The organism is Geotalea daltonii FRC-32 (genome assembly GCF_000022265.1).
Classification (GTDB): Bacteria; Desulfobacterota; Desulfuromonadia; order Geobacterales; family Geobacteraceae; genus Geotalea; species Geotalea daltonii.
The window spans coordinates 4,223,187-4,280,857 of sequence record NC_011979.1; the positions used below are offsets into that span (position 1 = coordinate 4,223,187).

46 protein-coding genes (2 of these 46 cut by a window edge) are annotated in these 57,671 nt (G+C 54.8%); 25 read left to right on the plus strand and 21 right to left on the minus strand.

All coding sequences use genetic code 11. The features are described from left to right. Window positions 1-1,388, plus strand: partial view of a methyl-accepting chemotaxis protein gene (locus GEOB_RS18795; RefSeq protein ID WP_012648834.1) — the 3' portion only. Its footprint begins 700 nt before the window's first position; 1,388 of the gene's 2,088 nt are visible here — the last part of the coding sequence; its start codon lies beyond the left edge, outside the window; its stop codon occupies window positions 1,386-1,388. 41 nt (window positions 1,389-1,429) lie between these two features. Here GEOB_RS18795 and GEOB_RS18800 read toward each other — a convergent pair whose 3' ends face one another. The 5 genes from GEOB_RS18800 to GEOB_RS18815 form a co-directional block, all read right to left on the minus strand. Continuing rightward, entirely contained in the window at window positions 1,430-2,797 is a 1,368-nt protein-coding gene (locus tag GEOB_RS18800; RefSeq protein WP_012648835.1) for an MATE family efflux transporter, read from the minus strand. After that, a complete protein-coding gene (locus GEOB_RS20580; protein WP_268741658.1) occupies window positions 2,798-3,049 on the minus strand; it encodes a GSU3128 family (seleno)protein in 252 nt (83 codons plus the stop codon). It lies immediately after the preceding gene. 35 nt (window positions 3,050-3,084) lie between these two features. After that, the gene (locus tag GEOB_RS18805; protein WP_012648837.1) at window positions 3,085-4,215 is read right to left on the minus strand and encodes a M20 family metallopeptidase; all 1,131 of its coding nucleotides are present in this window, start codon (window positions 4,213-4,215) and stop codon (window positions 3,085-3,087) included. After that, window positions 4,212-4,721 carry a GNAT family N-acetyltransferase gene (locus GEOB_RS18810; protein ID WP_012648838.1) on the minus strand — a complete coding sequence of 170 codons (510 nt, stop codon included), beginning with the start codon at window positions 4,719-4,721 and terminating at the stop codon, window positions 4,212-4,214. Before GEOB_RS18810 ends, GEOB_RS18805 begins: the two co-directional genes overlap by 4 nt. Before the next feature lie 80 nt (window positions 4,722-4,801). Then, entirely contained in the window at window positions 4,802-6,640 is a 1,839-nt protein-coding gene (locus tag GEOB_RS18815; protein ID WP_012648839.1) for a glycoside hydrolase family 15 protein, read from the minus strand. Between the two features lie 211 nt (window positions 6,641-6,851). Here GEOB_RS18815 and GEOB_RS18820 point away from each other — a divergent pair, with 211 nt between their 5' ends. After that, a complete protein-coding gene (locus tag GEOB_RS18820; RefSeq protein WP_012648840.1) occupies window positions 6,852-7,241 on the plus strand; it encodes a hypothetical protein in 390 nt (129 codons plus the stop codon). Between the two features lie 58 nt (window positions 7,242-7,299). Here the strand turns inward: GEOB_RS18820 and GEOB_RS18825 are convergent, their stop codons facing one another. Then, complete coding sequence (locus GEOB_RS18825) at window positions 7,300-7,902, minus strand: outer membrane beta-barrel protein (RefSeq protein WP_012648841.1); 603 nt, start codon at window positions 7,900-7,902, stop codon at window positions 7,300-7,302. A 196-nt stretch (window positions 7,903-8,098) separates the two neighbouring features. On the opposite strand from GEOB_RS18825, the gene GEOB_RS20245 reads away from it, so the two are divergent. Continuing rightward, on the plus strand, window positions 8,099-9,115 hold the full coding sequence (locus tag GEOB_RS20245) for a hypothetical protein (RefSeq protein WP_012648842.1): 1,017 nt from the start codon (window positions 8,099-8,101) through the stop codon (window positions 9,113-9,115). A gap of 228 nt (window positions 9,116-9,343) precedes the next feature. Here the strand turns inward: GEOB_RS20245 and GEOB_RS18840 are convergent, their stop codons facing one another. Continuing rightward, window positions 9,344-9,829 (minus strand): NUDIX hydrolase, encoded by a 486-nt coding sequence (locus GEOB_RS18840; RefSeq protein WP_012648843.1) that lies wholly within the window; start codon window positions 9,827-9,829, stop codon window positions 9,344-9,346. Window positions 9,830-10,161: 332 nt separating this feature from the next. On the opposite strand from GEOB_RS18840, the gene GEOB_RS19565 reads away from it, so the two are divergent. Continuing rightward, on the plus strand, window positions 10,162-11,664 hold the full coding sequence (locus GEOB_RS19565; RefSeq protein ID WP_012648844.1) for a sensor histidine kinase: 1,503 nt from the start codon (window positions 10,162-10,164) through the stop codon (window positions 11,662-11,664). 32 nt (window positions 11,665-11,696) lie between these two features. Here the strand turns inward: GEOB_RS19565 and GEOB_RS19570 are convergent, their stop codons facing one another. After that, complete coding sequence (locus tag GEOB_RS19570) at window positions 11,697-13,592, minus strand: PAS domain S-box protein (protein ID WP_012648845.1); 1,896 nt, start codon at window positions 13,590-13,592, stop codon at window positions 11,697-11,699. Between the two features lie 330 nt (window positions 13,593-13,922). On the opposite strand from GEOB_RS19570, the gene GEOB_RS20250 reads away from it, so the two are divergent. Beyond that, a complete protein-coding gene (locus GEOB_RS20250; RefSeq protein ID WP_154650524.1) occupies window positions 13,923-14,093 on the plus strand; it encodes a hypothetical protein in 171 nt (56 codons plus the stop codon). Here the strand turns inward: GEOB_RS20250 and GEOB_RS18855 are convergent. Beyond that, entirely contained in the window at window positions 14,063-15,247 is a 1,185-nt protein-coding gene (locus GEOB_RS18855) for a lectin-like domain-containing protein (RefSeq protein WP_012648847.1), read from the minus strand. The genes GEOB_RS20250 and GEOB_RS18855 overlap by 31 nt on opposite strands. A gap of 286 nt (window positions 15,248-15,533) precedes the next feature. On the opposite strand from GEOB_RS18855, the gene GEOB_RS18860 reads away from it, so the two are divergent. Continuing rightward, a complete protein-coding gene (locus GEOB_RS18860) occupies window positions 15,534-16,019 on the plus strand; it encodes a DUF4112 domain-containing protein (RefSeq protein WP_012648848.1) in 486 nt (161 codons plus the stop codon). Between the two features lie 131 nt (window positions 16,020-16,150). Here GEOB_RS18860 and GEOB_RS18865 read toward each other — a convergent pair whose 3' ends face one another. After that, complete coding sequence (locus GEOB_RS18865; RefSeq protein ID WP_012648849.1) at window positions 16,151-19,129, minus strand: DUF748 domain-containing protein; 2,979 nt, start codon at window positions 19,127-19,129, stop codon at window positions 16,151-16,153. A gap of 287 nt (window positions 19,130-19,416) precedes the next feature. Here GEOB_RS18865 and GEOB_RS18875 point away from each other — a divergent pair, with 287 nt between their 5' ends. Next, window positions 19,417-19,902 (plus strand): ferritin-like domain-containing protein, encoded by a 486-nt coding sequence (locus GEOB_RS18875; protein ID WP_012648851.1) that lies wholly within the window; start codon window positions 19,417-19,419, stop codon window positions 19,900-19,902. 75 nt (window positions 19,903-19,977) lie between these two features. Here GEOB_RS18875 and GEOB_RS18880 read toward each other — a convergent pair whose 3' ends face one another. From GEOB_RS18880 to GEOB_RS20750, 7 genes are all read right to left on the minus strand, one after another. Next, entirely contained in the window at window positions 19,978-21,324 is a 1,347-nt protein-coding gene (locus GEOB_RS18880) for a sensor histidine kinase (RefSeq protein ID WP_012648852.1), read from the minus strand. A gap of 253 nt (window positions 21,325-21,577) precedes the next feature. Further along, window positions 21,578-24,166 carry a chemotaxis protein CheB gene (locus tag GEOB_RS18885; RefSeq protein WP_012648853.1) on the minus strand — a complete coding sequence of 863 codons (2,589 nt, stop codon included), beginning with the start codon at window positions 24,164-24,166 and terminating at the stop codon, window positions 21,578-21,580. 228 nt (window positions 24,167-24,394) lie between these two features. Further along, entirely contained in the window at window positions 24,395-25,921 is a 1,527-nt protein-coding gene (locus GEOB_RS19575; RefSeq protein ID WP_012648854.1) for a sensor histidine kinase, read from the minus strand. Beyond that, a complete protein-coding gene (locus tag GEOB_RS18895) occupies window positions 25,911-27,377 on the minus strand; it encodes an ATPase domain-containing protein (protein ID WP_012648855.1) in 1,467 nt (488 codons plus the stop codon). Before GEOB_RS18895 ends, GEOB_RS19575 begins: the two co-directional genes overlap by 11 nt. 341 nt (window positions 27,378-27,718) lie before the next feature. Then, on the minus strand, window positions 27,719-29,176 hold the full coding sequence (locus GEOB_RS19580) for an HD-GYP domain-containing protein (RefSeq protein ID WP_012648856.1): 1,458 nt from the start codon (window positions 29,174-29,176) through the stop codon (window positions 27,719-27,721). A 194-nt stretch (window positions 29,177-29,370) separates the two neighbouring features. Next, window positions 29,371-29,817, minus strand: coding sequence for a single-stranded DNA-binding protein (locus tag GEOB_RS18905; protein WP_012648857.1), 447 nt, complete (start codon window positions 29,815-29,817; stop codon window positions 29,371-29,373). 294 nt (window positions 29,818-30,111) lie between these two features. Further along, entirely contained in the window at window positions 30,112-30,189 is a 78-nt protein-coding gene (locus tag GEOB_RS20750) for a hypothetical protein (protein WP_407638391.1), read from the minus strand. Window positions 30,190-30,564: 375 nt separating this feature from the next. On the opposite strand from GEOB_RS20750, the gene GEOB_RS18910 reads away from it, so the two are divergent. After that, the gene (locus tag GEOB_RS18910) at window positions 30,565-31,455 is read left to right on the plus strand and encodes a hypothetical protein (protein WP_012648858.1); all 891 of its coding nucleotides are present in this window, start codon (window positions 30,565-30,567) and stop codon (window positions 31,453-31,455) included. 201 nt (window positions 31,456-31,656) lie between these two features. Here the strand turns inward: GEOB_RS18910 and GEOB_RS18915 are convergent, their stop codons facing one another. Next, window positions 31,657-33,039, minus strand: coding sequence for a hypothetical protein (locus GEOB_RS18915; protein WP_012648859.1), 1,383 nt, complete (start codon window positions 33,037-33,039; stop codon window positions 31,657-31,659). A gap of 412 nt (window positions 33,040-33,451) precedes the next feature. Here GEOB_RS18915 and GEOB_RS18920 point away from each other — a divergent pair, with 412 nt between their 5' ends. From GEOB_RS18920 to GEOB_RS18975, 12 genes are all read left to right on the plus strand, one after another. Beyond that, complete coding sequence (locus tag GEOB_RS18920; protein ID WP_012648860.1) at window positions 33,452-33,922, plus strand: hypothetical protein; 471 nt, start codon at window positions 33,452-33,454, stop codon at window positions 33,920-33,922. A 169-nt stretch (window positions 33,923-34,091) separates the two neighbouring features. Beyond that, window positions 34,092-34,790: a lysophospholipid acyltransferase family protein gene (locus tag GEOB_RS18925; RefSeq protein ID WP_012648861.1), complete on the plus strand. Its 699-nt coding sequence runs from the start codon at window positions 34,092-34,094 to the stop codon at window positions 34,788-34,790. Between the two features lies 1 nt (window position 34,791). Then, on the plus strand, window positions 34,792-34,977 hold the full coding sequence (locus GEOB_RS18930) for a hypothetical protein (protein ID WP_012648862.1): 186 nt from the start codon (window positions 34,792-34,794) through the stop codon (window positions 34,975-34,977). An 8-nt stretch (window positions 34,978-34,985) separates the two neighbouring features. After that, window positions 34,986-35,384, plus strand: a complete 399-nt coding sequence (locus GEOB_RS18935) for a hypothetical protein (protein ID WP_012648863.1) — start codon at window positions 34,986-34,988, stop codon at window positions 35,382-35,384. A gap of 55 nt (window positions 35,385-35,439) precedes the next feature. After that, window positions 35,440-37,116: a ribonuclease J gene (locus GEOB_RS18940; RefSeq protein WP_012648864.1), complete on the plus strand. Its 1,677-nt coding sequence runs from the start codon at window positions 35,440-35,442 to the stop codon at window positions 37,114-37,116. 78 nt (window positions 37,117-37,194) lie between these two features. Next, the gene (locus GEOB_RS18945) at window positions 37,195-39,474 is read left to right on the plus strand and encodes a DNA translocase FtsK (protein ID WP_012648865.1); all 2,280 of its coding nucleotides are present in this window, start codon (window positions 37,195-37,197) and stop codon (window positions 39,472-39,474) included. Between the two features lie 20 nt (window positions 39,475-39,494). Further along, window positions 39,495-40,061 (plus strand): glycine cleavage system protein R, encoded by a 567-nt coding sequence (locus tag GEOB_RS18950; protein WP_012648866.1) that lies wholly within the window; start codon window positions 39,495-39,497, stop codon window positions 40,059-40,061. A 6-nt stretch (window positions 40,062-40,067) separates the two neighbouring features. Continuing rightward, window positions 40,068-40,574: a peptide deformylase gene (def, locus tag GEOB_RS18955; RefSeq protein ID WP_012648867.1), complete on the plus strand. Its 507-nt coding sequence runs from the start codon at window positions 40,068-40,070 to the stop codon at window positions 40,572-40,574. 70 nt (window positions 40,575-40,644) lie between these two features. Further along, entirely contained in the window at window positions 40,645-41,364 is a 720-nt protein-coding gene (ccsA, locus tag GEOB_RS18960; protein ID WP_012648868.1) for a cytochrome c biogenesis protein CcsA, read from the plus strand. A gap of 91 nt (window positions 41,365-41,455) precedes the next feature. Beyond that, window positions 41,456-42,157 (plus strand): cytochrome c biogenesis protein ResB, encoded by a 702-nt coding sequence (locus GEOB_RS18965; protein WP_012648869.1) that lies wholly within the window; start codon window positions 41,456-41,458, stop codon window positions 42,155-42,157. A 320-nt stretch (window positions 42,158-42,477) separates the two neighbouring features. Further along, the gene (locus tag GEOB_RS18970) at window positions 42,478-43,413 is read left to right on the plus strand and encodes a substrate-binding domain-containing protein (RefSeq protein WP_012648870.1); all 936 of its coding nucleotides are present in this window, start codon (window positions 42,478-42,480) and stop codon (window positions 43,411-43,413) included. Window positions 43,414-43,420: 7 nt separating this feature from the next. Then, window positions 43,421-45,784, plus strand: coding sequence for an ATP-binding protein (locus GEOB_RS18975; protein ID WP_012648871.1), 2,364 nt, complete (start codon window positions 43,421-43,423; stop codon window positions 45,782-45,784). Between the two features lie 61 nt (window positions 45,785-45,845). Here the strand turns inward: GEOB_RS18975 and GEOB_RS18980 are convergent, their stop codons facing one another. Further along, window positions 45,846-46,427 (minus strand): peptidylprolyl isomerase, encoded by a 582-nt coding sequence (locus GEOB_RS18980; protein WP_012648872.1) that lies wholly within the window; start codon window positions 46,425-46,427, stop codon window positions 45,846-45,848. A gap of 175 nt (window positions 46,428-46,602) precedes the next feature. Here GEOB_RS18980 and GEOB_RS18985 point away from each other — a divergent pair, with 175 nt between their 5' ends. The 4 genes from GEOB_RS18985 to GEOB_RS19000 all read left to right on the plus strand — a co-directional run bounded on the left by GEOB_RS18985 (window position 46,603) and on the right by GEOB_RS19000 (window position 52,283). Beyond that, entirely contained in the window at window positions 46,603-48,012 is a 1,410-nt protein-coding gene (locus GEOB_RS18985) for a phosphoglucomutase/phosphomannomutase family protein (RefSeq protein ID WP_012648873.1), read from the plus strand. Window positions 48,013-48,120: 108 nt separating this feature from the next. Further along, window positions 48,121-48,321, plus strand: coding sequence for a cold-shock protein (locus GEOB_RS18990; protein WP_012648874.1), 201 nt, complete (start codon window positions 48,121-48,123; stop codon window positions 48,319-48,321). 137 nt (window positions 48,322-48,458) lie between these two features. Continuing rightward, a complete protein-coding gene (gene uvrA, locus GEOB_RS18995; protein ID WP_012648875.1) occupies window positions 48,459-51,335 on the plus strand; it encodes an excinuclease ABC subunit UvrA in 2,877 nt (958 codons plus the stop codon). After that, complete coding sequence (locus GEOB_RS19000; RefSeq protein ID WP_012648876.1) at window positions 51,336-52,283, plus strand: DMT family transporter; 948 nt, start codon at window positions 51,336-51,338, stop codon at window positions 52,281-52,283. Here the strand turns inward: GEOB_RS19000 and GEOB_RS19005 are convergent. Together GEOB_RS19005 and traF are read right to left on the minus strand one after the other, a co-directional pair. Next, a complete protein-coding gene (locus GEOB_RS19005) occupies window positions 52,280-53,290 on the minus strand; it encodes a DUF3187 family protein (RefSeq protein WP_012648877.1) in 1,011 nt (336 codons plus the stop codon). The two genes, GEOB_RS19000 and GEOB_RS19005, sit on opposite strands and share 4 nt — an antisense overlap. Window positions 53,291-53,359: 69 nt before the next feature. Beyond that, entirely contained in the window at window positions 53,360-54,859 is a 1,500-nt protein-coding gene (gene traF / locus GEOB_RS19010; protein WP_012648878.1) for a conjugal transfer protein TraF, read from the minus strand. A 391-nt stretch (window positions 54,860-55,250) separates the two neighbouring features. Here traF and GEOB_RS19015 point away from each other — a divergent pair, with 391 nt between their 5' ends. After that, a protein-coding gene (locus tag GEOB_RS19015; protein WP_012648879.1) for a penicillin-binding protein 1A crosses the window boundary here: on the plus strand, window positions 55,251-57,671 show its 5' portion. It continues 36 nt past the right edge of the window; only the first 2,421 of its 2,457 coding nucleotides appear in the window; the start codon lies at window positions 55,251-55,253; its stop codon lies beyond the right edge, outside the window.

Consider the following 57,671-nt stretch of genomic DNA (forward strand, 5'->3'; position numbering starts at 1 on the left):
AGGAGATCAACCATCTGATCTCGAAACTGCGGGATATTATCGCTTCCCTTTATGTACAGGCAGGGAATATTTCCGTCTCCATCTGCATGGTCTCCAGGGATACTATAGGCACCGAGGCAGCTTCAAGCGCCCAGAAAGAGCAGGCCATGTCAGTTGCCGTGGCCACAGAAGAGATGGCGGCCACTCTTAATGTGGTCGCCGGTAATACCCATCGGGCGGCAGAGCTTTCAGCCCAGGTCGATGCCGCGGCAAGCGACGGAATGACCGTGGTCGATGAAGCATGCAGCAGCATCAGGATGGTCAACGAAAATGTGACGGCGACCCTTGGAACGGTTATGAAACTGGAAACTTCGTCGAAGAAAATTGGCGAGATTATCGTGCTCATTGAGGACATAGCAGACCAGACCAACCTGCTTGCACTCAATGCTGCCATAGAGGCGGCACGTGCCGGAGAGCACGGCAGGGGATTTGCCGTGGTCGCCGATGAGGTGAAGAATCTGTCGGCAAAGACTGCTGCTTCCACCAAGGAAATTGCCAAGATCATCGCCGATATCCAGAGCGAAAGCCGGGATGCCGCCGCCTCGATCATGGAGGAAAAACAGCGGGTCGAGGAAGGGGTGGACAAATCGCTGGCAGCGAAGAATTGCCTGGAAAAAATCCTCCTCTCCGCCTCCGAATCGTCGGACATGATCAACCAGATAGCGTCGGCCACGGAAGAACAGAGTGCAACGGTCAATGAGATCGCCTCCAGCATCCACAATGTGTCGTCCTCGGCTGCCGAGGTTTACGGGCAGATGCAAAAAAGCAGGGCAGCATTTAACGAGCTCACCGAGGTGGCGGAAAATATTTTTACCACCGTGGGCAAATTCAACGTTGGAAACCATCACGACGCCATGAAGGGTTATGCCTGTCGGTTGCGGGATGAGGCGGTGGCAGCACTGGAAAAGGCTATCGCCGAAAACAGGCTTTCCATTTCAGATCTTTTCGATCGTAATTACAAGCTGATCCCCGGCACCTCTCCCCAGAAGTTTACCACCCGCTTCGACAGTTTTTTCGATCAGGTCATCTCCCCGATCCAGGAACGACTGCTGGCAGATAGCGAGGATATCAACTTTGCCATTTGTGTCGATGATCATGGCTATTGCCCGACCCATAATCTGCGCTACACCAAGCCACTCACCGGCAATCCGGAGACAGACAAGACCGCCAACCGGACCAAGAGAATCTTTGACGACCGCACCGGCATCAGGGGAGCACAGAACACGGAGCCCTTCATCCTGCAGACTTACATGCGGGATACCGGGGAGATCATGAACGACATGTCGGCCCCCATCATCATCGACAACAGGCACTGGGGTGCGGTACGAATCGGCTACCAAGCCAGATAAACGCCCATTGATGCAGCAGCTTTAGACTCTCCTGAGAGCCGTTAAAGGATGATCTGGTGCAGGTCGCGCTGCTTGTACCTCCAGGCAAAGGCGGTTGCGCGGAACAGCCAGTCCAGGAGAAAGACCCCCCAGACCATATAAAGGGAAAGGTGGAGCGGAACGGCGGCTATGTACGATAAGAGGACCCTGATCCCCCACATGGCAATGAGAGTGACGAGGAAGACGTAGTGGGTATCGCCGGTACCGCGCAGGCTGCCGGCGTAGACGAAAGAAATGGCGAGCGGCACCTGGGCGAAGGCTACCAGACGGAGAAAGACACAGCCCTTCTCTATTACTTCCGGGTCGTTGGTAAAGAGGCCGATGAGCAGATGGGGCATGAAAAAGAACAGGGCGGCCATGAAGGCCATGACAATAATGGCCAGGCGCAGAGCTTCATTATGGCTGATCCGTGCCCTGCTGATCTTGCGGGCGCCCAGTGCCTGCCCCATCAGTGTCGATGCGGCGATACCCATCCCCGCCCCCGGCATGAAGGAGAGCGATTCGATGGAAAGGCCGATCTGGTGGGCAGCATAGGCGGCGGTGCCGTAACTGATGATGAACTTGGAATAGAAAAGTTGTCCAGACTGCTGGGCAATCCTCTCCAGCGCCACCGGGTAGCCCACCTGCCAAACCCTGCGGAACAGGGGAAGATCCGGCCTGCCGATCTTGATGTAGTTCTTGCGCAAGGCCTGGACCAGAAGGTAGAGAAAACCGCATAGCTCAGAGATGTTGATGGCGTAAGCAGCGCCTGTTACTCCCAGCTGCGGAAAGCCGAATTTACCATAAACCAGCGGATAGGCAATGAGGACATGGAGGATGTTGACGAGGATGATACCCTCCATGGGGGTCCTGGTGTTGCCGGTGCCGTGCATGATAGCGGAAAGGATATTCAACCCGGCGGTGAAGGCGAAGTAGAGAAAGACCAGCTTTACATAGCCGGAGGCAAAGTTCAGGACATCTTCCCTGGCCCCGAGGAATCTGGCCAGTTCCTCGCCGAAATACCAGCCGAGGAACGAGGCGATGATCGCCATGCCGGCACAGGCGAGGCAGGCGGCAAAGGCAGCCCGCCTGGCCTCGGCACGGCGGCCTCCCCCCCACAAATGGGCGATTACCACGGTGGTGCCGGTGGCGAGCCCCCAGAAGACGGTCATGACAACGAAGATCAGCAGCTGGCCGAGCCCGGTTGCGGCAATGGCGGCAGCCCCCAGCCCGCCGACGATGAAGATATCCACAATGGAGACCAGACGCTGGAAGAGGGAGGAAAGAAGCACCGGCAGGGAAAGATTCAGGACGTTGCGGCGGATGGATACCCGTTTGGTCGGTCTCTTCTTGAACAGCTGCTCGGTAAAAACGGCAAAATTCGGCGACAATTACAGCTCCAGTTCCTCCGCCATGGACATGGCAAAATTCTTCGCCCGCCCGGAGGGGGCGATGATACCATAGGCAATGGCTTCTTTCAGTTCAGCCCGTGTTGCTCCTGCTTCCTTCGCGACCGCGAAATGTTTCTTCAATCAAGTCTGGCACCCCACCGCCACCGCACAGCCGATGCGGATCAGCTCGCGGGTCTTCACATCGAGCACCTCTTCGAACTCATAGTCAAGAATCTTCTTTCTGATGTTCATGGAACCCCCTTTCCTGTTGGTAATGGCTGGCCGGATCAACCGGCACCGATACAGAGAGCGGCATAGATCCTGGCGGCGGCCGTAACCTCGTCGAACAGCACCTGTTCATCCGAGGTGTGGGCGGTCTCCAGGGCACCGGGGCCGAGGATGAGCGGTTTGGTGCCTGCGGCAAAAAAGAGGTTGCCGTCGGAATGGGAACGAAAAGCATCCAGGCGCAATTTCAAGCCGAGTTCAGGGTAAATGTTTTCCAGCGTTTTCCCAAGGTGGCTGTTCATGTCCAGGGCATAACCGGCCGAGGCAAAATCAAAGGTAACATCCAGGTCAAGCCCTGGAATTGCCAGCTCTGCACCTGCGGCAATGCGACGGATCGCCTCCTGAACCACCACCGGGTTCTGGGCAGGCGGAAGATGCAGGTCGATCCAGGTCTCGCAACGGTCCGGCACGACAAAGCCGGCACGTGAGGAGCTCATTTCTCGGATTGAATATACGATATCCGATCGGGCGCGGTCGAAAATGGGATCTCTTCCCAGGTGCATCAGAACGCGCAGCATGGATTCCACCGCATTGTGCCCCAGCTCCGGCAGAGAGGAATGGCTGCGCACGCCACGGGTGACAAAGCCCGCCTCCATATACCCGTAATGGGCAAAGCAGGCGATAAGGCCTGTCGGCTCGCCGATCACTGCCCATGGTGGATGGTAGCTTTCCAGAAAGGCGGCGCTGCCGTCTCCATTCTCCTCCTCGCCCACCGCCAGGAGCAGCCCGACGGGCGGGCGCTCCTCAGGTTTCAGGGCAGCGGCCATGGCCAGCCATGCCTCGATCATGGCGGCGCAGCCCCCCTTCATGTCGGCGCTCCCCAGGCCGTAAATTACCCTGCCCTCTTCTCTGGCGCCAAAGTCCTCCAGATCCCAGGCCGGCACCGTATCCACATGGGCCACCAGGTAGAGTTGAGGTTCACCGGTTCCCATGGTGAGACAGAGGTTGTAACGATCCTCGTCAACCTCCTGGCGTCGGACGGCAAAACCGGCCGTGGAGAAAAGCCCTTCCAGATAAAGCTGGATGTCTTCTTCCTTGCCGGATGGGGAATAGATATTCAACATCTCGATGAAGGTCCGGCGCAGCCGCCCCGGGTCAATAGCCTGCCATACTCGCTGAATGCGGTCGGTCATGTTTTTTTTCCCGGCTTCCTTTTCGCCTTGCGGGTCAGGTTGAGGGACATGTAGACATGCTCCTGTATATCGGAAAAGCCGTGCTTCTCGAAGAAACGGATTGCCGGCAGGTTGTCGGCCGAAGTATCGATAAGCAGCATGCGCACCCCCTGGTCCTTCATCCGCCGCTTCATTTCGGCAAAGAGGCTGGTGCCGACCCTTCCTTTCTGGATGTTCCTGCTCACCCCGAGCCAGACCAGGTAGCCGTATTTCCACGGGGAATGATGCTTCTTTACCGTGGTCCCCAGGGCAAAACCACAAATCCTGTCACCCACCTCGGCAACCAGGCAAAGTTCCGAATCGGAATTGAAGAGGGTGGTGATCTCGTACTCGTCCCAGGTGCGGTAGAGGCTTTGGGAATACTCGGCGGTAAAGACCTCCTCGCCGATGTGGAAAACCTCGGGGAAATCATCGATGTTCATGTCGCGGATGCGGAGCGGTTCCTCTGCTGCAGACGTCTCTGCCATATCTACCTCGCCAGTTTAGCAGTACTCCATAAAAGGATAAAATTCAAGTGGCTGTAAAAAGGAAACAGGCTTTCATCATCTCAGAATCTGCTGCTCAGGGTGCGATCCAGGTTAAAGGCCGCACTGATCAAGGCAAGATGGGTAAAGGCCTGGGGAAAATTGCCGAGTGCCTCCCCCTGGGAGCCGGTCTGCTCCCCATAAAGGCCCAGATGGTTGGCATAGCCGAGCATACGCTCGAATAAAAGTCTCGCCTGATTCAGTTTGTCCGGATGGGCCCGTCCGGCCCGGGTCAGAGCCTCCACCAGCCAGAATGAGCACATGTTGAAGGTCCCCTCTTCCCCTGGAAAACCGTCGATGCGGCTCTCCGGGGGATAGCGGTAGACCAGGCTGTCGCTGGCAAGGCCGCCATGCTTCGGATACTCCAGTATAGCTTCAATGGTGCCCAGCATGCGGGGATCGGTGGGAGCCAGAAAGAACACCAGCGGCATGATCAACAGCGAGGCATCCAGATCGTCGCTGCCGTAAAACTGGGTAAAGGCCCGCCGCTTCACATTCCACCCCTGGCTCATCACCTCTTCGTAAATGCGGTCCCGTTCCTCCAGCCACCTTTTACGCTGGGCGGGGAATGACCTCTTTTCCGCCAGTCGCAGGCCCCGATCAAGGGCGACCCAGTTCATGACCTTGGAATAGATGAAGTGTTCCCGCCTGTTGCGCATCTCCCAGATCCCTTCATCGGGCCGGCGCCAGTTGTCGCAGATCCAGTTGAGCCGCTCGCGGATCTTCACCCAGACGTCGTAGGAGATGGGACTGACATATTTGTTGTACAGGTACAGGGCATCCATCACTTCGCCGTGGATATCGCTCTGAAACTGAGAAACTGCCGCATTGCCGATCCTGACCGGACCCGACTGCCGGTAGCCCTCCCAGAGGTCCAGGGTCTGCTCTGGTGGCAGGCAATCGCCACCGACGGTCAGCACTACCGGCAGTGATTGTCCCGGCACGAAATGCTGGGCGGCGCAACTCTCCAGCCAGTCGACGAATGCTGCTGCCTCGGCAACGAAGCCAATGCGCAGAAAACCATAGACGGTGAAGGCGGCATCCCTGAGCCAGGTATAGCGGTAATCCCAGTTGCGGCTTCCTCCTATCACCTCGGGCAGACTGGTGGTGGGAGCGGCTATGATGGCCCCGGTCGGCTCAAAGGTCAACAGTTTCAGCGCCAGGGCCGACCGCTGCACCTGCTCCCGCCAGCGGCCATGGTAAGTGCAGGAGGAAAGCCACCTCTGCCAGTATTTCACCGTACTCTGGAAAAGTTCCTCAGCCTCCTGCTCCGGCGGCGGGCAGGGGCACTGCACCGCGTCCACGTTCTTGAAAAGAAAAACCCGCGATTCCCCCTCCTGCAACTGAAACTCGCCGCCCACGCCCCCCTTCTCCTCCACCCGGAGAGGTACCTCTGTCGAAAGGGCAAAGCTGGAATCATCCGCCCTGAAAATGGCTCCATTAGGTTCAATGGCCACCTGATGGGGCTTTCTCCCATAATCGAAAGCCGGACAGCAGAGGACCGAAAAGCGCATCGCCCCCCTGACGCAGCGCACCCGGCGATAGATGTAGTGGTACCATGGGGAATCCAGGGCCGGCCCAACGGGCATGAAGTCCTCGATCTCGGCGATGCCGTCGGTCATGAGAAAACGGGTAATAAGGATATTGGTGGAGGGCCAGTAAAATTGTTTATATTTCACTCTTTCGGCGACGGGGGATATGCGGAAACGTCCCCCGCAGTTGTCGTCCAGCAGCGCACCGAAGATGCTGGGAGAATCGAAGTGGGGATGACAGTACCAGTCGATGGAGCCGTTGATGCCAACCAGTGCGACCGTGCGCATGTTGCCGATCATGCCGTAGTTTTCCATTGGCTGGTAGGACATAGGTGCCTCGGCGGAAGAAGAGTAACAAGGCCAATTATACCGCTGACTCGATGCCTTTCAAATGCTGCGCCCGGTTCATGATTGGTCAGGTAAATCATCCGGAGCCCTCACAGGCCGCACCGCCAGGCATCGCCTTGACTTGCCGCCCGTCGCTGCTAAAATCAAAGTGAGAGCACTTTTGCAGCCTTTTTCCCGGCAGAAGGAGGTATTTATGTTCTTCGCAGGAATCGGTCTCGCGCTCATCATCGCTTTTATTCTCACTCTCATCCTGGGCAGAGGATTCAAGCAATTTGCCTATGCCGACCTGATCGGCCTTTTCTTCATCATCTTTCTCGCCACCTGGGCCGGGGGGCTGTGGATCCAACCGGTGGGACCGGCAATGTGGGGTGTATCCTTCACCGTTTTCATCGTTGTCGGAGTTCTCGTCGCCCTGATGGTAGCGGCAACGCTGCCCACTCCCAGCCACCGCAAGGCACATCCGCCACCGACTGGAGGCCCCATCGACCGGATTCACCAGGAGAGCTTCCTCAACGTTTTCGTCGTCATGATCATCCTGACTCTCATTGCCGCCATTATCTACCGCCTGACGCAACCCCCCTGAACACTGTCATGAATCGGCCGGGGCAGCCAGCGCCACCTGCTGCCCCTTCATTTCTTGATCAGAAGAAATACCTGACGCCGAAAGTCCCGGAAATACTGCCTGGGCTGAAGTTGCCCGCCTTGGTACCCCGGATCTCGATATCGGCATCGGGAGCAAGCACCGCCCTCAGCTCGGCATTGACCGCCAGGTTACGGGTGATGAAATAATCCGCTCCGCCGGAGATATGACCACCAAGAACGGTGTCCACGTCTCCCCCCTCATAATCGTTGACCAGAATATCCAGCCCGGCACCGGCGTAAGGGCTCAGCTTTTCGGCGGTGGGAAACCGGTACTGGCCGCCCATGGCGATGTTGGTGATGCTGAATTCGCCCGTATCCCTTCCGGAGGGGAGGCTGGAGCCGAACCAGGTGTGGGTGATGTCCGCTTCCAGGGCGATATTCTTATCCAGACCATAGATGATCCCACCGCCGCCGATAAAGCCGGCATCGCTGTTTATCTTGAAATCGTTCAGGTCGCTGTCGGTGGGAATGATAAATCCCAAGCGTCCTGTTACGCCAAGTCTGTTCTGGATGCTCCCGGCGAAGGCGCTACCCGCCGTTACTCCCATGGATAATGCAATACAGGCAACAGCCAGAATAAAAATCCTGCAAGTCCTCTTCATCGTTCCCTCCCCTTATAAATTTGAATTAATTGCTTTTAATCTTTAAATAGTACTCAATCATGGTAAACGGTCAAGCAGCAAAAGTTGCCTGTGGGTCTGGGTATGCGGATTTTTTCAAGATTAGATTCTTTGAATAAGATTATGGAGGGGTTAAACTTTATGTGAGATGGCGACTACTACTGAAGGAGGTAAAACTATGGTGACCGTAAGGCGCTTGATATTGACCGCAGCCGCCCTGGTTTCGTTCACAGCTTTGGCGTACGCAGATTCTGCCAGCCCTGGTAGCTGCAACTCTGACAGTAAGGTCCTGCTTGCACAGGCTGGAAGCAGCGGTGGCAGCAGCAGTGGCGGCTTCGGCTCGGGTTCGCCCGGCAGCACCGGAACAGGCATAGGCGGCATGGGAAGCGGCACAAGGGGGTTTTCCACCGGAGGCTTCGGCTCAGGCACAGGAGGGTCTACCGGTACTGGCTCAGGAGGCAGTTTCGGGACCGGCAGCACTGGAACAGGAGGCTTCGGCACCGGAACAGGTACGGGGGGAAGCTTGGGGACCGGCAGTGGCAGCGGTACAGGTACGAGCGGAAGCTTCGGTGATACCGGTACAAGTGGAACATTCGGCACCGGTACCGGCAGCACGACAGGAAGCGGTACTGGCGGGACCTTCGGAACAGGCACTGGTGGCAGTACCTTCGGCACCGGTACTGGTGGCACGACCGGCACGGGGACCGGCAGCACCTTCGGTACCGGTACAGGTGGAACTCCTGGTACCGGCACTACCGGCCCCGGTGGCACATTCGGAACTGGAACAGGTGGGATGACAGGAACTGGTACCAGCGATACTTTCGGCAACGGCGGAAGTATCGGGACAGGAACGGGTGGTAGTTTAGGAACCGACACCGACACAGGGAGAACATCGGGCACCGGTACAGGTAGCACCCTCGGAACAGGCACGGGTACCGGTGGAGGTTTCGGCACCGGCAGCACTACCGGCACCGGTTCCTTCGGCACAGGTACTGACGGAACCACAGGCTCCGGCACCGGCGGTACCTTCGGTACCGGAAGCGGCGGAAGTACAGGAACGGGAACAGGTGGTACTTTCGGCAGCGACACCGGCACAGGTGGGACTTTTGGCACCGGTACAGGTGGCACAACCGGCAGCGGCACCTTTGGCACCGGTACAGGAACAGGGAGTTCCGGCAACGGTTCCGGGCAATAAAAGTGAGGGGCAGCGTTTGGAGAACTCTGCCCCTGTTCCTTCCCAAGGCATTAACCATCCCTGCCCCTGCTGTCAATCAAGGGAAAAGCAGATGGCAGGCAAAGCTTTTGTCCATATTGGTCGACACGCCTTTGGAAACCGGTATCGGAGCCTGGTCAAGTGTGCGCCGGGAGTATTTCAGCAAGTGCAAGTTTATCCGGGTCGGTTGGTTCTAGGAGTCTGTCAGACTTAGAATGAATCGGCTCCATTCTCTCGCTTCGATCCCGAAGTCCGACAGACTCCTAGAATTGTGAACGGGCGTGCCTGATAGGCGCGCTGGATGACTCCGCCGGAATGGTAGAGCAAGGTTTGCAGTCGGTCGTGATTGACCTGATGGGTCACCAGGCCAAGGGCATCGTTCGGTGAAAACCATCGGACCTCCGGGGTCTCCTCGCTGGGGACAAGCTCACCACTGCGGTAAATGCCGGTAAAGCCGAAGATGGTCGCCGGAGGGGCGCAGATTTTTGTCCACACCGCTGCCAGGGGTCCCAGCTCGATCAGGGTTCCGGTTTCCTCCAGGACCTCCCGGTGAACTGCTGCTGTCAGGGCCTCCCCTGCCTCGACCCGGCCTTGGGGGAGCTCCCAGCCTCGACGAAAATGCCGGATCAGGAGAATTTCTGCCGCCGCATTCCTGATAAGGCAGGTAACCACGACCGTCTGCTTTTGTTCTGTCATGTTCTTCCTGTAGTAATATGTAAAGGTATTTCGGGGGCCTTTGCTCCACCTGCCAGAGGTTTTGTCAGCTTAGCAAAACACATAGAACATAGCACTTCTCCCCATCCTGGCGGCTCAGGAGATACCTGACGCTCGCTTCCATTGCCCGGCCGGGACATGTCACAATTATATCATTTCTTAATGTTGTCGCTGTTTTTCTTGGGAGATTCGTAGCGCCGCAAGAAGTGACACCTGATAATCGGATGCTACCATATAAAAGAGAGGTTCAGGTAACTTCTTGGCGGCAGAAGCAATCCCTTCACGATTGCATCCAGTGTCAACCGAGAGAGCACATGACATCAGGCCAAGACCATCCGGATGAAAAGCTTATAGCCGACTACAGCCCTTATCGGGAGGAGATCCTCGCTGAACAGGTAAAGCAGATTTATGCCTTGGCACCCATAGGATTCATTGCCACCTTTTTTAACTCGGTGATCGTTTTTTTCCTTATGAAGGACGTCATGGAGTTCAGACTGCTCGTTCTCTGGGGGGTAACGCTATTGAGCATTACCGCCCTCAGATTGGGGCTGGTCCTGCGGTTCCGCAACGTCAAGCAGCACCTGAATTTTGCGGCAACCTGGAGAAGGAGGTTCGTTGTCAGTCTTTTCATCGCCGGCGCCGCCTGGGGGTGGATCGGTTTCTTCCCCTTCGGTGAAATAACCATTGCCCACCAGGTCTTCATTGCTTTTGTTCTCGGTGGCATGACCGCGGGAGCGTCTTCAACCTTCAGCATGATCAAGGAAGGCTACGCCGTTTTCAGCATCCCTGCCCTGACACCGCTGGCCATCCATTTCTTCCTCATGAAAGATGTTTTCCACTGTGCCATGGGAACAATGCTGGTCCTGTTCGGCGTCCTGCTCTGGCGGATATCCATACACAACTACAGGGTGAACAGGACATCCCTGCTGCTCAGATTTGAAAATAAAGGGATGATCGAGCGCCTGAAGCAGGCAAAAGAAAGGGTGGAAGGGCTCAACGACCGACTTTCTGCAGAGGTCGAAGCAAAACATCGTGCCGAAGCTGATCTCAGGGCTCACCACGACCAGCTTGAACGTGCAGTAACTGAACGAACGGCCGATCTGACCACTCTCAACAAGGAGTTGGAACAATTTGCCTACGTGGCTTCCCACGACCTGCAGGAACCGCTCCGCATGGTCATCAGCTACCTTCAGCTGCTTAAACAGAAGTACCACGGACAACTTGATGAAAAAGCGGACATGTATATCGGCTTTGCTGTCGATGGTGGGATACGCATGCAGCGACTTATCGAGGGTCTTCTCTCCTACTCGCGCCTTTCCCGCGGCGCCGAATTCACACGGGTGGATATCAATGGGATCTTTGCCGCAGCGGTAGCCAATCTGGCAGGTGTCATAGAAGAAAGCGGCGCAGAAGTAACAAGGGCCCATCTGCCGACAGTCATCGGCGACGAACTCCAGTTACAACAGCTCCTGCAGAACCTGATCAGCAATGGATTGAAATACCGCAAGCCTGAACGGCGGCCTACGGTTCACGTATCTGCGGAAAGGCAAGGGGAGGAGTGGCTTTTTTCAGTGAGGGATAACGGCATCGGCATCGATCCGAACCATTTTGACAAAATTTTCCAGATTTTTCAGCGGCTTCACACCAGTGAGGAGTATCCGGGGACCGGCATAGGATTGGCTCTGTGCCAGAAAATCATCGAGCGGCACGGGGGAGCGATCTGGGTGGAGTCGACTTTTGGAGAAGGATCGACATTCTCCTTTACCATCCCCGTACACGGCGCTTCAGGCGCCAGTAGCCATATGGATTCTTCCTGAGATCAGGCTCCGGCCCTGTTGAAGTTTTCATTTCAGACCTCGATTCTGAATTCTGCGCCCTCTCCATCGTTGACCACGCTGAGGCTGCCATGCATGTTTCTCTCGATGATGTTTTTTGCCATGAACAAACCGATTCCTGTCCCCTTTGGGCCCTTGGTAGAGAAATGAGGTTCAAATACCCTGTCGATGATCGCGTCGGGAATGCCGCCCGCATTGTCCGTTACAGTCAAGACAGACCTCTTCCCACGACAGCCAAGGTTAAATACGATCCTGGCATTACTGCGCCTGCAAGTGTCAAAGGCGTCCCTGGCATTCTCCAGCAGGTTGAGGATGACCTGGGCGTATTGATTCGGGTAACCGAACACCACCGGGTTATTGGGACAATTCACTACTATGGCGATTTCATTGCTTCTGAAAGAAGCATCGACGAGTTTTATGGCACCGGCAACTACCTCCTTGACCGAAAATTCCACCCGTTCCCTGTCCGGCTTGAAAAAATTCCGGAAATCGTCGATGGTTCCCGACATGTGCCTGACCAGCATCATGGCATTATCTACCGCCCCATAAAGCAAATCCTTTCTCAACTGCCCCGATTCGTGAAACAGCCTGAGCTGCTGCACATTGAGCCCCAGAGCGTTGAGCGGTTGCCGCCACTGATGGGCGATGTTGTTGATCATCTCCCCCATGGCAGCCAGACGGTTCTGTTGCACGAGGAGAAGATCTTTCTCCCGCAGTTCTTCGGTCCGTTCAATGACCCGCTTCTCCAGAAGCTCATTCATTTCCTGCAGTTTGACCTCGATCCCTTTGCGGGAGGTAATATCCTGGATGTTGGTAAGAAGATAGAGCGGCATGCCCTGAGGATCCATGACGCAGTTTGTGCTCATATCACCCCAGACGGTACGGCCATCCCTTGTCAGATATCTTTTGTCCATGCGGAATGATGCTATTTCACCTTGGAGCAGCCTTCTTACCCCAACGAGATTTTCAGGCAGATCGTCGGAATGAGTCAGTTCTGTGAACCTTTGACCGATCAGCTCACTTTCACTGTATCCCAGCATTTTGGAAAAGGCCTGATTAACCTTCTGTATCCTGCCGTCAAGTGTTGTCATCGTCATGGCCACGGCACTATCCTCGAAAGCGATCCGGAAGCGCTCCTCGCTCGCGCGCAGCGCCTCTTCAGTTCGTTTGCGAAGGGTTGTTTCAAACAACGAAAAGATCAATCCGGTAACAGTGCCAGCCACGTCCCTGACCGGAGTCAATGTCCAATCCCAGTAGGTCACCCCCCGTTCCGGCTTGTCAGAATATTCAAAAGGCTTATCCAGATATTGCACCGCCTCGCCCGTGTCCCGAACCCGGGCGAAGATCGTTTCGTTTTCGACGTGGGGATAAAGATCGAAGTGGTTCTTGCCGATCATCGCCTCTGGGCTGTAGCCGCAGGTCCGGGCATAGGTCTCGTTGACGCAAACGAAGTTGAAATCCCGGTCCAGATAAGCCAGGTGTGAGTTACCCGCGCCATTCATCACCGCCTGCAGAGTGTCCCGTTCCAACATCAGCTTGCTGTTTGCCTCGGCCAGGGCGGCTTCAGCCTGGGACTTCAGCTGGCGTGTGCGCGCCAGGCGACGGTGAACGAGCTCAGTGATAACTGAAATAACTATCCCCCAGGCAAGGAAAACGATCATCTTTCCCCAGTCCGGCATATGGCCGGGGGGCAGGTGCCTCCGTGGATCTACCCAAAGGTAGCAGGCCAACACGGTTGAAAATACTGTGGCCGGCAATCCGGCCGACAGTCCTCCGTAAAGCCCCGCCAGCAGAACGGCGGGATAAAAAATGACAAAAGGGTAGGATGATCCCAGCTCATCCAGAAACAGGAGGCGCAGTATGGTGGCCATGAGAATAAGGCCAACGGCCACTGCGGCATTTTTGAACATTGCAACCCTCACCTTCCACCTCTGTTTCTGGTCCTGGAACGACCGACGAACCTCATTTGCCATGCTCGGAAAATTCTTCAAGTGCCCCTTGACATTTAAATATAGGATATTTTTAATTTAATCAATCAAATAGTTATTTCCGGAATCTAGGAGTCTGTCGGACTTAGGGATCGAAGCGAGAGAATGGAAAATCGAGGACGGATATTTGGAAATTTGAGAGCGAATAGTGGACCTATTTGTCGAAAATTTACGGAGACCCGGACCGATTTGCCATTTTCGCAGCCGATTCATTCTAAGTCCGACAGACTCCTAGGAATGTGCAGATGCGAGATGACGGCGGCAATGCCGGAAGGGGGCTGGACGGAGAAAGGGATGGGTTTTGAAAAGGTGGTTTTCCTGGTAGACGGTAACGACAAAGGGGGCAGGGAGTATGAATTCACCTGCCCCCACAAGTATTTGGATACCAGTGCCTATGGTGCGGGTGAAAACCCTCCCGTCTGATAATTTGAAGTGAGATAAAAAGCACCCACGTCCTGGGTCTGGCTATCAATCCCGGTGGCGCCCGTAAAGCCGAAGTACACATACTGGGTTGAGAAGATGCCCTTCAGGTCTATGGTCTGGGCAAGAAGCAGATTTGAGGTGCTGCGGTCGTTGGTTGTGTTCATATGCACTTCCACAGTGGCGCCATCATAATCGATCCAAACATGGTATGTCCCTCCATCACTCATGATTACTGAGGGGGTCACCGGGGCAAATGCAGCATGCTGCACGCTTCCGTTCGTCACGATAGCCACATGGTTGTTGTCGGGGTCATTGTTCGTGTCGTTTTTGAAGGTATCGAATTCCACCCCGAAGGAAGGGTTGATCCCACCGAAACCCAGATTCCCCCCAGTCGCGCCAGCTTTGCTTGAGACGGTTTGCAGGGCGAAAACGAACCCGTCGGCGTGCCGGTTGCTGCGTCCGCCTGCTCCGAGGGTAAAGTTGAAATAGGCGTTAAAGACAAAGTTGCTGCCCAAGGTGAACGGATTCGCCAGAAAAGCACTGCCGGCTGTGTATTGCTCGTTGGGGGTAAGCCTGATGTTGTTGTTGCTCAACACTGCAGAGCCGTTAAGTTGAAAGACATCGCTATTGGTGTTGTTGAAGCTCGGAATAGCTTCGGTTGTTTTCAAAGCATCGGCTATGGACTGGATCTCGCCGGCGCTGAGTGTGGCAAGACTTCCCATGCCGCCGGTGTTGGCGGTAATGGCTGCCTGAATCTCCGCCGCCGTTTTGTTCAGCTTGGTAGAAGAAGCCAGTGGCTGGTGGCAGCCCTGGCAGTTGGCTTGATACAAGGTGCTGCCACTTGCCTGAACACTGACATTTGTACTGTCATTACCGGTTGTCCCGGTACCTCCGTTACTGGTTGGACTTCCAGTATTTGTTGCCCCTGCCCCCCCACTACTGGTTGTTCCTGTACCCCCATTACTGGTTGTTTCAGTGCTCCCATTGCCTGGCGTTCCGACACTTTCATTACTTGGTGTAGCGGTACTGCCGTTGTTGGCTGTCCCGGTAGTCCCCCCGCCTCCCCCACCGCATCCTGCCAAAAGGCACAAGGCCATAAAGAGAAGGAAGCTGCCGGCCGATCTTCGAAAACCGCATCCGTTAATGCTGCTCATACATTCTCCTTTTCAGACATTTAATAAACCTCTCCATACCGATCCACCACTTGACCGTCCGCCCTAAATTAAATCTAACTAATTATAATGCAGGGGACAGATACTTCAATACATGGAAAAAATTCTCCTGGAAAGGAAGGTAGTTTCTACTGACCGGTATGCAAGGGATTTAATAGTTTCGTTTGCCGGGGAGCACGTCCATCATTGACCAACGCTAATACAACGGTACACTATTCTGTATTCTGAGAGGATACGCCAATGGGCTGGCAGCTGAAGGGAGCGGAGAGTGAACCTCATCGAGAAGGAAAGACTCAGAAAACGGCTGGAACGGCTGGCCTGGCTGACGGACAGTTCCATTCCTGTTCCGGGACTGAACGCCAGGGTGGGCATCGATCCTCTAATCGGGCTGCTACCCTGGTTCGGCGATGCCATAGGCGCCCTGCTTTCCAGCTATATCGTTGCTGTGGCCGCCCGTCTCGGTGCTCCTAAATCGGTCCTGATGAAGATGGGTTTCAATGTTGCCGTGGATGCCATCATTGGCGTCGTGCCCGGTGTCGGCGACCTTTTCGATTTAGGCTGGAAGGCAAATCAGCGCAATGTGCGGCTTCTGGAATACTACATTGAAAGACCACACCAGGCAGTGGTGACCAGCCGTCTCTTCTTGGCCTTCCTCACCCTGTTGCTGGTGGGCACGGTTATCGGCATCGGCTTCCTGGGATTCTGGCTGGTGCGCTGGCTGTGGCTTGCGGTGAGCGGGCACGGCAGCTGGTGAAGCTGCCAGCCGAAACCCATGAAACAGGAGTCCGCTATCCATGGTCACCGTTCTCCCGCAGGTATTGCCGCCTGTCGGCTGGGCACGATTCCTACCTCGGGATAAATCTATTTGCCGATAATGAGTTAAAACTACTCCGCAGCGACCTCGAACTCGACCCGGCTACCGGGTTCTCCTCCCTTCGCCGGCGCTCTGTAAATGTCCCCGCTCTTCTGGAATACTCGCGCCGAATCCACCTTTCCCTGCTCGACGAGTAACGTCCTGACCCCAGTGGCCCTGGCTTCTGCCAAGCTCCGCAGTTGCTGCTCCCCCACGACGGTATTCGCCAGAATCAGTTTCTTCATCTCCACATCGGGGAGCGCCTTGATCAGTCCGAGGATGTTCCGCGGCTTGGGAAATTGCTCCTTAGCGTAGACCATCTTCAGGTACCTGGCATACTCCTCCGGGGCGATTTGCACCGTCTCGGGCGAATCGCCCGGCTGTTTTTTCTTCTTCTTCACCATGTCCATGAACTTCTCCTCTCGCATCTTTTTCAGGAGGAGTACGTTCCGGTAGCCTTCATCATCATGTTCCCGGTCCACAAAACCGGTAACCGCGATCTTCAGTGCCGGCCTGTCGTTGAGCGCAGCCGCCAGCTTCAGGAGCTTTTCCCGCTCGGCGGGGGAAAGCTCGGCGGAGCCAGGGGTAAAGCCGACGCTGCTCAGGTCCTCCTTGCCGCCGAACATGGCATGGAGTAAAGTCAAGGGGGAGCGGGCCGCGGTAACGAGGAGGTTCTTCAGTATCTTAAGCACCACGCCCGGGAAACTGAACTCTGGGTCATCCATCCGCCCCGTTACCGGAAGGTCCAGGTTGATCTCCCCCTTGCGGTCCTTGAGAAGGCCGATGGCGAGGCGGACCGGAAGGCTGGTTGCCTTGTCGCTTTCGATGCGCTTGCCAAAGTCAAGCTGATCAATGACGACCTTGTTCTCTGACACGAGCTTCTTGTTCTCGATCCGGTATCGGGAATAGATGAACAATTGCCCGTTGTCCACCGCATAGCCCAGGTATTTCCCCGCATACGGGCTCATTGGCGAGAGCTCGATACCAGTGAAGTTCACCCTGAGGTCAACGAAGAGGTCGCTGCGTAGCGGGTTGATCTGCCCGGTGATCCTGAGAGGGGATTGGTTTTCCAGATTGCCGCGCAAATCCACATCGGCAAAACGGTTATCCTCGGAAGAAAGGCCACTGATCCGTCCCCCCAGATTGAAGAAGGTCGTGGTGTATCCCCCCGCCACATGGCGGTCGGTGAAGGATAGGGTGCCGCTTTGCATGGTAATCGTGCCGATGCGGATCATTCCCGGCTTCTTTCCGCCCTCTGCTTTCTTCTCTTTTGCTTCCGGTCCCCGCGTGTAGAGGTGCTGGAGGTTCAGGCTGCCGTCCTTTTCGGCAATGATCCGGGAATAAAATCGGGTAAGGGCCACATCCCCGATATCGAGCTCAAAGGGGGCAAGTCTCCCCTTCATCTTGTCCACATGGAGGCTTTCCCACTTCAGGAGGTCCTCCCCCTCTGCGTCGAGACAGTGAAAGGAACGAAGATCGGTCGAGCCGCCGAAGGTGCCGGTCATCCGGCCGTCCCTGGCAGCCAGGGAGACGGCGAGACGGGCATCGACCCTGCCGCCCGCCACAACCATATTCAGGTCTTGCGGGAGGTATGCATCGAAGTCGGTAAGGGGAATCCGCTGCACGGCCATCTCCCCTTTTATCTTCAGGGGAGCCGGGGTAAAGTTGCCGGAGGCCTTGAGCGAGCCCCCTTTCCCATATGCTCCTGTCACCATGAAGGGGATCATGCCGAAGGGGGGGCCGGTGAGCTGCTCCAGGGAAAAGGAGGTTTTTTTGAAGGTAAAGCTCGGCCGCCCCGCCAGCATCTCGTCTGTGAAAACGACATTCACGCCCGTTCCGGAGATGCGGCCAATCCCGTAGCGAAGTGGCGTTTTCTTGCCAGTCACTGTCCCTTTATCTTCTCGGTGCAGAAGAGGCAGGAAAACCCCCTTCCTGTCGCGGAAGAAGCGGAGATTGCCATCCCTGAGAGTAACATCGGCCACTTTTAGAAGATTCTCCTTCCGGCTGTACGTTCCCCCCTCAAGGGAAAGCAATGCCAGGGTTATCCCTTCCCTCTTCCCGACCCACGCGGAAAGCTGCCGGGCTTGAACTGAGCCCTTTTCCAGTCTCGTCCCTCCCGGCCCGCCGATCTCCAGATTGGCGGCAACGTCAAGCTGCCTCAGAGCCAGCAACGGGATTCCTTTCCGGTCGGCGACCTTGGTGTCGGCAAGCGTCACGTTGCTGTTGAAGGTCAGTCCGGGATTTTCCTTCTGTGCCGCCCGATAGCTCATCGCCACCTTCGCCGACATCCTTCCCGATTCGACCCGGACCGGGAGTGCTCCGGGAATGTAGGCAAGGTAATGGGGCAGAGAGGCATTGTTGAATTCGACGGTTGCAGAGGCCTCGACTGCCTTGGGGAACGGCCGGAGTTTCCCCTCCACATGGAGCGGTGAGCCGTTCACCTCGGCGCTCAACCGCGGGGTTATGTAGCGGCCCGCAAGATACGAAATGGTAGTGATGAAGGGAACGGCAAGCTCGATCTTGCGCAACTCATGGCGTTTTTCTATGGGAAGCCCCTGGTCGATGAAGTCAACGGAGCCGTTTGTAATCATGAGGTTGTTGAGAGAAAAACGGGACTGCTGAGAATGCTGGGGCTGTCTCTTAAAAAGGTCCGAGAAGTTGTAGATGTTTGCGCCGACCCTGACGATGCGGAGATGGAGAGAAGTTATACGGGCCGAAGCGATAATCGGCGCCCGCCGGTAGAGGGATGAAGGGCTTACGGCGATTCGTGCGCTGCTGAACGTGGCAAAGGTCTCCCCGCCTCGATCGGAGAAGCGGAGGTCACGCACCTCAATTGTCCAGGCAAAGGGGTTGATGGAAATTCCGCCGATGGCGAGCTTTCTGCCGGTCGCCGCCTCCACCCTCTGCACTGCCTGGTTTTTGACGATGCCGGGGAGCACAAACGCGACGAACCCCGCCAGCAGAAGGACAATACCGATGATAATGAGCGCCGCTTTCTTCCATCGCTTCATCGTATCCCCTCGTCCCGCCCCCCGAAGATTGTCGTATAACAGGTTGTTGAAAAACGTCATGAGGAGGCCGCAATGCAAGGCTCAAGCGAGCGAGGAGACGAGGCGCACCCTCTGTACGTCGAGTTTCCGAGCGAGCGGCAATGCAGCAGAGCGATCCCGCAACAGTTTTTCAACAACCTGATAAACTACAGGAGATCCTCACTGGAATTATACCTAGTAAGAATACATGTTACAATTAAGAGGCAGGGATAGCCGCGGAAAGTCGACAAACCGAAAGGGAGATCGTCATGAATATCTTCGATTGTGCAATCAAGATGGAAGAGGAAGCCAGGATTAACTATGAAAAACTGGCGGCGGCCACGCCCGTTTCCGAGTTGAAGAATCTTTTCACATTGCTGGCGGCAGCCGAGCAGGAACACCACGATGCCCTGGTGGAGATGAAAGGGAGCATCGACCCCCAAAAGGCCCAGTTCATGGATTTGCAGGAGGCGGCGTGCATCTTCCAGCCCCTCCTGGCCAAACGTGACCTAATGGCCGAACTGAGGGAAGACCCCGACGCTTACAAACACGTGGTGAAGGAAGAAGAGAAGGGCGTAAAGTTTTACGAAGAACAGGCCGCACAGGCGAAGGACGAGGGAACCCGCGAGATCCTGCTTATGATCGCCGACGAGGAGCGAAAACATCTGAGCATCGTCGAGAACATATACGCCTTCGTCGAATCGCCGAAAACCTACCTTGCCTGGGGTGAGTTCAGCAACCTCAAGGAGTACTGAGAATAGTGGGCTTCCTTTGCCCGTCAAATCCAATCAGAAACATCCGGTTGGCCCTGTCGCGGCAACACGGCCAGGTCAGATTTCGATCCTGAACTCCGCGCCATTTCCCGTATTGCGCACCGTCAGGCGACCTCCCATGTTTTTCTCGACGATGGTCTTCGACATGAAAAGGCCGATCCCCGTCCCTTTATCCGGCCCCTTGGTGGTAAAGTATGGATCAAACAATTTGCCCATGATCTCCTCTGCGACACCCCCGGCGTTATCAGTGATGGTCACGACCGTCTTGCCTCCTTCTGCAAACGCGTGGATCGAGATCAGGGCATTGTCGACGCTGCGACTAAGCAGTGCGTCACGGGCATTCATAAAGATATTCAGGAGTACCTGGGCATACTCATTGGGATAACCGGTAAGAATCGGGTCACCTTCCAAGTTCAGAGCAATGCCGATCTTCTGGTCCTTGAAACTCTTTTCGACGAGGGAGAGCGTACGCGCGGTCAGCTGATTAACGCTGAAAGTAACCTTTTCCTTGTCGGACCTGAAGAAGTTCCTGAAGTCATCGATAGTGCGTGACATGTGCTGGATCAACTCCATGCCCTTTACGGTATTTTCTACTAAAAACTCCCTGCTGAGTTTGCCCGAATCATAGAAGATCGGCAATTGTTGGGTGAGGAGTCCCAGCGAATTCAGCGGCTGGCGCCACTGGTGGGCGATATTGTTGATCATCTCGCCCATAACTGCCAGTCGGTCCTGCAGGATCAGCATTTCGTCCTTCCGGCGCACTTCATCCACAGCCTTGACAATGCGTACCTCCAGAGACCTGTTGAGCTCTTCGAGCTCCCGTCGTTTTTCGGTGAGCGCATCTTCTGCTATTCTACGCTCTGTAATATCGATGACCGCAACACGGCACTCCTTACGCGATATGTCGGCCACGGCCTCGATCTGCACAAAGAGCGGGTGATTTTCCTCTCTCGTAAGTGTCACCTCACGGGACATCTTGCCCTGGCTCGCAAATACCTTGCCGAGCAATTCAGAGAAGAAAGAACGGGCATTAATCGGAACAAAAACCCCGAACCGACGGCCGAGCAGTCGGGATCGCTCAACCCCCAAAAGGCTGGCGCCAGTCAGGTTCACCGCACGTATAGTCCCTTCAGGGTCAAGGGTAAAGTAGCCGACCGGGGCGAAATCGTAAAGGTCGGTGTACTTTTCCAAAACCGTCTCCACCTCATCCCTGGCCTGGCGGAGCTCTGCATTCTGCATCTCCAGTTCGATCTGGTGGACCTCAAGCTCATGGACCAGCCTCTGCATCTCTTCCTTGCTTCGGGGTGGATGCAATTCCGCCGTTCTCGCCTGCAATCGCTCTTCGGCATGGCTGCGCAATTTTGCGGCTTCCGTTAACAGCCTCTGCTCTTTATCGGCTCCCATTGTTGACCCCTTGATGCAGGTTATATGGCTGAAGGCTGAAGACTGCCGGTAACAAACCATTCGTTTCGTATTTATTTAGTTTCCATCCGGAAACTCCGGATGAGAAACTAGTGGTTTCCGATTCGGAAAGAGGGGATTTTTTGTTCTGGCAAGGAAATCAAGGGCTTGTGCGGAGACGTACATCGGTACGTCGCACAAGTAAGCCCGCAGATTGACGCCGCCAGGGCAGAAAAGAACCCTTTCCGGATGGAAACTATTTAGAGCTTTTGGTCCTCAGCACTGAAACCTCCTCGCGCAGTTCGGCCTCCAGGGTCTTGGCCACGGTAATGTCCGCAAAGGTGATCACCACACCGTCGATTACGTCCTCCATGGTGCGGTAGGGCATGATGCGCACCGAAAACCAGCGCCCGTCGGTGGCGGCGATCTGTTTTTCCGAAAAGGCCAGTGTCCGCAGCACTTCCCGTGCATCCTCGGTTATCCGGGAATATAGAAGGTCGCTGACGATATCGGAAAGTGGCCGCCCCACATCCCCCGGAATCAGCTTGAAGATTTTGTCCACACCGGTGGTGAAGCGCCGGATATGGAGTTCCTTATCCAGGAACACGGTGATAATCTCGGTGCTGTTGAGGAGGTTCCTCATATCGTCGTTCACCCGTGAAAGTTCGTCCATTTTTGACTGTTGCTCGGCGTTCACCGTCTGCAGTTCTTCGTTCATGGACTGCATCTCTTCACGGGAGGTAATCAGTTCCTCGTTGGCAGACTGAAGCTCCTCATTGGTGGATCTTAGCTCCTCCTGTGAGGATTGCATCTCCTCGCGGGTGGTCTGGAGTTCCTCGCGGCAATGCTGGAGTTCTTGCTCCAGTTCAAGAACCCTGACGTTGGCGGCCAGCCCTGGATTGAAGCTCGGCTTTTTGCCCCGGAGAGTTGCCACATCGTTAAAAACGACCATCACCATTCCCCGCAGCGCCTCCGGCTCTTCGATCGCCTGGACCGTGAGATCAATGGTCTGGGTGCTGCCGTTGGTTCCCACCTTGAGGCCCTTGGCAGTGATCGCCTTTTTTTGCCGGATCGCCTTCTGAAAAGCGCTGGACAGGTCCAGACGAAGCCCTTCACGGGCCATGGCAAAAATATTCCAGTTGGCCTTGCCGGCCGCCGGCTCAAGATATCTGCCCGTCTTCCCGCTGATGTAAAGAATATCTCCCTTATCGTTTACCAGTACGGCTGGCGGGGTAAAGTGCTGCAGCAACACCTGGTCCGCGAGCGACTGGAGGTCTGAAGGCTTCAACATCGGTTGCTCCTTTGAAAACCCCTGCTGAGTGGGGGCAAACGAGACTGGAAACGCTAGCGGTTCGCAAGGCGAGACCGATTCGCGTCTCCGGAAGAGTCTCGACTTGATATTCAGCGGTGCGAACAGTTCGGCAAAGGTGCCGGCAGTCTCTGCACTCCCTAAAAACAGGACACCGCCGGGGTTCAGGCTGTAGTGAAAGAGCGGCATGAGCTTTTTCTGCAGTTCCGGCGTCAGATAAATCAAAAGGTTGCGGCAAATGAGGATATCCAGCTTGGTGAAAGGTGGGTCCATGATGACGTTTTGCGTGGCGAAGGTCACCATCTCCCGGATCTCCTTGCCGACCCGGTAGCCGTTCTCTTCCTTGATAAAAAAACGATGCAATCTCTCGGGAGAGATGTCCGCAGCGATGTTAGCCGGATAAAGCCCCTGGCGGGCCTTGTCGATGGCATCGGGGTCCAGATCTGTGGCAAAGATCTGCAGGGTGAACTTCCCCGCAGGGGTGACCGGTCCCATCACCTCTTTGAAGACTATGGCCAGGGAATACGCCTCCTCCCCCGTCGAGCAGCCTGCCGACCAGGCCCGCAGCACACAACCGGCCGGGCGCCCCGCCAAAATCGCCGGAAGGGCCACGCCCTGCAGCTGTTCCCATGCCGCCGGGTCACGAAAAAAGCTGGTCACACCAATCAAAAGCTCCTTGAATAGCAGTTCCACCTCCTGGGAATTCTCCTGGAGATAACGGACGTAAGCAGCGATCCGGTCGATCTGATGGATGCCCATGCGCCGCTCGATCCTGCGATATACGGTGTTCTTCTTGTACATGGAGAAGTCGTGGCCGGTCCTGTCCCTTAGAAGTATCAGGACTTTTTCCAGGGCGCTCTGGTCCTTCTCCTCCAGTGGGCGCTCCGGCTTGCCGATGATGAGGAGGTGCCTGAGATAGGCGAAGATCTTTCCGGGCAACTCCTCCGCCGGGGCTATGATGTCGGCCAGCCCGGCATCTATGGCACTCCTGGGCATGCTGTCGAACCTGGCTGAAGCAGGCTCCTGCACCAGCGTCAACCCCGCCTTTTCTTTGATAGCCCGCAGGCCCATCGTGCCATCCGAGCCCATGCCGGAGAGGATGACACCGATGCTATGCTCCTGCCGGTCCTCGGCCAGGGAACGGAGGAAGAAGTCGATAGGGAGACGGAGTCCCCTGGGCGCTGTCGGCTCGAACAGGTGCAGCACACCGTGCAGCATGGACATGTCCTTGTTGGGGGGGATCACATAGACGCAGTTCGTCTTGACCCGCATCCGGTCCACGACCTGGAAAACTTCCATCCCGGTAGTGTGCTGGAGCAGCTCGGGCAGGACCCCCTTGTGGGTCGGGTCCAGATGCTGGACGATGACGAAGGCCATGTCGCTATTTTCTGGCACATGCCCCAGAAACTGCTCCAACGCCTCCAACCCGCCGGCGGAGGCACCGATGCCGACAATGGGAAAGGCCCGTGACGGAATCTCTTCTTGGGACCTGGTGCGTTCATTATCGCTGTTCGCCGGTTGGGGTTGCTTTTTCATGATAATGTTTATATCAGCATTTTTTTATATTTACTAGTTTCCATCCGGAAAGAGGGGATTTTTTGTTCTGGCAAGGAAATCAAGGGCTTGCGCGGAGACGTACATCGGTACGTCGCACAAGTAAGCCCGCAGATTGACGCCGCCAGGGCAGAAAAGAACCCTTTCCGGATGGAAACTTACTAATTGTATTTGGCAGGGGAAACGCAATGCAGCGTGGAGCTGAGCTGACTATATTTTCTGCGGAATGGTGAAGAAAAACGTGGTTCCTTCCCCAGGGGTTGACTCCAACCAGATCCGGCCCTGATGCTGTTCGACGATTTTTTTGCAGGAGGCCAGACCGATTCCCGTTCCCGAGTATTCCTCTTGGGTATGCAACCGCTGAAATATCTGAAAAATCTTGTCAAAATCCTCCTGTTTTATGCCGATCCCATTGTCCCGAACGGAGAATAGCCATTCTTGCGCTCCCAGTTCTGCCGTGACAAAAACATGGGGATGCACGTCCGGTTTCCTGTACTTGAGGCCATTGCTGATCAGGTTTTGCATCAACTGGAGCATCTGGGTTGCATCGCCCCAGATGGAAGGGAGCCTGGTACTGGTAACTTCCGCCTGGCTCTCTTCTATCGCAGTGGCCAGATTGGCCGTCGCATCTGCAAAGCTCTTATTGGTATCTACCCAGGCGAAGTCGGCCCGGCCGATGCGGGAGTATTTCAGCAGCCCTTCGATGAGGCTCTGCATTCTTCTGGTACCATCAACGGCATAGTGAATGTAGGTGTCCGCCGTCTCGTCCAGTTTGCCGCCATATTTTCTCTGCAGGAGCTGCATGTAACTCGACACCATCCGCAACGGCTCCTGGAGATCGTGGGATGCGGCGTGGACAAATTGCTGCAGTTCCCGATTCGAGTGCTCCAGGTCGGCAACGAGACGCTCTCGCTCTTCCTCCGCCCGTTTGCTTTCCGTGATGTCGTTGAAAAGGATTGCCACCTGCCTCTTCTCCGGTTGCTTGAAACGAAAGGCGTACACGTCATACCAGCGCTGCAGCTGTTCTGCCCTGCGCTGAAAGCGAGCCGGCTCGCCCGTCAAAGCGACCCGGCAATAGATTTCAAACCAATGCTCTTCCAGCTCAGGGAGAAGCTCGCGCACCCTTTTTCCTTGAACATTGCTGAGGCTCGTCTGTTTTTCGAATGCCGGATTGGTCACCAGGAAGCGATAGTCGGTTGGCTTTTCGTTCCCATCGAATATGACCTCGATGATACAGAAGCCTTCATCCATGGAATCGAAGAGGGTACGATAACGAGTTTCCGATTCCTCCAGTGCCCGCAACTGATCCCGCATCAGGTACTGGCGACGGCGGCTTCGCAGAGCCGACCGGACGATTGCCACCAGGGTGTTCACGCGCACAGGCCGTTCGACGAGGGTGACATCCCACGGCAGGAGCAGCGCGTCCCGGGAGACCTCTGTCTCCGGCCCAGGACGCAGCAGGACAATGATCGGCAACTCCGACCAGGGAGGCTGATGGTCCAGTGTCCGCACCAGACATTCTTTTATGGACGGGGACAGCATTTCCTCTTCCATAAGAAGCGCTCCGACCCCCCTGTCTATTTCCGCGCCGATCTCTTCCGCTGTTGCGCACACAACTGAACTCACGCCGATCCTGTCCAGCACCAGTGGAATGGACCCGGCATCCCGGCTCTCCGCCAGGAGCAGGACCACCTGCTCATTTTTGCCGCCGTCTTTGCCTTCGCTGCTATACGCCAAGTATGGGGACTCCAGTCAATACCCCCTGCATTTCAAGCAAGGTATTGCCGATGATGATGCCTTCGGCGGAAAAGGTCAGTTCCCGTATCGTTTTCTCATGTTTGCCTCTCCTCCTCTTGACTACTGAGATCGCACGCCTGATTTCTCCACGCAATTCAAAAAAGCGAATGAGCAGAATCGAGTCCGCCAGATAGCTGACATTCTCCACTTCCGTCGTCAGGCTGCCAAATAGGCCGTGCTGCTCCACGGTGAGGATCGTTGTTACCCCCTTTTGACACAGATAGGTCAACAGCTCGTGAAGCTGGATGATCAGATACTTTTCGTCGGGCATGGCGCTGGCATAACCGCTCAGCGTATCGATAACAACGATCTGGGCACTGTTCTCCTCCACTTCCCGGATAAGCATGGCAGTAAATTCTCCCCTGGAGAATTCTGCCACATTAATCTGGCGGAGTGTCATCAGCCCACTGTTAACGAGACTGTCCACCCCCAAGCCGAGCCCCTCGGCGCGTTCCCGGTATGACTCATCTGTCTCGTCGAAGAGATACACCGCCACGTGCTCGCCTCTTCTGGCTGCAGCCACAGCATACAGGTTGGCAATCGTCGTTTTCCCGGTCCCTGAAGCCCCTATGATCACCGTAGTGCTTCCCCTGTCCAATCCGCCGTCAAAAAGGAGATCCAGATTCTTGTTGCCACTGTCAACCTGTTCCCCTCGCGCTTTTTGTCGATGTTCCCCGGCGATCAAGGCTGGGAAGACGCGAATACCTGCCGCTTCGATCTTGAAGTCATGCCAGCCGCTTCGATAGGCTCTCCCCCTCTCTTTTAGAACGAGAAGCCTCCTCCTTACCGGGCCATAACCGAGCACCACCTGCTCCAGACGAATGACCCCGTGGCAGATGGTCTCCAGGTGCGCATCTAATTCGCTTTGACCGATATTATTGGTAATGACGACCGTACAGTCTCCGGCGCCCAACTCCCGTCGCATGGCCAGGACCAGGCGGCGGTAAGATACCAGGTCGTCCGAAAGGAGCCGCAGGTCCGACATTGAATCGATCACCAGACGCTTCGGTCGCACCCGTCTGATCTCAGTCAGGAGGTCGTTAATGGCGCCGGCCGGCTCTGCTTCCGCCGAGTGAAAGATTCTTTGCTCCGGCCCACCCAGGATATCCCCGCTGATCTGGACAGAATGAAGGCTGAAAAGGTCTGGATCGAGGAATACGCTGCAGGCTTTTGCCAGGGCGACAAAATCCTCTCCGGCGCTCCCGACGGTGATATAAAGGCAGCGTTCCCCCCTGGAGATCCCTTCCGTGATGAATTGTAGCGAAAAGGTTGTTTTCCCTGTCCCGGGGCTGCCGGAGAGGAGGTACATCTTCCCCTCAGTCAGCCCCCCCCGCAGGATGTCGTCAAGGCCGGGGACACCGGTCGGTATGAGCGCTGAAAAAGTTTTTTCTTCCATGCAGCCTCCTCTTGTTGGATCTGGCCGCCAGCTGAAAATCGGCCCTCCTTCACCCGCCTTGAGACTTGCACAACACTACTTGTAAAAAGTATAGAGCCTATTAATAGGGGGTCAACTTATGCAGCTAGTGTCCCGTGCGGTTAGTTCTCTGCAAGAATTTAGAGGGATTTTGGTTCCCGGCAAGGCGCGGCGACGCAGGCCTGACACTAGGGACTATCGGACTTGGGGATCGTAGCGAGAGGATGAGAAATCGAGGCCGGATTTCCGGAAATTTGAGAGCACGGCAAGGGATTCTGTAATTGTCTCGGGAAGCTGCGGCCGCGCCTCTTTATTTTAGCCCTTCAGAGTGCAGCCACGCCCAGCGCAGAGGATATGGCACACTCTGCAAAATACTGCGGCTCATCGAGCGTGTGACTGGACGAAACAATGTTGAATTCTTTCTCAATGGCCAAGAATGCATCGACCAGGTGGGGATCGAATTGTTTGCCCTTTTGTCTTGCGATCTCCTTGACCGTGTCCTCGTGAGACCAGGCATTCTTATAAGGCCTTCTGGTTCTTAGGGCATCGTAGACATCGACCAGGGCGATGATTCGCGCCGAAAGGGGGATTGCTTCCCCTTCAAGCCCAAGGGGGTAACCTTTGCCATCCCATCGCTCATGGTGATGGACTGCGATGTCGCGGGCCAGAGCCAGGTAGCTGTCCTTTTTGAAATTTTCAACAAACACGTTATTCGCCTTCAACAGCACTTCACCCGCAACTACCGTGTGCTGTTTTATCTGCTCGAACTCAAGTGGGTCAAGCTTTGCAGCCTTCAGGAGAATATCCTTCGATATGGCCGTCTTACCCACATCATGGAGCAACGAGGCAAGCTCCAAATCTGCGAGATAACCGGGCCTTTCCCTTATGCAGGAGGAATAGGCCGAGCTTTCTTCCAGGTACGAAACCAGAAGCGCCGTGTACTCCTGGATACGAGCCAGATGCTCTCCCGTTTCCGGATCGTAAAATTCGGCAAGGCTGGCCAGGGCTTCAATGGAAATCCGTTGTGTGACAAGGATCTCATGTGTCTGTTCGCTCACCCGCGCTTCGAGGCCCTGATTCGCTTCCTGGAGTAGCCTTTCCGCTCTGTCGCGCTGCACGATGGCACTGCTTGCCTTGTACAGGGCAGATCCCGACAGGATCAGGACCAGAAAGGCGATGAAATAGAGCATGAAAGAGGACCTGAACAACAATTGTTTCATGGCTTTATGCCGATCGGTAACATCGTAATAAATCTCGAAGGCACCCCTGAATACGTTGCCGGACATAAGAGGGACGTATACTTCAGCCACATCCCGTGTGAGAAATTCTCCTTCTGACGACCTCCCCTCCTTCGACCTTATTTTTGAGTAAACTTCGCCCTTGGCCACCCTGTTCCGGAAATAGCCGAGGGTGTTCATCTTGCCCATGTCCTTCGATCTGGTCGAAAAGATTACTTCCCCATTGGCGCTGAAAATCTTGATGTCCGCTATCTCGAAGTCCAACATCGCCTGATGCAGATCAGCATTAAAACTGTTCGTGATATGCTGCCTCCCAAGGGGTTCCGTCGTCAGTGGCAATAGAGAGGCAAGATTTCGAGCCGTCCGCCGGGCATCGCTTTCGATGTTGCTCGTCAACTGGTCAACAAACTGCGGCATAATGAAAGCGGTGCTGTATGTCGGCAGCAGTGTTGCCACGGTTAAACAGACAATCCAAATGGAACGTAACAGGGGGTGCCGCAACAGGGTAGAAATAATCTCTTTAGGTTTGCTCTGCGTTGACATGTAACCTGTTATCCCCCTTTCAAGCCTTTACCGACAGCATCTCCCAAATTGAACTGGCCCAAGTTCTCGGTGCTGGTTCAGCCTGTGTTGCAGCGGTCTGTGGATTGCCTGCGATAAAAGCAGATAAACATGCAAAAAAAGCCGCAGACGGAAAAGATCTGCAGCTTTTTTTACATTTTATTAAATTCTGTCCATTAAAAAGGAATATCATCATCCGGGTTGAAAACCGGCTCTTCATATGCAGGCCCGCCGAAGTCATCGGCAGGAGCCTGCCTGCCGCCGCCTCCCTGGCGCCCCCCGCCCCCCTCGCCCTTGCCGGAGAGCATCTGCATCTTTTCGCCGACGATCTCGGTGGTGTAGCGGTCCTTGCCGTCCCGGTCCTGCCATTTTCTCGTCTGCAGCCTGCCCTCGATGTAAACGGTTTTTCCCTTGGAGAGGTATTCGCCGGCAATTTCAGCCAACCGGCTCCATAGGGTGATGTTGTGCCATTCGGTCTTTTCTTCCCATTCTCCACTCTTGCTCTTGAACCGATCGGTGGTAGCGAGGGAGAAACTGGCCACGGCAGTACCGGCAGCGGTGTAGCGCACCTCGGGATCTTTGCCCAGGTTTCCAATGAGCATAACTTTGTTCAAACTGGCCATATGCAACTCCTTTTCTCTCTGTTACTTGATAAAAGCATTGTCAAAATGAAAATTGTTATTCAAAGAGATTTGTTTTCATTTGCGTTAGAACATATCGATTTTTCAGCACTCGACTTTATTTGAATTCACGAACCAAAGCCAACTGATGCTCGAAATTGACTGAGTGTGCCTAATTTGCACTATCCACAAAACTTAAAATCCGAGATGACGACATGTATCCTACCCTAAATTTTGCGTCCCAGCAAAAAAAATGTTTACTGGGGGTTTATTTCACGCCCCCTTCGTAGAAGGCCTTCAGGCACCCGATTCTATCTGGCTAATAAAAGCTGTTGTTACCCCTAATGCATCTGCTAATGCAGATTGAATAAGGATCCGCGTATTCCTTTTTCCTCAATCCCTTTCCTATCTTCATTTTGCCTTTCCTCACACAGATGAGATTATCCTCTTAGCACAAATAGCTGAAAGATAACACTTATTCGTCTTTAACAAAAATTATAAGCAGTAGCGTTAAAAACTATTTGACAACATTCAATAATTTGAATTAGGCTGCCAACTGTAATAGCAAAATTTTACAATGAAACAAAACTAAAGCCATATCTATTAAAACGAGCCGAGCCCCCGAAGTGCAAGTGAGGAGAACGTGTAGTGCTATCTGATTTTAGGCTTCTGGTCAGAAATTTCTAGTCCGAAAGGAGGCAGGCACAGAGGACAGTGTAGAAGCAAAAAAACAAAATTAAGGAGAGGAAAATGCAGAAGAAATTAATTGCAGTACTTGCAGCAGCAATGTTTATGACTATCCCTACCCTCGGAATGGCAGTAACTAATGTGGTTGTAGTTGCAAAAGATGGTGGAGACTTTACTGATCCAGTCGCTGCGCTAAATTCTATCTATTACGCATCTGCAACAAACCCCTATGTGCTAAAAATCATGCCAGGTGTATATGACATAGGGGATAATTACTTGAGATTGCGACCGTATATAGAGATAGAGGGTTCCGGTGAAAAAGTTACTACGATTACGGGGAATGCTGGCGCAGGCAATTGTGTGGTTAACGCTGCAAATAACAGCGGAATAAGAAATATTACAATTCAATCCACAGCTTATGCTGGTGCTGCTTCTTGTACGCTTCTCAGTCTTGCATCTAATTTCGCTATATCTAATGCCACACTGGTCTCAACTGGTGCCGCGTCATATCACCGCACAATTTCTGCTGGAGGTGCATCGGCATCAATGTCATTGACACACGCGACGATAATTAGTGATGGTGGTGGCGGAAGCGAGTCAATGAGCATTTATAATGAAGGTTCAAAAGTAACAATCGTTGATTCGAGTATTCAAAGCTCAAGTTCATCAGCTGCTTCAGGAATTGTTAACGCCTACGGCGCAACCGTTGATATAACTAACACTAAAATTGTAGCAAACGACGGAGTTGCTACTGGATCCGGTGTGAGCTCATGGGATGCGGGCTCATCTATCACAATTAAAGGATCCACTATTAGTGGAACATCAAATAAAGGCATTGACTCAACTGGAAATGTGACGATTGCCCACAGCCAAGTAACTGGCCCAATTTCTACCAGTGGAGCAAAATGTATTGGTGTATATAACACAAATTTGGCACCAGTGATATGCCCATAAATTATGTACTATCGCTCGAGTAGAAGGCAGGGGCACCCTCGCCTTCCACTAAAGATGAAGCAAAAATGGTAACACTACCACCGCCCCGTGGGCAAATAAATCGCAGTTAGCTATTCCGCCACGAGAACTCCAGTTTTGAAGGGGTAAGGGATTCGAAGACTGCCTTGACTTCATTTATGTTTGGAAAAAGGGGTATCACTGCTAGTCGAATCCTCGCATGGGAACGTGCTTCGCCTTCAGTTCATTTAATATGCCTAAGGCGCGGATCGCGCCGGAACCGTCCCCTTCCCTGGAGTATGCCAGGACCAACATCCTCCAGCCCAGCCAGTTTTCCGGATTGATCCGCACTGCGTAATTCCAGAGCACAATGGCGCTCCGCCACTGTTTGGTCTGGTTCCAGGTGGTCGGTATCATTCCAGCAAACACCAGTGCCACGAGCAGAGCCACCCCCTTCTTAGGCCATCCCCTGCGCTGCGCCAGGCTGCAGAAAGCAAAAGAGATTACCGCACTGAAGCCGAGCATAGGAAAATACAGGTAACGGTCGTTCTTCAGGGTGATCAGCGGAACGATCTGGGCCACCGGCAACAAACCGATGAAAAAGAAGGCATACCAGAAGAAGTACCAGCGTTTCCTCCGATACAGCACCATTCCCAGAGCCACAAGACTGAGCACCAGGAGGCCGCTGAGGAAGAACGCCATATCTGGTGCCGTTCTAATTTTAGTGATGTAGTGGGGACTCAGCCAGGCAGGGCAGAAACAATCCCGTAGATACTCGGCCAGCACTGGAGTCATGGTGTAGGCAGTCGTAATCAGATTCCCCCCCGGATACGCCCTGATGCCCGGCGACTTGTTGAGATAGTGCGACTGGCTGAGGATGGCGAGACACCCGGTGGCAAGGGCAATGAGGACATAGGGGATCTTGTTCCGGAGGTTGAACCGTGGCCGGCCGTCTTCGGCGCAGAGATCGAAAAGAAAGAGGGAAAAGGGAAGAATGACCACCACGGATTTGGCAAGAAGCGCCAGAAGGAATGCAATCATTGAAGCGGCATACAGCCGGAGCCCCCTCCCCTCACGGTACCGGATATACCAGATGAAGGAAAGCAGGAAGAACAGCATGGCCAGTAGGTTCTTTCGCTGAGAAATCCAGGCCACTGTCTCCACTTGCACCGGATGAAGGAGAAAGATCCCCGCAGCCAACAGGGAAGCGACTCTCTGCCGGGTGAGCCTCTCCAGAAGATGGAAAAACAAAAGGCCGTTCAGTGCATGGAGCAACTGGTTGGTCGCCTTAAATCCGACCGGATTCAGTCCCCAGAATTCATAATCCAGCATGTAGGAAATGATCTGGACCGGCGCATAGTTTTGCACGTAGAAATTAGTGAACGCCAGCTTCAGGTGCTCGAGCGAGACGCCATGCGCTGCAGTATTCCCCAAAACATAGTTATCGTCATCCCAGTTGATAAGGAACTGGTGGCTGAAAGTATCAGAGTAGACCAGGAACACAGCGGCCACGAACAGCAGAAAGTAGGCGATGGTTTCCCTGTTGCTCCAGATTCTGGAATTGGTTTGTGAAGAATCGACCGTCATGGCAGCACTCCTTTGACTGAACTGTGACCGAAGATCGCTTTTATCATAAAAATAACTTTGCCAGGAATTACGGGAATCGCATAGCTGTCGTGCCGCTCGGTCTTTTCTGCCCAATCGCCGCTCTTGCTCTTGAACCGCTCGCTGGTGGCGAGGAAAAATCCGGCTGCGATAGCTCCAGAGGCGGTGAGCGCACTTCCAGGTCTATATCCGGGTTGCAGCCAGTATGACCTTGTTCAAACTGGCCGAATAAAGCTCCTTCGATAAATTGCCAACGAGGCGTGTCAACAGTAATAACCCATTGATTTCAGGCAATGGTGCCCGATAAAGTATTCATGATGTTAACCCGCTTATGCCGGGCTAGGCAATGGATTTTTGCCTGCCACGGCATAAAACAAGGTCATGGAGATGACAGATGAACTATAGCAAATACCTCCTTGCAAGCCTGTTTCCGTTGGTTGTCACAGCGTGTGCGGCAACTTCCGGGACGATGCTGCAATCTGTTGCAGGTTATCCGTTTCATCACGATGCCTTCGATCTCAAGGTTGCCTGGGGGGTGACGCCAGCAGAAGACGGGGTAGTTATCGCCGGCGTGGTACAGAACGTCAGGTACCTGCAGGTGCGAAATGTCGACATGACCGTGCTGCTCCTTGATCGGGAGAAGAAGGTGCAGTCAAGGGGAAGAAGCTTTCCCAGCCCCGACTGGATCGACCAGGACGAACGTGGCGTGTTTGATCTCCATTTGACAGGTGTTACTCCCGGCAAGGGAGATCTGCTGCAGTTCATAATTAATTACTACGCGATGGACGATGCTTCCAGTTCGTTCTACTGGATCAGCAGCTTTACGGTTGATGCACTGAGCGGCAGGAAAGTGGCAAGCCCTTGAATCATGGAACGGAGATTGAGCCTGTTTAACTGATGCCCCCATGCCTCCCCTGGCCTCACAAAAACAGCAGCAACTTGAGGGAAACGTATCTTGCAGCAAAAGATATTTGATTTGACTCTGCGGATAAAAAACAGTACTTTACCCCGGATATTCACGGAGTCTTTCGTCTATGCTGCGCGCCTATCTTTATCTTCTGTTCTTTGTACCGTTCACCTTATCGTGCAGCATTACCGCCATTGTCGGCACATTATTCGACGCAACCGGCGCCTTTGCCCACAAATGCTCCCGCTTCTGGAGTCGATGGGGTTTAAGCCTTGCCGGGATAAAGATTGAAGTTGAAGGGTTGAAAAATGTCCCCGGCGAAGGGCCGCTGATATTCATGGGCAACCACCAGGGCAACTTCGATATCCTTGCCCTCTCCCTGGCTATTCCCAGGCGGTTTTCCTGGATAGCCAAGAAGGAGCTTTTTGCCATACCGTTGTTCGGCGAAGCCATGCGGCGGGCCGGCTACATTCCCCTGGACAGGAGCGACGGCCGGCGGGCACTGAAGAGCATGAACGCCGCCGCAGACCGCATCAGAAACGGCAGCAGCGTCGTGGTATTTCCCGAAGGAACGCGCACCAAGGACGGCAATCTGCTCCCCTTCAAGCGGGGAGGGTTCCTCCTGGCAGCCAAGGCCGGGGTGCCGATCATCCCCTTCACCATCAACGGCAGCATGAAGATCAATCCCCGCAACCGCATCGAGCTCTATCCCGGCACCCTGCGGATCAGTTTTGCCAGGCCGGTGGCTACTGCCACGGGTCAGGACAAGGACCAGGTGCAGTTGATGGAGCAGGTAAGGCTGGCCATTGCCGCGGGGCTGGAGTGATATGACACCGATTGTTCACTGGATAATGATTGTCGCCGGGCTGGTCGCAATTGGCTGGGGCCTGCAGGCAGCCCACCGTTTGAGATCCCCCTTTGACATCCTCGCGGCTCTGGTCGCCCTTATCGGCCTGATATCCGCTCTCCTGGGGGCACTGCTCGTTGCAGTACCCGGATTTTTTCAGGGATAAGGTGTGTAATGGAAAAAGCTAAAACCATAGCGGTCAACATCGCCGTCATCGCCGTCATCTCGGTCATCCTCCTCTGGGGCAACACCCTCTATCGCCAGCACGTGCAATTCGCCAAGGGAGAGAAGGCACTGGCCGCCGGCGATACCGTTGCCGCCATTGCCGGTTTCGAGTCGGCCATTCACATGTACACGCCGGCAAGCAGCCTGGTAGACAAGGCCGCCGAAAAGCTCTGGAGCATCGGCCAGGAAGCCGAAGGAAGGGGTAATATCCCCAGGGCGCTGATCGCCTACCGTTCCCTGCGCAGTTCCTTTTATGCAGTAAGAGGATTGACTGCTCCCGGCAGTGAGTGGATCAACCGCTGCGAAATAAAAATAGACCAACTACTAAAACAACCTTCAAAGCAGTAAGGGAGCATGCCTTCACAGGGTATCTGCCGCCTGCTGGTAGAAAGCCTGAAACCACATGGAAACACCCATCAGCGACAGCATCGGCCTTAAAATCATTCCCCTCGGCGGTCTCGGCGAGATCGGCCTCAACATGGCCGTTTTCGAATACGGTGATGACATCGTCATCGTCGACTGCGGCCTGATGTTTCCCGAGCCGGATATGCTCGGCATCGATATCGTAATCCCCGACATCACCTATCTCATCGAACGCCTGGACAAAGTGCGGGGCATCCTGCTCACCCACGGCCATGAAGACCATATCGGCGCCCTGCCGTTCGTCCTGCGGCAGCTCAATCCCCCCATTTACGGCACGGCCCTGACCTTGGGCTTTGTCAGGGAAAAGCTAAAGGAATACGAGCTGGACAACAAGGTCGATCTGCGCGTGGTCCGCCCGCGGGATGTGGTCGACCTGGGCGTGTTCAGCGTCGAGTTCATCCGCGTCGCCCACTCCATCGTTGACGGCTGCGGCCTGGCCATCGGCACCCCCGAAGGGGTCGTCATCCATACCGGTGATTTCAAGCTGGACCAGACCCCGGTGGATGGCGAGCTCACCGACTTGGCCACCTTTTCCCGCTATGGAGAGGCGGGAGTCCTGGCTCTGATGGCCGATTCCACCAACGTGGAACGGGAAGGCTACACCCTGTCGGAGAAGCTTGTGGGGGACGCCTTTGACGAGATCTTTCCCCGTTGCCCCCAGCGGGTCATCGTCGCCGCCTTTTCCAGCAATATTCATCGGGTGCAGCAAGTTGTCGAAGCCGCAGCACGCTGTGGCCGCAAGGTACTCCTTAACGGCCGCTCCATGATCGCCAACGTCCAAATTGCCCGAGAGCTGGGTTATCTGCGCATCCCCGACGACCTGCTCATCGACCTGAAGGAGATGAATCGCCTGCCCAAGGAACAGATCTGCATGATCACCACCGGTAGCCAGGGAGAACCCATGAGCGCCCTGACCAGGATTGCCATGGATGATCACAAGCAGATCAAGCTTGAAGAAGGGGACACGGTCATACTCTCCTCCCGTTTTATCCCAGGCAACGAAAAAACCATCTCCGACCTGATCAACCACCTCTACCGGCGCGGCGCCGAAGTTTACCACGAGAAAGTTTCCGAAGTGCACGTTTCCGGCCATGCCAGCCAGGAAGAGCTGAAGCTCCTGCAGAACCTGGTCCGTCCCCGCTACTTTATCCCCGTCCATGGGGAATACCGCCACCTGGTCAAGCACGGCCAGCTGGCCCAGAGGCTCGGCCTGCCCAAGGAGCGCTGCATCCTCGCCGTCAACGGTGACGTTATCGCCTTCAGTAACGGTGAAGGTTGCATTATCGATCGGATCGAAACGGGCCGGGTCTTTGTCGACGGCAAAGGAGTCGGGGATGTGGGGAACGTGGTGCTGAAAGACCGCAAGCATCTTTCCGAGGACGGCATGGTGGTGGTCATCATCGGGATCAATCAGGGGAGCGGCGAGATCATCTATGGCCCCGACATCGTTTCCCGGGGTTTCGTTTTCGAGGACGAAAGCCAGGAATACCTGGATGAAGCCAAAAAGGTTGTCGTCGATACCCTGGCGCTGGTGAACACCGAGGTGCGGGCCGACTGGAGCGAGGTCAAGCTGGAGGTGCGCCGGGTCCTGCGCCGCTTCTTCAACAAGACCATCGAGCGGCGGCCGGTGATCCTGCCGCTGGTTCTGGAAATGTAGGGGCGGCCCCGTGTGGCCGCCCTAAATCAGGCAACCACACGGGGTTGCCCCTACCGTCAAGCAAAAATGTAGAAGGTTATGGACCAACAGAGCGACAAAAAAGAAAAACTTCTCAAGGAAATGAAAGGGATCGGCCTGGGGGCCATGGGGCTGTTCCTGTTCATTGCCCTCGTCTCTTTCAATGGCAGCGATCTTTCCTTCAACAGCTACTCTGCCGTCGGCGAGACCCACAACCTTGGGGGCCGTTTCGGCGCCCAGCTGGCCGATGCCTGTCTGCAGCTTTTCGGCCTTGCCGCTTACGGCATGCCCATTGCCCTCTTCTACATCACCTACCGCATCCTGCGCTATAAAGAAGTGCGCTGGCGCTCCTACAAGTTTGCCGCCTTTTTCATCCTCCTCATCTCCTTAAGCGCCCTCTTCGCCTTCAATCTTGAATTCACCGAATTTCTCGGCCAGAGGGTGCAGACCGGCGGCTGGATCGGCTTCAAGACTGCCGACTTCCTCAAACGTGCCTTCGGCAAGCTGGGAACAATCCTGATCCTCCTGCCGATGCTGGCCGGATCGATCATGGTCCTGTCCCGCTTTTCCTTCATGCTCTTTGCCGACTGGTGGCTGAAATCGATGAAAATCAAGTGGGAACGTCATCGGCAGCGCAAAGCACTGAACAGGGAAATCCTGGACAAGGAAAACAAGCTCGCCCCGGCCGGCGCCCCCGTGATAAAAACGGTCCCTGCTCCTATGCCGGTGCCGGCACCGGTGGCGAAAAAGGAAAAGAAACAGGATGATAAAAAGGCCGCCGCCGTCCAGGAGGCCTTTGAATTCGTCAAGAGCGACGGCAACTACCAGACTCCACCCCTATCCCTGCTGGACATGCCCCAGGTGACGGAAAAGCGCCTGGATAAAGATGCCCTGGCCATGAATGCCAGGCTGCTGGAGAAAAAGCTCAAGGATTTCGGCGTCGAGGGGGAAGTGGTAGAAATCTGTCCCGGGCCGGTCATCACCATGTACGAATTCGCTCCGGGCCCCGGCATCAAGGTGAGTCGAATTGCCGGACTTGCCGATGACCTGTCCATGGCGCTGCAGGCCCTCTCCATCCGCATCGTCGCCCCTATCCCTGGCAAAGGAGTCGTTGGCATCGAACTTCCCAACCGGGACCGGGAGATGGTTTCTCTCAGGGAGATCTTCAACAGCGAGGAGTTCCACCAGCGCAAGATGAAGCTGCCGCTTGCTTTAGGTAAGGATGTCGCCGGCGCACCACTGGTTACCGATCTGGCCAAGATGCCCCACCTGCTTGTTGCCGGCGCCACCGGCTCCGGCAAGTCCGTCGCCATCAACACCATGATTCTCTCCCTCCTCTATACTTCGACCCCCAACGATGTGCGCATCATCATGGTCGATCCGAAGATGCTGGAGCTATCCGTTTATGAGGGGATCCCCCACCTGCTGTTGCCGGTGGTAACAAACCCGAAGAAGGCCTCCCTGGCCTTGAAATGGGCGGTGGAGGAGATGGGACGCCGCTACCGGCTCATGTCCGACAAGGGAGTGCGCAATATCGACTCCTACAATAAGCAGCTGGAGCGGGAAGAAAAGGAGCTTGCGGAAAACCTGGCCAAAGAGACAGTGGTTGTGGAAGAGGTAGAGGAACTTGGTGCAGACGAAGAGGAGGCCATCCAGGCCTTCCTCAACAAAGACGAGGAGCTGGACCACGGTCACCTGCCGTATATTGTCGTCATCGTCGACGAGCTGGCCGACCTGATGATGGTGGCCGGTCGCGAAATCGAAGAATCCATCGCCCGCCTGGCCCAGATGGCCCGCGCCGCAGGTATTCACCTGATTCTCGCCACCCAGCGCCCGTCGGTAGATGTCATCACCGGTTTGATCAAGGCCAATTTCCCTGCCCGTATCTCTTTCCAGGTGTCGAGCAAGATCGACTCCCGCACCATCCTCGACGGCAACGGCGCCGAGTCGCTCCTTGGCGCCGGCGATATGCTGTTCCTCCCTCCCGGCACGTCCAAGATGCAGCGCAGCCACGGCGCTTTCGTCTCTGATGCCGAAGTGCAGCGGGTGGTGGAGTTCCTCAAGAAGCAAGGCAAGCCGGTCTACGAAAAATCGATCCTGGAAATGAGGGCCAGCGACGAAAAAAACGGCGGTGATGAAGAAGAACTCGATCCCCAGTACGATGCCGCCGTCGCCCTGGTGGCCGAGGCAAAGCAGGCATCGATCTCCATGGTCCAGCGACGGTTGAGGATCGGCTACAACCGGGCCGCCCGCATTATCGAAAAGATGGAGCAAGAAGGTATCATCGGCCCCTCAGATGGCACCAGCAGACCACGGGAAGTGTTTATCAACAAGATCTAGATGGTTTGGAGAGTTATCATATGAACGACTGCCGCAAAGACAACCTGGCCCATTTCGCCGTTACCGTCATCAGCAAGGACCGCCCCGGCATCGTCGCCGACATCTCCGAGGTCCTCTACCGCCTGGGCTGCAATCTGGAGGATTCCAGCTGCACCATGCTGGGGGGGGATTTCGCCATCATCCTCATCGTCTCCCACGAGAAGCCCTTCACCAGGGCGCGCCTGAGCGACGAATTCCGCTCTCACTTCGACCGCACCGGCCTCCATGTCCATGTGCGCACCCTCCATGATGATGAGGTCTGCCCGGTCAAGGAAGAGGGAGAGCTTTGCCTGGTCTCGGTCTATGGTTCCGACCAGCCGGGCATAGTCTACCGCGTAACGAGGGAGCTGGCGGACCGCAAAGTCAACATCACCGATCTCAACACCCGCCTCATCGGCACAAAAGAGGAACCGGTCTACGTGCTGATGCTGGAGGCAATCCTGCCACCCGGCATGTCGGTGGAAAACGTGGAGCAGTTGCTGGAAAAACTGAAAAAGGAGCTGAATGTGGAAATCAAGGTGCGCGTCATCACCCCGGTTTCCCTTTAAATACTTATGCCGGGTCAGAAAATACTCCTATATCCCCATCCGGTTCTGAAGAAGCTCTGCCATCCTGTTGGCGCCATAGACGGTGAAATAAAGGGACTTCTGCAGGATCTTCTCGATTGCATGCATGCCGGTCCCGGCTCGGTGGGTGTCGCCGCCCCGCAAATCGGCGTAACGCTCAGGGTCTGCGTCGTGGATGTCTCCAACAGCAGAAACGGTAAAGACAACAATCACGGCCTTTTACAGTTGATCAATCCAGTGATAACCGAACGTAGCGGTGCAGCCATCATGCGCGAAGGATGCATGAGCGTTCCCGATTACACCGGCGATGTGGAACGGGCCACCGAAATTACGGTCCGCTTTACCGATGGGAATGGCATCGAGCGGGAGGTGAAGGCCAGCGGCTTCGAGGCGGTAGCCATTCAGCACGAGATGGACCACCTTGACGGCATGCTCTTTCTCGACCGGATCGCATCCCTGAAGACCGGACTGTTCCGGCGGAAGAACTACAAATAGGACCCCCCTGCTTGCTTAAGCTCGCCCCCCTATTCCATGGGGGGGATTGAGGGGGGTTGGGGACTGATTCATGAAATTGCTTCTCATCGCCGCCATCGTCCTTTACCTGTTCGGCTCCTTCCGCAGGCCTGTCTTCATTGCCGCTCTGACCCTGCAGCTGGTCTATCTCGGTCTCAGGGGCGCCGCTCTTGGCAGGCTGCCGCTCATAGGCCCACAGGATACCTTGACCTTTTTCTCTGCTTCCATCGGCCTCATGGCCATCCCCTTCCTCTATGCCAGGGATCTGCGCTCCTCCTCGACTTTTTCCTGGGGCACCGGCTGCCTGACCGGGCTGTTCGCCCTGATGGCGCTTCCATTCCCCACCCTCAACATGCCGCTGCCCCCGATTCTGAACACCTACTGGTTTGAATTGCATGTGGCACTGGCTTTCTTTGCCTATGCCCTGTTCGGCATTGGGGCGCTGCTGGCAGGAATGTTTCTGCGCTACAGGGAAAAATCCCTGCTGGACCTCCAATATAAAACGGCACTTGTCGGCTACAGTTTCTTCTCCGCCTCCATGGTCTCAGGAGGCATCTGGGGTTATTACGCCTGGGGAACATACTGGCTGTGGACGCCAAAGGAGTTGTGGACCTCCATACTCTGGCTTTTCTACAGCCTCTATCTGCATCTGCGTCTGCAAGGCCCCAGGTGGGAGCGAACAGTCGCCTGGGCTGCCATTATCGGCTTCGGCGTTGCTATCTTTACCTACCTCGGAGTCAGCATGCTGATGAAAAGTTCCCATAGCTTTTAGCAGGCGCCGGATGTGGCGTTGGGGCAACATTCAAAATTCCTCTCAATAAATTTAGCTTATTACCGATATTTAATGCTAACGGAGAAATCTATTGTTCGCCAAAATCTACGCAAAGCTTGCTTCGCTCAGTCTTGGCATCTGGCTGATGGCCGGAGTTATCGTTCTGCTTGCCATTGGCTCCTTCAGCGGTGGCGGTGCCGAATCCGGCTCCATCAACGACATGGCCCTTTTTGCCTGGCTCAAAGGAGCTCCACTTGCCTGGTCCTGGTGGCTCTGGCTTACCATAGCGTTCCTTGCAGTTCTTGTCGTAAACACTCTCCTGTGCAGCATCGAGTCGTTGCGCGGCAAGTTTGGACGGACCAACTTTCTTTCACTTATTGCACCGCAGGTAATGCATGCAGGCTTTCTCTTCATCGTCCTCGCCCACCTCTTTAGTGCTTACGGTGGATTGAAAGGCATTATGCAGGTAAATGACGGCCAGATTATCGGCTTTCCCGATGGCACAGGAGTTGCTGTCACAAACATACGTGGTGAACAGGGCGCCATGGGCATGCTTACCGACTATCGGGCTGAAATCCGCGATAACAGCGGCAACGCCATCGGCGGCATCAGCCCCAACCATCCTTTCTTTTATAAGGAATTCGGCCTGTATATCAAGGATGTGCAGCTCATTCCCCAGCGGATCGCCCTGATCGAGATCCACCGGGAGCCGGGAGCCGGCTTTGCCCTGGCAGGGGCTCTCCTCTTTACGGTTGGGAATCTGGCTCTGCTGGCCACGCGGCGTGGCCGGTAGCAAGCAAGGTGGCCCAGGTTTTCGATAGCTTGTTTGACAGTGACTAATGAACCGTTATTTAGCGGGCACGCCATATTTATAGTTAATTTCCATCCGGAAAGGGTTCTTTTCTGCCCTGGCGGCGTCAATCTGCGGGCTTACTTGTGCGACGTACCGATGTACGTCTCCGCGCAAGCCCTTGATTATCTTGCCAGAACAAAAAATCCCCTCTTTCCGAATCGAAAACCACTAGTTTCTCATCCGGAGTTTCCGGATGGAAATTAGTTAAAGGCTGCACCCGCCTGTTGTAAAACACTTGCCGGTGGAGTTGGAGGTGCCTTATGTCACGCTTTGAACTGTCATTACTGGCAATGTCTCTGTTGGTCTCTCTTACCACGGCCTGCACCTCTCAGGACTCCCCTACCCCGATTAACACCTCCAGGACCGAAGTCGTTCAGCAACGGGACCCAACCCAGGGAAACAGGATCCGCATCGCCCTGGGAGGTATGATTACCCCAAAGGAAGGTCTCGCCTATTATCGTGAATTCCTCGAATATCTGGGCAGACAGATCGGTCAACCGGTTGAATATGTGGATGCAGAAGACTATGCCGAGATAAACAGAAAACTGGAAACCGGCGAACTGGAAGCCGCGTTTGTCTGCAGCGGACCCTATGTTGACGGCAAGGAAAAATTCGGTCTTGAATTCATCGCCGCGCCGCAGGCCTATGGAGAGAAGGTATACTATTCCTATTTCATCGTTCCCTCAAAGAGTCAGGTAACAAGCCTTGACGGCCTCAAGGGAAAATCCTTTGCCTTTACCGACCCCCTTTCCAACAGTGGAAAGCTCGTACCGGAATATACCCTGGCCAGGATGGGGACAACACCTGAGCGTTTCTTCAGTAAGATCTCCTACTCCGGTTCCCACGATAAATCAATCAAGGCTGTTTCCGAAGGTCTGGTTGACGGTGCGGCGGTAGACAGCCTCATCTGGGAATACAAAAATCAGAAATATCCGGAGCAAACGGCAAACACCCGCATCATTTTCAAGTCGAAACCCTATGCACCTCCTCCGTTCGTCGTCCGGCCCGGACTCGATCCGGCCATCAGGGAAAAGCTTCGCCAGGTAATGCTCAATGCCCACAAGTCGCCGGAAGGCAAGGTTATCCTTAGCAAAATGATGATAGACCGTTTTGTCCCTCTCAACGATTCGGCATATGATTCCGTTCGCCAAATCAAGCTCTGGGTAGATAAACCAAAACCAGGCAAACCGAGATAAACACGCCATGAGAACATTAAGCCTCCGCACCAAGATTATCTACCGACTGGCCATCATGAGCCTCTGCTCCATGTCGGTCTTGCTCGTTATCATGCACCGCTATGTGTCACACTCCTTCCGGGCTGACCTGATCAATCGGGGTAAATTTCTCGCCCATACCATCGGCGACCAGAGCGCTACGCCAATCCTGACGCAAAAATTCCTCGCCCTGGGGTTGATGCTTGCCGATGCAAAGGGAGTCAACAAGGACCTGGCATATCTTTTCATAACTGACCGGACAGGCCATGTTATTGCCCACACCTTCGGTGATGCCTTCCCCACGGACCTGAAAAAGGCCACTCACTCTGACAAGAAATCGCTGCACCGCATAAATATGGATGGGCATGATATCTCCGACATTACTTCCCCTATTTTGAGCGGTACCCTCGGCACAATCCATGTGGGTATGTCTGAAGACCGCATCAACAGTGAATTGAAGAAGCTGTTTTACATAGCAGCGACCGTCATAATCGTCTTTTTCCTTACGGCAGCATGGCTATTGTGGCTTTCCCTGGAAAGGATCATCATTCGTCCCATCAAAAACCTGGAATATACCTTCAATAAGGCACAGGAAACCGGCCTGGATGAAGCGGTCACTGTAACTTCCGATGATGAGATCGGCCAGCTGGGCCACTCCTTCAACCAAATGGCGGAACACCTGAGTGTTGTGGACCTGCAGCGTACCAATGTGATTGCCGAGCTGAACGAATCAAATCAGGCACTTGTGCAGATGATCAGCGAAAGGGAGCAGGCTGAAGCACGTCTGGCAGAAAGCGAGGAAAAGCTTCGCCTGATCCTCGATTCAGCCGGGGAAGGGATTTTCGGTATAGATGCTCAAGGCTGCTGCACCTTCTGCAACCTGGCGAGCCTGAGGCTTCTCGGCTATGATAATGCCCAGCAGCTCATCGGCAAAAATGTGCACCAGCATGTTCACCACTCGTCTCAATCCGGCTCCTCTTACCCGGACAAAGACTGCCGCATCTATAAGACCTTTCTTGATGGTGAACAGGTCCATGCCGACGATGAGATGTTCTGGAAAGCGGACCGGACACCCTTTCCCGTTGAATACTGGTCCTACCCACAGATCAAGGATGGTAAGATCATCGGCACGGTCGTCACCTTTGTGGACATTTCCCAGCGCAAGCAGGCTGAGGAAGAGAATAAAAAGCTCCAGCACATGCTCCTGCAAAGCCAGAAATTGGACGCAATGGGTACGCTTGCCGGAGGCATTGCCCATGATTTCAACAATATTCTGGCCGTTATCTGCGGCTATACGGAAATAGCCAGGAAGCGGTGCGGTGACAATGTGAAACTGGCTGACAATTTACAGCAGATCATGATCGCTTCGGACCGTGCCAGGGAGCTGGTAAAACAGATCCTCACCTTCAGCCGCAAGAGTGAAATCTGCCAGCAGCCACTTCAATTGAGCCCCCTCATAAAAGAGACCCTCAAGCTTATCCGCTCCTCCATACCCGCAACCATTGAAATCAAGCAGCAACTGGATGTAGACGCTGTTGCCCTTGCAGATCCCACCCAGATCCACCAGGTAGTGATGAATCTCTGCGCCAATGCCTATCATGCCATGGCGAAGCATGGCGGCATTCTCGCTGTTTCCTTGAAGAAATCCCAATTCAGGGATGCGTTGCAGACCCTTGGCCAGGGCATACCCCAAGGGGATTATGCTGTCATCGAGGTAAGCGATACCGGTTGCGGCATGGACGAAGAGACCAGGCAGAAGATTTTCGAACCATATTTTTCCACTAAAGGAAAGGGAAAGGGCTCCGGCCTGGGTCTCGCCGTCGTTCACGGCATTGTCAAGTCCCATGGGGGCAAGATAACCGTTTACAGCGAACCGGGGGCGGGTTCAACCTTTCGCGTTTACCTGCCGCTTATTGCCGGTCCTGTGAAGATTGAACCGACGGGCAATGAAAAGGCAGTCGGCGCAGGCAATGGAGAACTCATTGTTTTTGTCGATGATGAACAGCAGATCAGGGAGATGGCAAGGGAGTTCCTGACCGAACAAGGGTATCTGGTCGAGCTTTACAGCGATGGAGTCCATGCACTGGCAGGAATCAAAGACAACCCGTCAGCCTGCAGCCTGCTCGTTACAGACATGGCGATGCCAGGCATGAGCGGCAAGGATCTGGCCCATGAGGTACTCCGCCTCCGGCCGGACCTGCCTATAATTCTCTGCACCGGTTACAGCGAGCTGATCAACGGGGAATCGGCAAAGTACGCCGGAATCAGGGAATATCTGCAGAAACCTGTACCCATGAAAATACTGTGCGAGAAAATCAGGTGGCTGCTGGATGAAACTGCAGTTCAGGTCTAAAGAAAAAAGGGGCCGCCAGATAATGGCTGCCCCTTTTTAGTTGTGGTGCTGTTATATCTCTTTATTTGACCAGCTTCATGGATTTTATGACGACCGTTGTTTCTGGTACGTCGGCGAAGCCTTTCTGCGTGCCGGTTTTCACTGCCGCTATCTTGTCCACCACGTCCATCCCTTCAATTACTTTGCCGAAAACTGCATAGCCAAAACCACGGGGCGTATTGTCCGTGTGATTGAGGAAGCCGTTGTTCACCACGTTGATGAAAAACTGGGAGGTGGCTGAGTCGACCATCATGGTGCGGGCCATGGCCAGGGTGCCCCGGTCATTTTTCAAACCGTTGCCGGCCTCATTCTTGATCGGCGCCTTGCCGGATTTCATCTTCAAGCCCTCGGTAAACCCTCCCCCCTGGATCATGAAGTTGGGAATGACCCGGTGGAAGATGGTACCGTTGTAATAACCATCGTTGGTGTAATCCAGGAAGTTCTTGACACTGATGGGAGCCTCCTTCTGGAAAAGCTCCATTTTTACCGTTCCCAGATTCGTCTCCATTACCACCACCGGATTTTTTCCTTTGGTGTCTGCCGCCCCAGCCGTTGCCGACAGGCAGAGCCCCATGAGAATTGCGACTGCAAGTTTCCTCAGCATGTTTATCTTACCTCCTTGGAATTTTGGTCATGGTTTTATATAAGCCAATCTTGCCACCGGGTCAACAGTTGTTAATCTGTAAAAGATAAGTTAAAGATTGACATATCCTATACAGATGACGAAAATAACCGGCTGTTAAGCAGCTGTAATGATCATGCCGATTCAGGAGGAAGAGTTGCAGATAAAATTCGGAACCGACGGGTGGCGCGGAGTAATTGCCAGGGAATTTACCTTCGAAAACCTTTCGCTTGTGGCTCAGACGACCATGGATTACCTGCACCGGGAAAACCTGGCCGGCAAAGGGCTCGTCATTGGCTATGACAGGCGTTTTCTATCACGAGAGTTTGCCGAGCGGGTGGCAGAGATTGCTGCTGGCAACGGCATTACGACGTGGCTGACCGACGGCTATGCCCCGACCCCGGCAGTGTCCTGGGCCGTACATGAACGGCAGGCCGGTGCCGGGATCATGATTACCGCCAGCCATAATCCTGCCATATATAATGGCTTCAAGGTCAAGGAATCCTTTGGCGGTTCGGCCCGCCCTTCCACAACCAAGGTGCTGGAAGAGATGGTAGCTGCCAATAAGGCCGACAACCGGGCTGTTGTTTCACAACCACTGGCAGAGGCGATCAACAGCGGCAAGGTAACCCTTGTCAATGCCAGAGAGCCCTACTTCCGGCAACTTTCCCGCTACGTCGACCTGGAGGCAATCCGCAAGGCGGACATAAAGGCGGTTGTCGACCCCATGTACGGCGCCGGCACCGGCTTTATCCCCGAGCTCCTGCCGGGAATCGCCGAGATACACACCCTGGATAACCCCTCTTTCGGCGGGCAGCCACCGGAGCCCATTGAGGAACACCTGCAGGAACTTTCACTTCTGGTGAAGAGCGGTCTCTACAGGGTCGGCTTGGCCCTGGACGGCGATGCGGACCGCATCGGCGCCGTTGATGAGACCGGTGAGTTTTTCTCATCCCATCGGATATTTACCGTTCTCCTGCGCCACCTTTATGAACGGAAAGGTCTCCGGGGCGGCGTGGTGAAGACTGTTTCCACGACCCGCATGATCGACCTGCTGGCGGAAAAGTATGGCCTGACCCTCCAGGAGACACCCATCGGTTTCAAGCACATCTGCGAGCTGATGCTGGGAAACGACATCCTCATGGGGGGCGAAGAGTCCGGCGGACTCGGCGTCAAGGGACATATACCCGAACGTGACGGCATTCTCATGGGGCTGCTGCTGCTTGAGGCAATGGCCATGAGCGGCAAGGGACTGCGTCAGCTGCTGGATGAGACCATGGATGAGATCGGCCACTTCTACTACCAGCGTATCGATGCACCTATCGACAACGCTGCCAAGGAACGCCTCATCGACAAGTTGAAGGCCGGAGGAATAAAAGCGATTGCCTCCAGACCGGTTGCCGCCGAAAATTTCAAGGACGGCTTCAAATATATTTTTGCCGACGGCTCTTGGCTTCTGATCCGGCCATCCGGCACAGAACCTGTTCTGCGGCTTTATAGCGAGTCCAATGATCCCGGTATTGTCCGGGAACTTCTGGCAGCAGGACGGGAAATTGCCGGCATTTGATCATGAATAAAAAGCTTGACATGATTTTGCGAAACTCGTAATCTCGTCTGACGTTCAGAGGTCTTAACCCCTGAATAAAATTAACACAGCAGTAGGAGAAAGTACGAAATGGCAAATGGTACAGTAAAATGGTTCAATGACAGCAAGGGTTTTGGTTTTATCGAGCAGGATAATGGTGAGGATGTATTCGTGCATTTCTCCGCGATCATGGGCGATGGTTTCAAATCTCTGACAGAAGGCGAAGCAGTTACATTCGAAGTACAGAAAGGCCCGAAAGGTCTGCAGGCAGCGAACGTCGTCAGAGGTTAAACAACAATCTTCAAACGACCAAAAGCCCCGGAGCGATCCGGGGCTTTTTTTTTACCACCGTCGGTGCCTGGCCAGGCTGGTCACTCCTGCCTGCTGCGGTATTATTATTAATATGTAATAGTTGTGGAGCATAACCAATGGCTACTGACAAGATCGTTATCAAGGGCGCTTGCGAGCATAATCTCAAGTGCATTGATGTGGAAATACCCCGTGACCAGCTCGTTGTCATTACCGGCATCTCCGGTTCCGGCAAGTCGACCCTGGCGTTCGACACCATTTATGCTGAAGGGCAACGGCGCTATGTTGAATCACTTTCAGCCTATGCCCGACAATTCCTGGAACAGATGGAAAAACCGGATGTCGAATCCATCGAAGGCTTGAGCCCGGCCATCTCCATCGAACAGAAAACCACCAGCAAGAATCCCCGGTCCACCGTCGGCACGGTCACGGAAATCTATGACTACCTGCGCCTGCTTTTTGCCCGGGTCGGCAAGCCCCACTGTTACAACTGCGGCAAGGAGATAGCCGCCCAGACGGTGAGCCAGATGGTCGACCAGATCATGACGCTTCCTGCCGGAACCAAAATCAATCTGCTCTCCCCCATGATCCGCGGCCGCAAAGGGGAGTACCGCAAAGAACTGTCCCAGTTGAGCAAAGACGGTTTTGCCCGGGTGATCATCGATAATGTTCCTTATGACCTTGCCGATGAGATCGCCCTGGACAAGAACAAGAAGCATGACATCGATATCGTCGTCGACCGGCTGGTGATAAAGGAGGGTATCCAGCGCCGGCTCGCCGATTCACTTGCTACAGCCCTCAATCACGCGGAGGGAATAGTCAAGGTCGCCGTTCAGGAGTACCCCCCTGTTGCATCGGAAGAGCCTGCCGGGAAAAAGCCGAAAAAGGAAAAATCCCTCTGGCAGGACGTTATGCTTTTTTCAGAAAGCTTCGCCTGCATCGACTGTGGCATCTCCTATCCGGAGATGACCCCGCGCATGTTCTCCTTCAACAACCCGTATGGTGCCTGCCCTGACTGTACCGGTCTCGGTACCCGCATGTATTTCGATGCCGAACTGGTTATCCCCAATCCGGATCTTTCCATCCGGGAAGGGGCTATCGCACCATGGGAAAAGAGGCTCTCCGGCTGGTACCACCTGACCCTGGAGGCCCTGGCCAAAGCCTATAAGTTTGACATTCGCACCCCCTTCCGAAAATTGTCCGCCAAGGCTCAGGACATCATCCTCAATGGATCAAAAGGCGAAAAGGTTGAATTCTGGTGGGAGGAGGACGGCGGCCGCAAGCATACCTACCACAAGGAGTTCGAGGGAGTGCTGAACAACCTGGAGCGGCGCTACCGGGAAAGCGAATCGGACCTGGTGCGGGAAGAACTGGAAAAATACATGAATGTCATGCCCTGCCCCACCTGCCAGGGAGCGCGGCTGAAGAAGGAAGCGCTGTTCGTCAGGATTGATGGCCACAACATCTGCGATGTCACCGCCCTTTCCATCAAGGATGCCCTGGAGTTTTTCGCCACCCTGCACCTGAGCCCCAAGGAAGAGGAGATTGCCCGCCGCATTTTCAAGGAGATCAGGGAACGACTCCATTTCCTCGTCAACGTCGGCCTCGATTACCTCTCCCTTGACCGCTCTTCCGGCACCCTTTCAGGAGGTGAAGGGCAGCGCATCAGGCTCGCTACCCAGATCGGCTCCAGCCTTGTCGGAGTCCTCTACATCCTCGATGAACCTTCCATTGGCCTGCATCAACGGGACAACGCCCGGCTGCTTCAAACCCTGAAGCACATGCGCGACCTGGGCAATACGGTACTGGTGGTGGAGCATGACGAGGAGACGATCCTGGAAGCCGATCACGTCATCGACATGGGGCCTGGAGCGGGCATCCACGGCGGACGGGTGGTCGCCCAGGGAACGCCGGCCGAGATCATGGAGAATCCGCAGTCTTTGACCGGCAAATACCTGTCCGGAAAACTTATCATAGAAGTGCCAAAAGAGCGGCGCAAGGCGTCCAAATTCCTCAGCATCATCGGCGCCAGCGAGAATAATCTGAACGAGGTGGAGGTGGACATACCGCTGGGGGTTCTTACCTGCGTTACCGGTGTCTCCGGTTCGGGCAAGTCGACCCTGGTCATCGATACCCTGTACAAAGTCCTTTGCCAACGGCTCTACCGGAGCCGTGAAAAGGCGGGTGCCGTTAAGGAGATCCAAGGACTTGAGGCCCTGGACAAGGTGATCAACATCGATCAATCCCCCATCGGCCGGACGCCACGTTCCAATCCGGCCACCTACACCGGGGTTTTCGCCGATATCCGCGATATCTTCGCCCAACTGCCGGAATCAAAGGTCAGGGGTTACAAGCCGGGGCGCTATTCCTTCAACGTTAAGGGGGGGCGCTGTGAGGCCTGCTCCGGGGACGGCATCATCAAGATCGAAATGCACTTCCTTCCCGATGTCTATGTCCAGTGCGAGGTCTGCAAGGGTGCCCGCTACAACCGCGAGACACTGGAGGTACTCTACAAGGGAAGATCCATTGCTGACGTGCTGGACATGACCGTCTCCCAGGCGCTGCAGTTCATGGAGCATATTCCCAGGATCAAGAACAAGCTGAAGACCCTGGAGGAAGTGGGGCTGGGCTATATCAGGCTGGGCCAAGCCGCCACCACCCTTTCCGGGGGCGAGGCGCAGCGGGTCAAACTTGCCAAGGAGCTGTCGAAGCGTGCCACCGGCAGGACCATCTATATCCTGGACGAACCAACCACCGGCCTCCACTTCGCCGATATTCACAAGCTGCTGGAAGTGCTGCACAAGCTGGTGGAAGGGGGAAACACCATCGTCATCATCGAGCACAACCTGGACGTCATCAAGACCGCCGACCACATCATCGATATTGGCCCGGAAGGGGGAGACCGGGGTGGCAAGATCGTCGCCACCGGTACGCCGGAGGAAGTGGCAAAGGTAACCGGTTCCTATACTGGGATGTTTTTAAGGAAATTGCTGTAAATGAATGAATTCAGCGTAAAATTGGATAGTGAAACCCGCCGGGCTACGCCATGGCTGATTCTCACCACCTTCCTCTGGGGTGGCAGCTTTGTCTTCAACAAGATCGGCTTCAGGGAAATCCCCCCCGTCACCTTTCTGTTCCTTCGTTTTCTGTTGGCTGCGGTTATGATGGCCCTGGTCTGCCTTCCCAGGCTCAAGAAGATCAACCGCGACATTGTCAGGCGAGGAGCCATGGTGGGGATAGCCCTTACTGCCGCAAATCTCTCCTTTGTCATCGGAGTCAGCGGCACCAGCGCCACCAGAGCCGGTTTTCTCAACAATCTGTTCGTACTTGTGGTACCGCTTTTATGTTACCTCATCTGGCGTGACAAGGTTGACCGGCTGACCTTTGCCGGCCTCTGCCTGGCCGTATCCGGCATAATTGCCCTCGCTGCCGGCGGCGGCTTCAGCAGGGGAGATATCTTCTCCACAATCTGCGCCCTTTTCATCGCCCTTCACATCATTTCCGTGTCCAAGGTCCTCCGCAGCAATGACGACGTCTACCTCATCACCCTGTTCCAATTTATCACCGTCACCATACTCGGCGGCTTGCTGGTTCTGATCCTCCCACAGCCTGAGTTTCACATGGGGCCCGTGTCCGCCGGTGCATTGTTTTACTGTGCGCTATTTCCCACCGTCATTTGTTTTACCGTTCAGAATACCTTTCAGCGCTTCACCACACCCACCAGGGCCAGTCTTATTTATACGCTGGACCCGGTCTGGAGCATGCTGGGAGGGTTTGCGCTGCTCGGGGAGCGGTTGGGGGTGTGGGAAGCGCTGGGCTGTGTCCTTATTTTCAGCTCGGTGGTGATGCCCCTGACGGTCAAGCTGGTGGCGGAACGGCGGGCGCTGCGGCTCTATCTGAATCAGGAGCGGCAGACGGAAGAAGCTGAAGCGTCCGGCAGTTAAAATCTCCTGGTAAGGGCCAGATGGAGGGCCACATCAGGGGAGGTATAGACCGCCAAGTCTTCGGAAACGCCGATATCGAGGAAGGTCGTGGGGGAAAAGGCGATGGTCCCCCCCATGATCAGCTGTACTGCACTGTCCCCCAGCTCGGGAAGGCTGCTGTCGCCATAGAAGGGAGTGTGGGCGGAAAGCTGGGTTTTAAAAGCAATGACATCGGCAGGACTCCAGCCGATGCCGATCGTACCGAAACCGACCAGGTTATTCTGCTGCTCCTTCAGTACCTTGCCATCGGTCATGGCCATCCCCCCTGCAGCGCCGAAGATGGTCCAGTGTCCCCATTTTTCCAAGGCATTATCGCGGCTGCCGGTTATCCAGATGGCCAGATCGGTGCTGCCGCTGCCGTGAAGCTTGGCACTGCTGCCAGTGGGGATTTTCAGGCTGGTGCGGAGCGTCGCCGCGCCGGGGCCATTCCCATAGATCTGATATGCCGCCGACAGCCGCACGTCGCCAATGCCGAAACTGGAATCATCCACCCTGAGCCGCTCCACCCCGTCCTTCTCATAGCTGTAGAGAAGCCGGTTACGCGGTGCCTCCTTGCGTCCCCCTTGGGGAAGACCGAAGAAATCGTGCCACCCCTCGATGAAACCGTCGGAAATGCCGCCCCCATGGCCGATCAGCGGCACATCCAGCCCCACCTCCACCCCCTGTGCCGCTCCGTAGCGTAGGGCAACAGTTGTCCGTTCACTCTCTCCATCAAGGAGTATTCCTTCTCGGGTCGCCACATCTATGGACTTGGCATAATTGGAGGCCATGTCTTGGGCAATGGTCACTTCGGCACGACCGGAAGCAGCAATAACGGCATTCCCTGCGGCAGGAAGGCCAAATATCTGTACCAAGGGGCTTTGATTCTGGGTGTAGAAGGGAGTTATTTCGACAGCTGGGGCCTCATCCGCCCCCAAAAAGACAAGACAACCAAAGGCAAGCACAGGGAGCAGGCGATTTTTTTTCATGGAGACCTTTGCATGCTACTGCAGCCCTGACCGCACGCATCAGGGCTGCAGCGAAGAAATCTGCGGCCATTAAAAGAGGAAATTGATCTGAGTCTGGACACGTGCTTCCTGGGGATAGGATTTGTCCTTATATTCAGCTGTATCTAAACCATAGGCTCCATCGATGTCAAGATTTATCCATTTGGTGCCGAAGGTAAGGCCTGCCGTGGCGGTCGGGCCGATTCCCTTTTCGGCAATATTGCTGTACATGCCGCCGCGCAGCTTGAACCATGAGAAATAGTGCCACTCAAAACCACCACCTATGTTGCGACTTTTATAGTTGTCGGAAGACAGCACCGTTTCATTGTCGGTCAGGTCCACGTCAGCTGCCAGCGTGAGCCAAGTCAAAGGATCGATGGATACCCCCATCCTGACCTGAGGCTTCAGTTTCACGTTGCCGCCACTTCCCGGCACGACATTTCCGTTTTTGTCTTTCAGATCGGGGGCGTCGAATTTCGGGGAATTCAGATGCTTGGCGACTATACCCACACTGACCCAATCCTTAGGACGCCAAAGCGCACCAAGATCAACGCCCAGGGCAGTGGAATCCTTGAAATTATCAGTCATGTCGCTGACAATGTCGCTGGATTCAACGTTTGTACCACTTTTGAGTAAGTAGGTTTGGGATTGGTAGACACGACCGGTCAGGATCTTGGCCGTAGCACCGATGCCAAGGGTGCCGAATGCGCCTAAAGGAACGGCATGCCCGTATGATAGCGGAAACTCTATATAGGCAAGGCTCTTGGTCAAAACAGAAGAAGTATTGTTGTCCAAGGTCTTTGTCCCAGGATTGGCAAGAGTTTGTCCCATGGTTATCAAGCTGCTGGTTGCAGCCTGGTTGGAAATACCCGAACCGGCCAACTGGGCATCGGCAGCATTGATTATGTCCTGGGCCTGGGCTGGGGTAAATTGATTGTTGGTAGTCAGCGCCATCTGGATATCCGTTCTCTGCTGCTGGCTGAAAAAGATGTTCGATGCAGCACTGCCGGCGACCGGCGTCGCCAGATCATTAGGGGTGATTGCTGCTGTGGTGGTCCCTGCGTTCGGCAGTATGTTGGTGGTATCCGGCACAGGTTGGGCAAATCCCTCAAAAGTGCCGAAGGCGCCGAAGGCAAAATGTTTGATCTGAAAACCGACCACTGCATTGCCGTTTACTGCCAGTGTGCCCTTTTTTTCCTCTATGTCGCCAAGGATGGAAAGAGCCTTGATGGTGTCCGTCACCGTCTGGGCGGTGGCAGAGCCAGCATTGTACTTGCTGAAGGTGTCGAAGTCGAGCTCGCTGAGCCTGTCCACATTGTCAGCCAAACCTTCATTCACCTTCAGCCCGACACTCGCGTCGACTCTACTGGAAAAGGACTTATCATTGAAAGCAAGTCCTGCCGGGTTCCAGTAAGGCGCATGGGAATCGAAGGTCCGGGCAACCCCGGCACCACCAATACCCAAAGTCCCCATAGGCTGAAATTCAGCGGCCAACGACGTGCCTGACATGATTACGGCCAATGTGCAGGTGCTAAGCCAGATTCTTTTCATAATTCCCCCTTTTTTCATCTGATGCTCATGATAGTCAACGCATCATGGCATATTATCTTAATTAGAATGTCGATAAATATATAAATTTATCTAGTTTCCATCTGGAAACTCCGGATGAGAAACTAGTGGTTTCCGATTCGGAAAGAGGGGATTTTTTGTTCTGGCAAGGAAATCAATGGCTTGCGCGGAGACGTACATCGGTACGTCGCACAAGTAAGCCCGCAGATTGACGCCGCCAGGGCAGAAAAGAACCCTTTCCGGATGGAAACTATCTAATAATTCAACATAGATATTAATCGGCGCGGGGATAATAAACTTGAATTGGCTCTTTGAACTGCAGTATTCTGCAGTGTGAAGCAGATTAACAACAAAGGCAGCGGAGTCCAATTGTATGGAGCTTTACAAGGGCCAGACGAATCCTGGCCGCAGAATCAAAAAAAGCAGCGGCAACAACATTTTCAGGGCCGCCCTCATTTCAGGCGGTGTCATTGCTTTCCTGGCCTTCCTCTCTTTCATGGGCTACTTCTTCTTTCTTTTAGGCACCCTGCCCAAAGTAGATCGATTGGCCGATTATCGTCCCCCCATTGTTTCCCAGGTCTTCGGCGCCGATGGCAGCCTTGTCGGCGAATTCTACCTGGAGCGCAGGACCGTGGTCCCGGTTGACAAGGTGCCGAAAAAATTGATTCAGGCCTTTGTTGCCGCGGAAGACGCAAACTTTTACCAGCACAAGGGGATCGATTATCTGGGTATAGTACGTGCCGCCTTCAAGAATTTGATTTCCATGCGCAAAAAGGAAGGTGCTTCCACCATCACCCAGCAGGTTGCCAAATCGATGCTTTTGACGCCGGAGAAAAAATATTCCCGCAAACTCAAGGAAGCAATTCTGGCCAAGCGCATGGAAGAGCGGCTGTCCAAAGATGAGATCCTCTATATCTATCTCAACCAGATATATCTCGGCGCCGGCTCTTACGGGGTTCAGCTGGCAGCTGAAACCTATTTCGCCAAGAACGTCGAGAACCTGAACCTGGCTGAAATGGCCATGCTGGCTGGGCTGCCCAAAGCCCCCAACACCTATTCGCCCATCAAGCACCTGGAAAAAGCAAAGGAGCGGCAGAGCTACGTACTTGAGCGAATGGTCAAGGAGGGCTACATAACCCAGGCGGAGGCCGATCACGCCAAGAACACACCGGTCCTCATCCGATCCCTGAAAAAGGTGAACAGCGAGCAATCGGCCTATTTCCTGGAACAGGTGCGTATCCAGCTGGAAGAAAAATATGGAGAGGACCGGTTGTATAAGGAAGGTCTGAAAATCTATACGACCATGAATGCGGAGATGCAGAAGGCGGCCTATGAAGGTGTAGTCAACGGACTCAAGGCAGTTGACAAAAGGCAAGGGTTTCGCGGCCCCATCAAATACCTTTCTGAAGCTGAAATTGGTGATTTCTGCAAACATGTGGAAGACAGTATTGATTTACCCTCCCTAAAAGAGGGGGCTACCTATCAGGGGGTAGTTACGGCCGTCAATCCGGGGAAAAGTGAGGTAACCGTCAGAGTTGGTGACCGCACCGGTATTCTCAACCGTAAAAACATGGCCTGGGCAGGCAAGCTCAATCTGCTGGCGACCTACGGCAAACCCGAGCGCAAGGGAAAGACTCTTAATCCCGGAAGCGTCATCGAGGTATCAGTTGTCACGCCTGACGTGAATAAAAATGGCACCATCTTTGCCCTTGATCAGGAGCCGGAAGCCCAGGCGGCACTTATCGCCATGGACCCCCAGACCGGCGGAGTGCGGGCCATGATAGGAGGATACGATTTCAAGAAAAGCCAGTTTAACCGGGCCATGCAGGCAAAGCGCAATCCCGGTTCCGCCTTCAAGCCGATCATCTATGCGGCTGCCATCGACAAGGGGATGAGCCCGGCAACCCTCATCGACGACTCGCCTGCAGAATATGAGAGCGGAAAGGAGCAGGCATGGAAGCCTAAGAACTACGACAATATCTATCGCGGTCCGGTTACCATGCGCGAGGCGCTGACCAATTCCATCAATGTCGTCAGCGTCAAGATACTTGAATCCATCGGCGTCAACACGGCCATAGAATACGGCAAGAAACTGGGAATCAGCTCCCCCCTCGCCGCCAACCTGACTCTAGCCCTTGGTTCATCAAGTCTTACACCAATGGAACTCACCAGCGCCTATGCCGTATTTGCCTCCGGAGGCTTCAGGGTCACCCCTTATTTTGTGACCAAGGTGGTCGATCGTGAAGGAAACATCCTGGAAGAAACTTCACCTCCCCCACTGCCCGTCTTCTCATCAACGACCTCTGCCTTAAACCTGGCCATGCAGGACGTTAAAAATAACAACTCTGCCGCCAGCAGCCCGACGGCAGTCCCGGTTATTTCTCCCGAAACCGCCTACATTATGACCAACCTCATGCAAAGTGTCGTAACCAGCGGTACCGGTCAAAGGGCAAGGGCACTTGGCCGACCGGTGGCAGGCAAAACCGGGACGACCAATGACATGAAGGACGCCTGGTTTATAGGCTATGTGCCGCAGTTGGTAGCCGGTGTGTGGGTTGGCTATGATCAGGAACGGTCCCTGGGCGCCGGCGGCTCAGGCGGCCAGGCAGCAGCCCCCATCTGGACAGAGTTCATGCAGCGTGGTCTGGCTGGAGTATCGGTTACTAATTTTCCTGTTCCCGGCAACGTCACCTTTGCCCTGATCAATCCGCGCACCGGACGATTGGCCAGGGAAGGAAGCGAAGGTAGTGTAACCGAGTGCTTTATTCCCGGAACAGAGCCAACATCATATGAT

Excerpts from the sequence above, each read along its gene's own strand:
- GEOB_RS18805 (WP_012648837.1), bottom strand. The coding sequence starts at position 4,215 with ATGACCGACCGCATTCAGCGAGTATGGCAGGCTATTGACCCGGGGCGG.
- GEOB_RS18810 (WP_012648838.1), bottom strand. The coding sequence starts at position 4,721 with ATGGCAGAGACGTCTGCAGCAGAGGAACCGCTCCGCATCCGCGACATG.
- GEOB_RS18815 (WP_012648839.1), bottom strand. The coding sequence starts at position 6,640 with ATGTCCTACCAGCCAATGGAAAACTACGGCATGATCGGCAACATGCGC.
- GEOB_RS18820 (WP_012648840.1), top strand. The coding sequence starts at position 6,852 with ATGTTCTTCGCAGGAATCGGTCTCGCGCTCATCATCGCTTTTATTCTC.
- GEOB_RS18825 (WP_012648841.1), bottom strand. The coding sequence starts at position 7,902 with ATGAAGAGGACTTGCAGGATTTTTATTCTGGCTGTTGCCTGTATTGCA.
- GEOB_RS20245 (WP_012648842.1), top strand. The coding sequence starts at position 8,099 with ATGGTGACCGTAAGGCGCTTGATATTGACCGCAGCCGCCCTGGTTTCG.
- GEOB_RS18840 (WP_012648843.1), bottom strand. The coding sequence starts at position 9,829 with ATGACAGAACAAAAGCAGACGGTCGTGGTTACCTGCCTTATCAGGAAT.
- GEOB_RS19565 (WP_012648844.1), top strand. The coding sequence starts at position 10,162 with ATGACATCAGGCCAAGACCATCCGGATGAAAAGCTTATAGCCGACTAC.
- GEOB_RS19570 (WP_012648845.1), bottom strand. The coding sequence starts at position 13,592 with ATGTTCAAAAATGCCGCAGTGGCCGTTGGCCTTATTCTCATGGCCACC.
- GEOB_RS20250 (WP_154650524.1), top strand. The coding sequence starts at position 13,923 with ATGACGGCGGCAATGCCGGAAGGGGGCTGGACGGAGAAAGGGATGGGT.
- GEOB_RS18855 (WP_012648847.1), bottom strand. The coding sequence starts at position 15,247 with ATGAGCAGCATTAACGGATGCGGTTTTCGAAGATCGGCCGGCAGCTTC.
- GEOB_RS18865 (WP_012648849.1), bottom strand. The coding sequence starts at position 19,129 with ATGAAGCGATGGAAGAAAGCGGCGCTCATTATCATCGGTATTGTCCTT.
- GEOB_RS18875 (WP_012648851.1), top strand. The coding sequence starts at position 19,417 with ATGAATATCTTCGATTGTGCAATCAAGATGGAAGAGGAAGCCAGGATT.
- GEOB_RS18880 (WP_012648852.1), bottom strand. The coding sequence starts at position 21,324 with ATGGGAGCCGATAAAGAGCAGAGGCTGTTAACGGAAGCCGCAAAATTG.
- GEOB_RS18885 (WP_012648853.1), bottom strand. The coding sequence starts at position 24,166 with ATGAAAAAGCAACCCCAACCGGCGAACAGCGATAATGAACGCACCAGG.
- GEOB_RS18895 (WP_012648855.1), bottom strand. The coding sequence starts at position 27,377 with ATGGAAGAAAAAACTTTTTCAGCGCTCATACCGACCGGTGTCCCCGGC.
- GEOB_RS19580 (WP_012648856.1), bottom strand. The coding sequence starts at position 29,176 with ATGTCAACGCAGAGCAAACCTAAAGAGATTATTTCTACCCTGTTGCGG.
- GEOB_RS18905 (WP_012648857.1), bottom strand. The coding sequence starts at position 29,817 with ATGGCCAGTTTGAACAAAGTTATGCTCATTGGAAACCTGGGCAAAGAT.
- GEOB_RS18910 (WP_012648858.1), top strand. The coding sequence starts at position 30,565 with ATGCAGAAGAAATTAATTGCAGTACTTGCAGCAGCAATGTTTATGACT.
- GEOB_RS18915 (WP_012648859.1), bottom strand. The coding sequence starts at position 33,039 with ATGACGGTCGATTCTTCACAAACCAATTCCAGAATCTGGAGCAACAGG.
- GEOB_RS18920 (WP_012648860.1), top strand. The coding sequence starts at position 33,452 with ATGAACTATAGCAAATACCTCCTTGCAAGCCTGTTTCCGTTGGTTGTC.
- GEOB_RS18925 (WP_012648861.1), top strand. The coding sequence starts at position 34,092 with ATGCTGCGCGCCTATCTTTATCTTCTGTTCTTTGTACCGTTCACCTTA.
- GEOB_RS18930 (WP_012648862.1), top strand. The coding sequence starts at position 34,792 with ATGACACCGATTGTTCACTGGATAATGATTGTCGCCGGGCTGGTCGCA.
- GEOB_RS18935 (WP_012648863.1), top strand. The coding sequence starts at position 34,986 with ATGGAAAAAGCTAAAACCATAGCGGTCAACATCGCCGTCATCGCCGTC.
- GEOB_RS18940 (WP_012648864.1), top strand. The coding sequence starts at position 35,440 with ATGGAAACACCCATCAGCGACAGCATCGGCCTTAAAATCATTCCCCTC.
- GEOB_RS18945 (WP_012648865.1), top strand. The coding sequence starts at position 37,195 with ATGGACCAACAGAGCGACAAAAAAGAAAAACTTCTCAAGGAAATGAAA.
- GEOB_RS18950 (WP_012648866.1), top strand. The coding sequence starts at position 39,495 with ATGAACGACTGCCGCAAAGACAACCTGGCCCATTTCGCCGTTACCGTC.
- def (WP_012648867.1), top strand. The coding sequence starts at position 40,068 with ATGCCGGGTCAGAAAATACTCCTATATCCCCATCCGGTTCTGAAGAAG.
- ccsA (WP_012648868.1), top strand. The coding sequence starts at position 40,645 with ATGAAATTGCTTCTCATCGCCGCCATCGTCCTTTACCTGTTCGGCTCC.
- GEOB_RS18970 (WP_012648870.1), top strand. The coding sequence starts at position 42,478 with ATGTCACGCTTTGAACTGTCATTACTGGCAATGTCTCTGTTGGTCTCT.
- GEOB_RS18975 (WP_012648871.1), top strand. The coding sequence starts at position 43,421 with ATGAGAACATTAAGCCTCCGCACCAAGATTATCTACCGACTGGCCATC.
- GEOB_RS18980 (WP_012648872.1), bottom strand. The coding sequence starts at position 46,427 with ATGCTGAGGAAACTTGCAGTCGCAATTCTCATGGGGCTCTGCCTGTCG.
- GEOB_RS18990 (WP_012648874.1), top strand. The coding sequence starts at position 48,121 with ATGGCAAATGGTACAGTAAAATGGTTCAATGACAGCAAGGGTTTTGGT.
- uvrA (WP_012648875.1), top strand. The coding sequence starts at position 48,459 with ATGGCTACTGACAAGATCGTTATCAAGGGCGCTTGCGAGCATAATCTC.
- GEOB_RS19000 (WP_012648876.1), top strand. The coding sequence starts at position 51,336 with ATGAATGAATTCAGCGTAAAATTGGATAGTGAAACCCGCCGGGCTACG.
- GEOB_RS19005 (WP_012648877.1), bottom strand. The coding sequence starts at position 53,290 with ATGAAAAAAAATCGCCTGCTCCCTGTGCTTGCCTTTGGTTGTCTTGTC.
- traF (WP_012648878.1), bottom strand. The coding sequence starts at position 54,859 with ATGAAAAGAATCTGGCTTAGCACCTGCACATTGGCCGTAATCATGTCA.